Annotated in this window: 60 protein-coding genes (2 of these 60 running past the window's edge); 27 read left to right on the plus strand and 33 right to left on the minus strand. The window is 72.2% G+C overall.

Translation table 11 applies throughout. The features are described from left to right. The 3 genes from ACBI99_RS32120 to ACBI99_RS32130 all read left to right on the plus strand — a co-directional run. A protein-coding gene (locus ACBI99_RS32120) for a sacsin N-terminal ATP-binding-like domain-containing protein (protein ID WP_375074181.1) crosses the window boundary here: on the plus strand, window positions 1-728 show its final stretch. The gene continues 2,314 nt to the left of window position 1, outside the view; 728 of the gene's 3,042 nt are visible here — the last part of the coding sequence; its start codon lies off the left edge, out of view; it ends in the stop codon at window positions 726-728. A 108-nt stretch (window positions 729-836) separates the two neighbouring features. Beyond that, a complete protein-coding gene (locus ACBI99_RS32125) occupies window positions 837-1,184 on the plus strand; it encodes a YciI family protein (RefSeq protein ID WP_219506287.1) in 348 nt (115 codons plus the stop codon). A 5-nt stretch (window positions 1,185-1,189) separates the two neighbouring features. Then, window positions 1,190-2,482: an RNA polymerase sigma factor gene (locus tag ACBI99_RS32130; RefSeq protein ID WP_375074182.1), complete on the plus strand. Its 1,293-nt coding sequence runs from the start codon at window positions 1,190-1,192 to the stop codon at window positions 2,480-2,482. Window positions 2,483-2,493: 11 nt separating this feature from the next. On the opposite strand, the gene ACBI99_RS32135 is transcribed toward ACBI99_RS32130, so the two are convergent. Together ACBI99_RS32135 and ACBI99_RS32140 are read right to left on the minus strand one after the other, a co-directional pair. Further along, window positions 2,494-3,948: an alpha/beta hydrolase gene (locus ACBI99_RS32135; protein WP_375074183.1), complete on the minus strand. Its 1,455-nt coding sequence runs from the start codon at window positions 3,946-3,948 to the stop codon at window positions 2,494-2,496. 104 nt (window positions 3,949-4,052) lie between these two features. Then, the gene (locus ACBI99_RS32140; RefSeq protein ID WP_219506294.1) at window positions 4,053-4,256 is read right to left on the minus strand and encodes a DUF2530 domain-containing protein; all 204 of its coding nucleotides are present in this window, start codon (window positions 4,254-4,256) and stop codon (window positions 4,053-4,055) included. 142 nt (window positions 4,257-4,398) lie between these two features. On the opposite strand from ACBI99_RS32140, the gene ACBI99_RS32145 reads away from it, so the two are divergent. From ACBI99_RS32145 to thpR, 4 genes are all read left to right on the plus strand, one after another. After that, entirely contained in the window at window positions 4,399-5,778 is a 1,380-nt protein-coding gene (locus ACBI99_RS32145; protein ID WP_375074184.1) for an NCS2 family permease, read from the plus strand. A gap of 178 nt (window positions 5,779-5,956) precedes the next feature. Beyond that, on the plus strand, window positions 5,957-6,349 hold the full coding sequence (locus ACBI99_RS32150; protein ID WP_357591515.1) for a MarR family transcriptional regulator: 393 nt from the start codon (window positions 5,957-5,959) through the stop codon (window positions 6,347-6,349). Window positions 6,350-6,405: 56 nt separating this feature from the next. Further along, on the plus strand, window positions 6,406-7,596 hold the full coding sequence (locus tag ACBI99_RS32155; RefSeq protein ID WP_375074185.1) for an MFS transporter: 1,191 nt from the start codon (window positions 6,406-6,408) through the stop codon (window positions 7,594-7,596). 37 nt (window positions 7,597-7,633) lie between these two features. Beyond that, window positions 7,634-8,191: an RNA 2',3'-cyclic phosphodiesterase gene (thpR, locus tag ACBI99_RS32160; RefSeq protein ID WP_375074186.1), complete on the plus strand. Its 558-nt coding sequence runs from the start codon at window positions 7,634-7,636 to the stop codon at window positions 8,189-8,191. A 95-nt stretch (window positions 8,192-8,286) separates the two neighbouring features. On the opposite strand, the gene ACBI99_RS32165 is transcribed toward thpR, so the two are convergent. After that, on the minus strand, window positions 8,287-9,255 hold the full coding sequence (locus ACBI99_RS32165; RefSeq protein ID WP_219506302.1) for an aldo/keto reductase: 969 nt from the start codon (window positions 9,253-9,255) through the stop codon (window positions 8,287-8,289). A gap of 50 nt (window positions 9,256-9,305) precedes the next feature. Here ACBI99_RS32165 and ACBI99_RS32170 point away from each other — a divergent pair, with 50 nt between their 5' ends. Together ACBI99_RS32170 and ACBI99_RS32175 are read left to right on the plus strand one after the other, a co-directional pair. Then, a complete protein-coding gene (locus ACBI99_RS32170) occupies window positions 9,306-10,586 on the plus strand; it encodes a polysaccharide biosynthesis C-terminal domain-containing protein (RefSeq protein ID WP_357591458.1) in 1,281 nt (426 codons plus the stop codon). Between the two features lie 7 nt (window positions 10,587-10,593). After that, window positions 10,594-11,628 (plus strand): hypothetical protein, encoded by a 1,035-nt coding sequence (locus ACBI99_RS32175; protein WP_375074187.1) that lies wholly within the window; start codon window positions 10,594-10,596, stop codon window positions 11,626-11,628. 9 nt (window positions 11,629-11,637) lie between these two features. Here the strand turns inward: ACBI99_RS32175 and ACBI99_RS32180 are convergent, their stop codons facing one another. Beyond that, window positions 11,638-12,015 carry a hypothetical protein gene (locus ACBI99_RS32180; protein ID WP_375074188.1) on the minus strand — a complete coding sequence of 126 codons (378 nt, stop codon included), beginning with the start codon at window positions 12,013-12,015 and terminating at the stop codon, window positions 11,638-11,640. Between the two features lie 107 nt (window positions 12,016-12,122). On the opposite strand from ACBI99_RS32180, the gene lhgO reads away from it, so the two are divergent. From lhgO to ACBI99_RS32210, 6 genes are all read left to right on the plus strand, one after another. After that, window positions 12,123-13,313, plus strand: coding sequence for an L-2-hydroxyglutarate oxidase (lhgO, locus tag ACBI99_RS32185; protein WP_357591454.1), 1,191 nt, complete (start codon window positions 12,123-12,125; stop codon window positions 13,311-13,313). A gap of 183 nt (window positions 13,314-13,496) precedes the next feature. Continuing rightward, window positions 13,497-14,192 (plus strand): response regulator transcription factor, encoded by a 696-nt coding sequence (locus tag ACBI99_RS32190; RefSeq protein ID WP_357591452.1) that lies wholly within the window; start codon window positions 13,497-13,499, stop codon window positions 14,190-14,192. A 21-nt stretch (window positions 14,193-14,213) separates the two neighbouring features. Next, complete coding sequence (locus ACBI99_RS32195) at window positions 14,214-15,605, plus strand: HAMP domain-containing sensor histidine kinase (RefSeq protein WP_246645088.1); 1,392 nt, start codon at window positions 14,214-14,216, stop codon at window positions 15,603-15,605. Between the two features lie 65 nt (window positions 15,606-15,670). After that, window positions 15,671-16,327, plus strand: coding sequence for a response regulator transcription factor (locus ACBI99_RS32200; protein WP_246645101.1), 657 nt, complete (start codon window positions 15,671-15,673; stop codon window positions 16,325-16,327). A 10-nt stretch (window positions 16,328-16,337) separates the two neighbouring features. Further along, complete coding sequence (locus ACBI99_RS32205) at window positions 16,338-18,050, plus strand: ABC transporter (protein WP_357591450.1); 1,713 nt, start codon at window positions 16,338-16,340, stop codon at window positions 18,048-18,050. Then, window positions 18,047-19,912 carry a GTPase gene (locus ACBI99_RS32210; protein ID WP_375074189.1) on the plus strand — a complete coding sequence of 622 codons (1,866 nt, stop codon included), beginning with the start codon at window positions 18,047-18,049 and terminating at the stop codon, window positions 19,910-19,912. The genes ACBI99_RS32205 and ACBI99_RS32210 overlap by 4 nt, the downstream gene beginning before the upstream one ends. Window positions 19,913-19,938: 26 nt before the next feature. Here ACBI99_RS32210 and ACBI99_RS32215 read toward each other — a convergent pair whose 3' ends face one another. From ACBI99_RS32215 to tdh, 3 genes are read right to left on the minus strand one after another with little or no spacing between them, the layout of a single operon-like run. Continuing rightward, a complete protein-coding gene (locus ACBI99_RS32215; RefSeq protein ID WP_375074190.1) occupies window positions 19,939-20,859 on the minus strand; it encodes a LysR family transcriptional regulator in 921 nt (306 codons plus the stop codon). 16 nt (window positions 20,860-20,875) lie between these two features. After that, window positions 20,876-22,045, minus strand: a complete 1,170-nt coding sequence (locus ACBI99_RS32220; RefSeq protein ID WP_219506331.1) for a glycine C-acetyltransferase — start codon at window positions 22,043-22,045, stop codon at window positions 20,876-20,878. Continuing rightward, window positions 22,045-23,073 carry an L-threonine 3-dehydrogenase gene (tdh, locus tag ACBI99_RS32225; protein WP_375074191.1) on the minus strand — a complete coding sequence of 343 codons (1,029 nt, stop codon included), beginning with the start codon at window positions 23,071-23,073 and terminating at the stop codon, window positions 22,045-22,047. The genes ACBI99_RS32220 and tdh overlap by 1 nt, the downstream gene beginning before the upstream one ends. A 201-nt stretch (window positions 23,074-23,274) precedes the next feature. On the opposite strand from tdh, the gene ACBI99_RS32230 reads away from it, so the two are divergent. Further along, on the plus strand, window positions 23,275-24,444 hold the full coding sequence (locus ACBI99_RS32230) for a Gfo/Idh/MocA family oxidoreductase (RefSeq protein ID WP_357591444.1): 1,170 nt from the start codon (window positions 23,275-23,277) through the stop codon (window positions 24,442-24,444). Window positions 24,445-24,466: 22 nt separating this feature from the next. On the opposite strand, the gene ACBI99_RS32235 is transcribed toward ACBI99_RS32230, so the two are convergent. The 7 genes from ACBI99_RS32235 to ACBI99_RS32265 all read right to left on the minus strand — a co-directional run bounded on the left by ACBI99_RS32235 (window position 24,467) and on the right by ACBI99_RS32265 (window position 31,038). Continuing rightward, the gene (locus ACBI99_RS32235) at window positions 24,467-25,570 is read right to left on the minus strand and encodes an SPFH domain-containing protein (RefSeq protein WP_246645089.1); all 1,104 of its coding nucleotides are present in this window, start codon (window positions 25,568-25,570) and stop codon (window positions 24,467-24,469) included. A 3-nt stretch (window positions 25,571-25,573) separates the two neighbouring features. Further along, window positions 25,574-26,005: an NfeD family protein gene (locus ACBI99_RS32240; protein WP_219506337.1), complete on the minus strand. Its 432-nt coding sequence runs from the start codon at window positions 26,003-26,005 to the stop codon at window positions 25,574-25,576. Between the two features lie 79 nt (window positions 26,006-26,084). Then, window positions 26,085-27,236 (minus strand): Ig-like domain-containing protein, encoded by a 1,152-nt coding sequence (locus ACBI99_RS32245; RefSeq protein ID WP_375074192.1) that lies wholly within the window; start codon window positions 27,234-27,236, stop codon window positions 26,085-26,087. A 73-nt stretch (window positions 27,237-27,309) separates the two neighbouring features. After that, window positions 27,310-28,398, minus strand: coding sequence for a fumarylacetoacetate hydrolase family protein (locus tag ACBI99_RS32250; protein ID WP_357591441.1), 1,089 nt, complete (start codon window positions 28,396-28,398; stop codon window positions 27,310-27,312). Next, window positions 28,395-29,162 carry a hypothetical protein gene (locus tag ACBI99_RS32255; protein ID WP_219506351.1) on the minus strand — a complete coding sequence of 256 codons (768 nt, stop codon included), beginning with the start codon at window positions 29,160-29,162 and terminating at the stop codon, window positions 28,395-28,397. Before ACBI99_RS32255 ends, ACBI99_RS32250 begins: the two co-directional genes overlap by 4 nt. Further along, the gene (locus ACBI99_RS32260) at window positions 29,159-30,328 is read right to left on the minus strand and encodes a homogentisate 1,2-dioxygenase (RefSeq protein ID WP_219506432.1); all 1,170 of its coding nucleotides are present in this window, start codon (window positions 30,326-30,328) and stop codon (window positions 29,159-29,161) included. Before ACBI99_RS32260 ends, ACBI99_RS32255 begins: the two co-directional genes overlap by 4 nt. A gap of 80 nt (window positions 30,329-30,408) precedes the next feature. Continuing rightward, entirely contained in the window at window positions 30,409-31,038 is a 630-nt protein-coding gene (locus ACBI99_RS32265; protein ID WP_219506353.1) for a helix-turn-helix domain-containing protein, read from the minus strand. A 124-nt stretch (window positions 31,039-31,162) separates the two neighbouring features. Between ACBI99_RS32265 and ACBI99_RS32270 the strand changes: the two genes are divergently transcribed. Beyond that, complete coding sequence (locus tag ACBI99_RS32270; RefSeq protein ID WP_357591439.1) at window positions 31,163-31,753, plus strand: hypothetical protein; 591 nt, start codon at window positions 31,163-31,165, stop codon at window positions 31,751-31,753. Between the two features lie 40 nt (window positions 31,754-31,793). Beyond that, entirely contained in the window at window positions 31,794-32,897 is a 1,104-nt protein-coding gene (locus ACBI99_RS32275) for an FAD-binding oxidoreductase (RefSeq protein WP_219506358.1), read from the plus strand. On the opposite strand, the gene ACBI99_RS32280 is transcribed toward ACBI99_RS32275, so the two are convergent. Continuing rightward, window positions 32,889-34,115 carry an MFS transporter gene (locus tag ACBI99_RS32280; protein WP_375074193.1) on the minus strand — a complete coding sequence of 409 codons (1,227 nt, stop codon included), beginning with the start codon at window positions 34,113-34,115 and terminating at the stop codon, window positions 32,889-32,891. The two genes, ACBI99_RS32275 and ACBI99_RS32280, sit on opposite strands and share 9 nt — an antisense overlap. Before the next feature lie 135 nt (window positions 34,116-34,250). Between ACBI99_RS32280 and ACBI99_RS32285 the strand changes: the two genes are divergently transcribed. Together ACBI99_RS32285 and ACBI99_RS32290 are read left to right on the plus strand one after the other, a co-directional pair. Continuing rightward, a complete protein-coding gene (locus ACBI99_RS32285) occupies window positions 34,251-35,537 on the plus strand; it encodes a hypothetical protein (RefSeq protein WP_357591435.1) in 1,287 nt (428 codons plus the stop codon). 14 nt (window positions 35,538-35,551) lie between these two features. Next, a complete protein-coding gene (locus ACBI99_RS32290) occupies window positions 35,552-36,526 on the plus strand; it encodes a DUF2332 domain-containing protein (protein WP_375074194.1) in 975 nt (324 codons plus the stop codon). Here the strand turns inward: ACBI99_RS32290 and ACBI99_RS32295 are convergent. Then, window positions 36,486-36,839, minus strand: coding sequence for a MerR family transcriptional regulator (locus ACBI99_RS32295; RefSeq protein WP_219506362.1), 354 nt, complete (start codon window positions 36,837-36,839; stop codon window positions 36,486-36,488). The genes ACBI99_RS32290 and ACBI99_RS32295 overlap by 41 nt on opposite strands. Window positions 36,840-36,892: 53 nt before the next feature. Between ACBI99_RS32295 and ACBI99_RS32300 the strand changes: the two genes are divergently transcribed. Both ACBI99_RS32300 and ACBI99_RS32305 read left to right on the plus strand, forming a co-directional pair. Beyond that, on the plus strand, window positions 36,893-37,201 hold the full coding sequence (locus ACBI99_RS32300) for a putative quinol monooxygenase (protein WP_357591431.1): 309 nt from the start codon (window positions 36,893-36,895) through the stop codon (window positions 37,199-37,201). Window positions 37,202-37,216: 15 nt separating this feature from the next. After that, window positions 37,217-37,585 (plus strand): VOC family protein, encoded by a 369-nt coding sequence (locus ACBI99_RS32305; protein ID WP_219506364.1) that lies wholly within the window; start codon window positions 37,217-37,219, stop codon window positions 37,583-37,585. Here the strand turns inward: ACBI99_RS32305 and ACBI99_RS32310 are convergent. Both ACBI99_RS32310 and ACBI99_RS32315 read right to left on the minus strand, forming a co-directional pair. After that, on the minus strand, window positions 37,575-37,775 hold the full coding sequence (locus ACBI99_RS32310) for an EF-hand domain-containing protein (protein WP_219506365.1): 201 nt from the start codon (window positions 37,773-37,775) through the stop codon (window positions 37,575-37,577). The two genes, ACBI99_RS32305 and ACBI99_RS32310, sit on opposite strands and share 11 nt — an antisense overlap. Window positions 37,776-37,778: 3 nt before the next feature. Then, window positions 37,779-38,660, minus strand: coding sequence for a LysR family transcriptional regulator (locus ACBI99_RS32315; protein WP_375074195.1), 882 nt, complete (start codon window positions 38,658-38,660; stop codon window positions 37,779-37,781). Window positions 38,661-38,722: 62 nt separating this feature from the next. Between ACBI99_RS32315 and ACBI99_RS32320 the strand changes: the two genes are divergently transcribed. Next, window positions 38,723-39,703 (plus strand): aldo/keto reductase, encoded by a 981-nt coding sequence (locus ACBI99_RS32320; protein WP_246645090.1) that lies wholly within the window; start codon window positions 38,723-38,725, stop codon window positions 39,701-39,703. A 26-nt stretch (window positions 39,704-39,729) separates the two neighbouring features. Next, entirely contained in the window at window positions 39,730-41,373 is a 1,644-nt protein-coding gene (locus ACBI99_RS32325) for an alpha-amylase family protein (protein ID WP_357591429.1), read from the plus strand. A 48-nt stretch (window positions 41,374-41,421) separates the two neighbouring features. Here the strand turns inward: ACBI99_RS32325 and ACBI99_RS32330 are convergent, their stop codons facing one another. Then, window positions 41,422-42,018 carry a TetR/AcrR family transcriptional regulator gene (locus ACBI99_RS32330; protein WP_357591427.1) on the minus strand — a complete coding sequence of 199 codons (597 nt, stop codon included), beginning with the start codon at window positions 42,016-42,018 and terminating at the stop codon, window positions 41,422-41,424. Between the two features lie 114 nt (window positions 42,019-42,132). On the opposite strand from ACBI99_RS32330, the gene ACBI99_RS32335 reads away from it, so the two are divergent. Continuing rightward, on the plus strand, window positions 42,133-42,867 hold the full coding sequence (locus tag ACBI99_RS32335) for an SDR family NAD(P)-dependent oxidoreductase (RefSeq protein WP_375074196.1): 735 nt from the start codon (window positions 42,133-42,135) through the stop codon (window positions 42,865-42,867). Window positions 42,868-42,872: 5 nt separating this feature from the next. On the opposite strand, the gene ACBI99_RS32340 is transcribed toward ACBI99_RS32335, so the two are convergent. The 4 genes from ACBI99_RS32340 to ACBI99_RS32355 form a co-directional block, all read right to left on the minus strand. Further along, window positions 42,873-43,613, minus strand: coding sequence for a cytochrome d ubiquinol oxidase subunit II (locus tag ACBI99_RS32340; RefSeq protein WP_219506374.1), 741 nt, complete (start codon window positions 43,611-43,613; stop codon window positions 42,873-42,875). 9 nt (window positions 43,614-43,622) lie between these two features. Next, entirely contained in the window at window positions 43,623-44,864 is a 1,242-nt protein-coding gene (locus ACBI99_RS32345; RefSeq protein WP_219506376.1) for a cytochrome ubiquinol oxidase subunit I, read from the minus strand. A 97-nt stretch (window positions 44,865-44,961) separates the two neighbouring features. Continuing rightward, window positions 44,962-45,630, minus strand: coding sequence for a response regulator transcription factor (locus tag ACBI99_RS32350; RefSeq protein ID WP_219506378.1), 669 nt, complete (start codon window positions 45,628-45,630; stop codon window positions 44,962-44,964). Next, window positions 45,627-46,742, minus strand: coding sequence for a sensor histidine kinase (locus ACBI99_RS32355; protein WP_219506380.1), 1,116 nt, complete (start codon window positions 46,740-46,742; stop codon window positions 45,627-45,629). Before ACBI99_RS32355 ends, ACBI99_RS32350 begins: the two co-directional genes overlap by 4 nt. A gap of 55 nt (window positions 46,743-46,797) precedes the next feature. Here ACBI99_RS32355 and ACBI99_RS32360 point away from each other — a divergent pair, with 55 nt between their 5' ends. Further along, entirely contained in the window at window positions 46,798-47,010 is a 213-nt protein-coding gene (locus ACBI99_RS32360) for a hypothetical protein (RefSeq protein ID WP_219506382.1), read from the plus strand. On the opposite strand, the gene ACBI99_RS32365 is transcribed toward ACBI99_RS32360, so the two are convergent. Together ACBI99_RS32365 and ACBI99_RS32370 are read right to left on the minus strand one after the other, a co-directional pair. Then, window positions 47,011-48,036 carry an acyl-CoA desaturase gene (locus ACBI99_RS32365; protein WP_219506384.1) on the minus strand — a complete coding sequence of 342 codons (1,026 nt, stop codon included), beginning with the start codon at window positions 48,034-48,036 and terminating at the stop codon, window positions 47,011-47,013. It abuts the gene before it with no gap. A 118-nt stretch (window positions 48,037-48,154) separates the two neighbouring features. Beyond that, window positions 48,155-49,402, minus strand: coding sequence for an FAD-dependent oxidoreductase (locus ACBI99_RS32370; RefSeq protein WP_375074197.1), 1,248 nt, complete (start codon window positions 49,400-49,402; stop codon window positions 48,155-48,157). A 65-nt stretch (window positions 49,403-49,467) separates the two neighbouring features. Between ACBI99_RS32370 and ACBI99_RS32375 the strand changes: the two genes are divergently transcribed. Next, a complete protein-coding gene (locus ACBI99_RS32375; protein WP_219506388.1) occupies window positions 49,468-50,061 on the plus strand; it encodes a TetR/AcrR family transcriptional regulator in 594 nt (197 codons plus the stop codon). Window positions 50,062-50,108: 47 nt separating this feature from the next. Here ACBI99_RS32375 and ACBI99_RS32380 read toward each other — a convergent pair whose 3' ends face one another. The 8 genes from ACBI99_RS32380 to ACBI99_RS32415 all read right to left on the minus strand — a co-directional run. Beyond that, window positions 50,109-50,321 (minus strand): hypothetical protein, encoded by a 213-nt coding sequence (locus ACBI99_RS32380; RefSeq protein ID WP_219506397.1) that lies wholly within the window; start codon window positions 50,319-50,321, stop codon window positions 50,109-50,111. A 33-nt stretch (window positions 50,322-50,354) separates the two neighbouring features. Further along, the gene (locus tag ACBI99_RS32385; RefSeq protein ID WP_375074198.1) at window positions 50,355-50,705 is read right to left on the minus strand and encodes a nuclear transport factor 2 family protein; all 351 of its coding nucleotides are present in this window, start codon (window positions 50,703-50,705) and stop codon (window positions 50,355-50,357) included. A 3-nt stretch (window positions 50,706-50,708) separates the two neighbouring features. Then, window positions 50,709-51,026 (minus strand): DUF3140 domain-containing protein, encoded by a 318-nt coding sequence (locus ACBI99_RS32390; protein WP_219506400.1) that lies wholly within the window; start codon window positions 51,024-51,026, stop codon window positions 50,709-50,711. Between the two features lie 29 nt (window positions 51,027-51,055). Beyond that, window positions 51,056-51,715, minus strand: a complete 660-nt coding sequence (locus ACBI99_RS32395) for a response regulator (RefSeq protein WP_375074199.1) — start codon at window positions 51,713-51,715, stop codon at window positions 51,056-51,058. Then, a complete protein-coding gene (locus ACBI99_RS32400) occupies window positions 51,712-52,863 on the minus strand; it encodes a sensor histidine kinase (protein ID WP_375074200.1) in 1,152 nt (383 codons plus the stop codon). The genes ACBI99_RS32395 and ACBI99_RS32400 overlap by 4 nt, the downstream gene beginning before the upstream one ends. A 22-nt stretch (window positions 52,864-52,885) precedes the next feature. After that, on the minus strand, window positions 52,886-53,458 hold the full coding sequence (locus ACBI99_RS32405) for a hypothetical protein (protein WP_357591413.1): 573 nt from the start codon (window positions 53,456-53,458) through the stop codon (window positions 52,886-52,888). Between the two features lie 159 nt (window positions 53,459-53,617). Continuing rightward, window positions 53,618-54,064 (minus strand): YdeI/OmpD-associated family protein, encoded by a 447-nt coding sequence (locus tag ACBI99_RS32410; RefSeq protein WP_375074201.1) that lies wholly within the window; start codon window positions 54,062-54,064, stop codon window positions 53,618-53,620. Continuing rightward, window positions 54,061-54,150 carry the end of an alpha/beta fold hydrolase gene (locus ACBI99_RS32415; RefSeq protein ID WP_375074202.1) on the minus strand. 708 nt of this gene lie beyond the right edge of the window, so only the last 90 of its 798 coding nucleotides appear in the window; its start codon lies beyond the right edge, outside the window; its stop codon occupies window positions 54,061-54,063. The genes ACBI99_RS32410 and ACBI99_RS32415 overlap by 4 nt, the downstream gene beginning before the upstream one ends.

A 54,150-nucleotide genomic window follows, 5' to 3' on the forward strand; every position in this document is an offset into this window, starting at 1 on the left:
GCAAGCCGCGCGAGCTGCGGCTGCCGGGCGCCGACCCGCTGCTCCAGGGCCTCTACGGTGACGCGCCCGCCGGGCTGGACGAAGGCGCGCTGGCGATGCTCGGCGTGCGCACCACGCTGGCCGAGCTGCTCGACTCCCACGGCGGCCCGGAGGAGCTGCTCGACCTGATGGCCGACGAGTCCATCGTGGTCGACCGGGCCCAGTTGCGGGCGCTGTGGGTCGCGCTGGCGGGGGTCGAGCCGTCCCGGGTGGCGCCGCCGCCGAGGCTGCGGGCGGTGCTCGGCGGCGACATCGTGGTGGCCGACGCCGAGGACGTCGTCGTGGTCGAGGCCCCCGACCTGCTCCAGCTGGTGACCCGTCATCCGCTGGTGCTGGCCCCGTACGACCTGGCCGAGTCGCTGTCGGAGCTGCTCGACCTGCCGCTCGCCGGCGAGCTGACCTCCGGCGAGGTCACCTCGTCCGGAGAGACGCGGCCGGTGCCGCCGCAGGTGCGCTCCCTGCTGCCGACGGCGCCCGAGACGTACGTCGAGCACGAGAAGCTGCTGGTCGACGGCGCGGAGTGCACGTGGCGCTTCTTCGAGGGCACCGTCCACTGCACCGGCGTCGACGGGCTGGCCCGCGGCCTCGCCTGGGCCACCGGCCAGTGGAACGACCGCCTCGCCGTGGCCGCGCTGCTCCGCGACCCGGCCGCCGTCCCTCTGCTGCTGGCGGAGGCGGATCTGTCGTAGCCGGAAAGTTTTTCCGGGTAGGTGTCCTTCTGGCGGTGTCCCGTTCGTGGTTATGGCATGCGGCGGTCCTGCCGCACCTGACACGACGGGACATCGAGGAGTTCGAACATGAAGTACATGATGCTGATCATGGCCAACACCGCCGACGACAGCGGCCAGGCCCCCGGCTGCACGCCCGAGGACTGGATGGCCTACGACAAGGAAGTGCGGGACGCCGGGATCTGGGTCTCCGGGGAGTCGCTGGCCGACCTGGTCACCGCCACGACCGTCAGGGTCGGCGCCGACGGTGAGCGCACCGTGACCGACGGGCCGTTCGCCGAGACCCGGGAGCTGCTGGGCGGCTTCTACGTCATCGACGTGCCCGACCTCGACGCCGCCCTCGACTGGGCGGCCCGCTGCCCGGGGGCGCGCGACGGCTCCGTGGTGGTCCGGCCGGTCGCCGACTTCGGGGTCTGACTCCCATGAGCGCGGGCACCGGCTCCCCGGCCGGACCTGGCGGGGGCGGGCTGGGGCCGGTGGCGTCGGTGGAGGCGGTGTTCCGGGAGGAGCGCGGCCGGCTGCTGGCGGCGCTCGCCCGGCGCTTCGGCGACCTCGACCTGGCCGAGGAGGTCACCTCCGAGGCCATCGAGGCGGCGCTGGAGCGCTGGCCCGTCGACGGCGTGCCGCCCAAGCCGGGCGCGTGGCTGATGACCACCGCCCGGCGGCGGGCCGTCGACCGGCTGCGGCGCGACCAGGCGTACGCGGCCCGGCTGGCCATCCTCCAGATCGAGGCCGAGCGGGCCGGGCCCGCCCAGGCCGCGGGGCTCGACGACGACCTGCCCGACGAGCGGCTGCAGCTCTTCTTCACCTGCTCGCACCCGGCGCTCGCCGCCGAGGACCGGACCGCGCTGACGCTGCGCTGCCTGGCCGGGCTGACCATGTCCGAGGTGGCGCGGGCCTTCCTGGTGCCGTCCCCGACGATGGCCAAGCGCATCACCCGGGCCAAGAAGAAGATCCGCGAGGCGCGCATCCCGTTCCGGGCGCCGGACGTGGACGAGCTGCCGCAGCGGTTGCCCGGCGTCCTCCAGGTGATCTACTCGATCTTCACCGAGGGCTACGCGGCCAGCGAGGGGCCGCTCCTGCAACGGCTCGACCTGGCCGAGGAGGCCATCCGGCTGGCCCGGATCCTGCGCCGGCTGCTGCCCGCCGAGCGGGAGGTCGCCGGGCTGCTCGCCCTGATGCTGCTGGTCCACGCCCGGCGTGACGCCCGCACCGGGCCCGGCGGGGAGCCGGTGCTGCTGGAGGAGCAGGACCGGGGGCGCTGGGAGCGGCCGATGATCGAGGAGGGGGCCGCCCTGGCGACGGTGGCGCTGACCGGCGGCCCGCCGGGGCCGTACGGGGTGCAGGCCGCCATCGCCGCCCTGCACGACGAGGCGGCCGACGTCGCCGCCACCGACTGGGCGCAGATCGTGGCGCTGTACGACGTGCTGCTCGCGCTCACGCCGTCGCCGGTGGTGGCGCTGAACCGGGCGGCCGCCGTGGCGATGCGCGACGGGCCCCGGGCCGGGCTGGCGCTGCTCGACGAGCTGGCCGGGGAGCCGCTGCTGCGCGGCCACCACCCCTACCCGGCGGCGCGGGCCGACCTGCTGCATCGGCTCGGCCGCCACGCCGAGGCCGCCGCTGCCTATCGCGAGGCGCTCGCCCTGGCGGGCACCGCCCCCGACCGCGCCCTCCTGCGCCGCAGACTGCGGGAGGTCGAGCACGCCGGCTCGTAGACAGGGAGGGGTCAGGCGGCGGGGCAGGTGGTGCCGGAGCCGGGCATCGTGCCCTTGAGCAGGTAGGAGTCGACCGCGCGGGTGATGCAGGTGCTGCCGCTCAGGTAGGCGCCGTGGCCTTCACCCTCGTAGGTGACCAGGACGCCGGTCTTGAGCTTCTCGGTGAGGGAGACCGCCCACTGGTACGGGGTGGCGGGGTCGCCCTTGCCGCCGATCACCATGATGGGCGCGGAGCCGGTGGCATCGATGCGCTTGGCGTCGTCGGTGCCCTCGACGGGCCAGTGGGCGCAGGCGGAGCTGGCGCCGTCGGCGGCCAGGATGGGGAAGATCTTGCTGACCTTCTCGTTGATGGCGGCGGTCTCGGCCTTGGTGGGCCGTTCGGCGCTGTCGACGCAGTTGATCGCCTGGAGGCTGGTCATCATGGTCGAGTAGGTGCCGTCGTCCTTGCGGCCGGTGTAGGAGTCGGCGAGCGTGAGCAGCATGGCGCCGTCGCCCTTGAGCGCCGCGGCGGCGCCCTGCTCCAGGATGGGCCAGGTGGCCTTGGCGTACAGCGGGGTGATGATCGAGAGCTGGGCGAGGCCGTAGGTGAGCTCGCGGTCGCCGACCTTGAGCGGCTTGGTCTTGAGGCCGTCCAGGAGCTTCTCGACGGTCTGCTGCACGGCGGCGGGGGTCTTGCCGAGGTCGCAGCCCTGGGCGACGCAGTCGTCGGCGAAGGCGTCGAAGGCGTCGGCGAAGCCGGTGGCCTGGATGACGGCCCGCTCCTCGAAGGTGACGGACGGGTCGTAGGCGCTGTCGAGGACGAAGCGGCCGACGTTGCCGGGGAACTTGGTGGCGTACACGGCGCCGAGGTGTGTCCCGTACGAGAGGCCGAAGTAGTTGAGCTTGTCGTCGCCGAGCGCGACGCGGAGGCGGTCGAGGTCCTGGGCGGCGTTGACGGTGCCGACGTGCGGCAGCACCTTGGCGGAGTCCTTCTCGCAGGCGGCGGCGAACTCCTTGGCGAGCTGGTCGGAGCCGTCGCCGGTCATCTGGAGGAGCTTGTCGATCTGGCCGCCGCACTTGACGCCGGAGCTGCGGTCGACGCCGCGGGGGTCGAAGCTGACCAGGTCGTAGGAGGAGCCGAGGCCGGCGAACGCCTGGCGGGCGAGGGCGAGCGTGTCGACGCCGGACCCGCCGGGGCCGCCGAAGTTGAAGACGAGGGAGCCGAGCTTGTCGCCGGTGGCCTTGACGCGGATCAGCGCCAGGTCGATCGTGTCGCCGCTGGGCTTGGTGTAGTCGAGCGGCACCGGGACCTTGCCGCATTCGACGGCGGGATCGGGGGCCATGGGCTTGCCGTCGGCGCCGGTCAGGTCGGTGCACGGGCTCCACGCGACGGTGCCGGTGTCGCGGCCGGCCTCCTTCTTGGCGGCCGGCTCGGTGCCGGTGCCGCAGGCGGTGGCGGCGGTGGCGCACAGGAGCAGGGCAATCATGGACTTCTTCATGGCATCCAGCATGGTACGGCCACTTTTGCCCAGGTAGTGCCGTGTAACAGCAGTTGCCGATGACATCCGGGACCTGCCGGATGTGACAGATGTCAGCGTTTGCGGACCATCCACATGCCGAGCAGGCCGAAGCCGACGCCGGTGGCGCAGGTCCAGATCCACCAGGTGTTCTCGGGGGCGGGGCGGAAGATCAGCAGAGCGACCAGGGCGAGCGCCCACAGGCCGGTGCCGGCGGCGATCGCCGCGGTGTCGTTGGTCTCGATCGGCTCGGGGTCGGGGTGCCACTGCTGCGTCACGGGATCCAGCCTAGCTTCCAATCGGGTCTCGATACGATTACCGGCATTTGTCACAAAACCCGTTCACTGTCACTCTTCGCGCGTGAGTGACACTCGTAACGCAATCGATCGATACTTCGCAATCACCGCACGTGGTTCGACCATGTCCCGGGAGATCCGTGGCGGCTTGGCCACGTTCTTCACCATGGCGTACATCGTCGTGCTGAACCCGATCATCATCGCCAACGGCACCGACGTCGAGGGCCAGGTCATCGGGGACGGCACGACGCCCAACACGGCGCTCGTCGCCGCGGGCACCGCGTTCGTGGCCGGCGTGCTGACCATCCTCATGGGCGTCATCGGCAAGGTGCCGTTCGCCATGGCCGCCGGGCTCGGGCTCAACGCCTTCGTCACCTTCAACATCGCCACCCAGATGACCTGGGAAGAGGCCATGGGCCTGGTGTTCCTCGAAGGGATCATCATCGGCCTCCTGGTGCTGACCGGGTTGCGGGTGGCGGTGTTCAAGGCCATCCCGGGCCAGCTCAAGACCGCCATCAGCGTGGGCATCGGCCTGTTCATCGCGCTGATCGGCTTCGTCGACGCGGGCTTCGTGCGCCGCGCCGCCGGGACGCCGCTGGAGATGGGCATCGCCGGCAGCCTGACGTCGTGGCCGATCTTCGTGTTCATCGTCGGGTTGCTGACCACGGCCGTGCTGGTGGCGCGGAAGGTGCGCGGCGCGATCCTGATCGGCATCGTAGGCACCACCGTGCTGGCCATCGTGGTCGAGCTGATCACCAAGTCCGGCGCGTTCGGCCCCGACAACCCCGGCGGCTGGCAGCTCAACGTGCCGTCCGTGCCCGAGCAGATCTTCGGGCTGCACAACGTGTTCACGCTCTTCACCGAGTTCGACCCGTTCGGCGCGTTCAGCCGGGTCTCGGTGCTGCTGGTCGTCCTGCTGGTGTTCACGCTGCTCATCACGGACTTCTTCGACACGATGGGCACGATGGTCGGCGTCGGCCGCCAGGCCGGGCTGGTCCAGGAGGACGGCACGCTGCCGCGCACCCGCGAGATCCTGCTCGTCGACTCGCTCGGCGCGGTCGCGGGCGGCGCCGGCTCGGTGTCGTCCAACACCACCTACATCGAGTCGGCCGCGGGCGTCGGCGAGGGCGCGCGCACCGGCCTGGCCAGCGTCGTCACCGGCCTGCTGTTCCTGGGCGCGATCTTCTTCGCGCCGCTCGTCACGGTCATCCCGTACGAGGCCGCCGCGCCGGCCCTGGTCATCGTGGGCTTCCTGATGATGACCGCGATCCGCGAGATCGACTGGACCGAGTACGAGATCGCCATCCCGGCGTTCCTGACCATCGTCATCATGCCGTTCACGTACTCGATCTCCAACGGCATCGGCGCCGGCTTCATCAGCTACGTGCTGATCAAGATCGTGCGCGGCAAGGCGAAGGAGCTGCACCCGCTGATGTGGGCGGTCGCCGGGCTGTTCGTGGTGTACTTCGCGCTCGGGCCGATCAAGGTTCTGCTCGGGCTCTGACGAAGGATGGGGCCGCCATGCTCGGCGGGGCGGCCCCGGGGTATCAAGGAGTGAGACACGCACCGTTTGGGAGAAATATCTTGTCTTCCTGTATAGTTAGCAAAGGTAATGACTCGTGCTAACCAGACCCCAGCAGCCCAAGATCAACCTGCGCAGCGACGCAGGACTGGCTACGGCTTTGCGCGTCTCCCTCGCAAGGCTGAACAGGCGACTCCGACGACAGGGAGCGGCGCACCCGCTGACGCCCACGCAGTTCGCGACCCTCGCCGCCGTGGAACGGCATTCCGCGATAACCCCCGGCGAATTGGCCGAGCTCGAGAAGGTGCAACCGCCCTCGATGACGCGCGTGATCGCCGCGCTCGAGGAACGCGGCCTGCTGCACCGCACCCCGCATCCGACCGACCGGCGCCAGGTGACCGTGACCGTGACCGAGGCCGGCCAGACGCTGCTGAAGGAGGAACGCCGCCGCAAGGAGGCGTGGCTGACCAGGCAGTTGAAGGAGCTCACGCCCGAGGAGCGGTCGATCCTCAGGCAGGCGGCGCCGATCCTGGAGAAGCTCAGCAGGATATAGAGCCTGAACAACCCAAGACCGGGATGTTCCGGTCGCTCAAGATTCGCAATTACCGCATGTTCGCGGTCGGCGGCGCTGTGTCCAACGTGGGCGGCTGGCTGCAGCGCACCGCCCAGGACTGGCTGATCCTCGAACTGACCGGGGGCAGCGCGTCCGCGCTCGGCACCGCCACCGCCCTGCAGTTCCTGCCGATGCTGCTGTTCGGGATGTTCGGCGGCGTGCTCGCCGACCGCTACCCCAAGCGGCCCATCCTCATCACCGCCCAGTCCATGATGGCCGTGCTCGCCCTCGCGCTCGGCGTGCTCACGATGACGGGCACCGCGCAGGTGTGGCACGTGTACGTGATGGCGTTCGCGCTCGGCCTCATCGCCTGTGTCGAGGTGCCGGCGCGGCAGGCGTTCGTCGTCGAGATGGTCGGCAGGCGCGACCTGCCCAACGCGATCGCGCTCAACAGCTCCAGCTTCAACCTGGCCCGCGTGCTCGGCCCGGCGCTGGCCGGCGTGCTCATCTACCTGCTCGGCGGGACCGGCCCGATCTTCCTGGTCAACGCGCTCACGTTCGCCGCGGTCATCTCCAGCCTGGCCTTCATGCGCAAGTCGGAGCTGAACCTGGCCGACCCGGTGCCCCGGGCCAAGGGGCAGCTCCGCGAGGGGCTGAAGTACGTGATCCGGCGCGAGGAACTGCTCATGCCGATCCTGCTGATCGCGTTCGTGTCGATGTTCTCGCAGTCGTTCTCCATGTCGATAGCGCTCATGGCGCGCGAGGTGTTCGACGCGGGGGCGTCCTCGTTCGGGCTGGCGTCCAGCATGTTCGCCGTCGGGGCGCTCGGCGGGGCGCTGCTGGCCGCGCGCAGGGTCAGGCTGTCACGCAAGGTGCTGTTCGCCGGGGCGATCGGGTTCGGGCTGTTCCAGATCGCGACCGGGCTGGCCCCGGTCTACCCGGCCTACCTGGCGCTGCTGGTGCCCACCGGCATCGCGCTGATCACCATCAACACGGCGGCCAACGCCAGCGTCCAGCTCGCCACCTCGCCCGAGATGCGGGGCCGGGTGATGGGCATCTACATGCTGGTCTTCACCGGAGGCGCGCCGCTGGGGGCGCCGCTGATCGGGTGGCTGTCGGACCTGGCCGGGCCGCGGGCGGGCGTCATGCTGTCCGGCGCGCTCGTGCTGGTCGGCACCGGGCTGGCGGTGCTGGCGACGCGCCTGATCCGCAACCGGCTGGCCCGCCGCGCGACGGTCACCGCCTGACCGCGCGGCACGGGCGGCGGGGGCACAATCGGAGGGCATGAGACTGTTCGCGGCCGTGGTGCCGCCCGCCGAGGTGCTCGACGAGTTGGAGCGGGCGATCGCGCCGCACGTCGGGCAGGTGCCGGAGCTGCGCTGGCCCGACCGGGCCACGTGGCACGTCACGCTGGCGTTCTTCGGTGACGTGCCCGAGCGGGCGCTGCCCGACCTGCGCACCAGGCTGGCCCGCGCCGTCGCCCGCCATCCCGCCGCCCGCCTGGCCTTCACCGGCTTCGGGGCGTTCTCGTCGCTGCGCCGGGCCCGGGTCTTCTGGGCCGGCCTGTCCGGCGACCCGATGAACCGGCTGGCCGACTCGGTCAAGGCGGGCGCCCGCCGGGCCGGCGCCTCGCAGACCGACGAGAAGCGGTTCCACCCGCATCTCACGCTCGCCCGCGCCAAGGCCGAGACGGACCTCCGCCCGCTGGCCGAGTCGCTGTCCGGGTTCAGCGGCTCGCCCTGGCGGGCGGAGACCGTACGGCTCGTCAAGAGCGAGATCGGCGCGCAGGTGAGGTACGAGTCACTCGACGAATGGGACCTGGCACCCGCGCCGCGCGGCTAGGCTCCAGGGCGTGGACCGTCCCCGTTCCTGGCTGCTGCCCGTCGTGCTGGGCCTTCTGATGCTGATCGTGATCGTCGGCGCACTGGTGACCTGACCTACCAGGCGTAGTCCTCGGGAGCCGTGCGGTGACCGGGGAAGATCTCGTCCAGGCGGGCCAGCGTCTGCTCGTCCAGCGTGATCTCCAGCGTGCGCATGGTGCCTTCGAGCTGCGCCAGCGTGCGCGGGCCGATGATCGGCGCGGTGACCGCAGGCTGCGCGAGCAGCCAGGCCAGCGCCACGTACGCCGGGTCCTCGCCCAGCTCGTCACAGAGCTTCTCGTACGCCACGATCTTGTCGCGGTGCTTGTCGAGCTCCTTGGCCATGTGCTCGCTCGCCGAGCGACCCTTGTCCAGCTTGCGCAGCACGCCGCCGAGCAGGCCGCCGCCCAGCGGGCTCCACGGGATCACGCCGATCCCGTAGTCGAGGCAGGCGGGCAGCACCTCCAGCTCGACCGCCCTGGTCAGCAGGTTGTAGTGGCTCTGCTCGCTGGTCAGGCCGAACGAGCCGCGCCGCGCCGCCGTCTCCTGCGCCTTGGCGATGTGCCAGCCGGCGAAGTTGGACGAGCCCACGTACAGGATCTTGCCCTGCTGGCGCAGGATCTCCATGGCCTCCCAGAACTCCTCGAACGGGGTGTTCCGGTCGATGTGGTGGGCCTGGTAGACGTCGATGTAGTCGGTCTGCATGCGCCGCAGCGAGGCGTCGCAGGCCCGGCGGATGTTCAGCGCCGACAGCCCCCGCTCGTTGGGCCAGTCGCCCATGTCGCCGTAGAGCTTGGTCGCGATGACCGTCTTCTCCCGGCGTCCGCCGCCCTGCGCGAACCACCGGCCGACGATCTGCTCGGTGATGCCCTCGCCCTTGACCCAGCCGTAGACGTTGGCCGTGTCGAAGAAGTTGATGCCCAGTTCGTGCGCCTTGTCCATGATCGCGAAGGAGTCGTCCTCCGAGGTCTCGGGCCCGAAGTTCATCGTGCCGAGGCAGAGCGGGCTGACCTTGAGGCCACTGCGACCGAGGTTCACGTAGTCCATGGATTCAACCCTAAATACCTGGAGTGGACTCCAGGCCATAGGGTGATCGCGTGAGTTCGGTGACCGGCCTGTTCAAGGCCGCCGCGCCGCTGTTCCTGTCCATGGTGACCGGGCTGGTGGGGACGCTCGTGGTCACCGCTGTGCTCGGCCGCCACGCGACCGTCACGCTGGCCGCCTTCGCCGTCATGACCGCCGTGCTCACCCCGGCCTCCACCGCCGTCGCGGGGGCGCTGCGCGGGCTGGCGCCGTTCGTCGCGCCGCACCGAGACGACCCCGACACCGTGCTGCCGATCCTGCGTGACGCCCGCTGGCTCAGCCTGCTCGTCGGGGCGGCCGGGGCGCTGGCCGTGCTCGGCGTCCCGGCGCTGGCGGGCGTGAGCGGGGTGCCCGGCGAGGTGGTGGCCGAGCTCGGCGCGCTGCCCTGGCTGCTGGCCCTCTACCTGCTGGTGTTCGCGGCCGGGGGCGGCGCCACGTCGGTGCTCGTCGCCATCGGGCGCAGCCGGCCGGTGCTCTGGGCCGGCCTCGCGGGCACGTCGGTGATGGTCGTCCTCGCCCTCACGCTGGTGCCCCGGCTCGGGCTCACCGGCGTCGGCGTCGCCTGGCTGCTGTCGGGCGTCGCCTCCGTCACCGTCGCCGACCTCTGCCTGCGCCGCGCGCTCGGCCGCCGCATCGGCAGGGGACGGCCGCGCCCGCGCGAGATCGCCAGGCTGGCCCGGGTGAGCGTCCCGCTGGCGGCCACGGTGCTGATCAAGTTCGGCGCGCTCGGCGTCGTCACGTTCGCCGCGAGCACCACCAGCACCCGCGACACCGCCGCGCACGCCGTGCTGACGACGCTCACCGGCTTCACCATGCTGGCCTCGCTGGCCGTGGCGCAGGCGTCGGTGCCGGACGTGGCCCGCGCCGCCACGCCCGCCGCCGCGCGCCGCGCCAACCGCACCGCCGCGCTGCTCGCCGTCGCCGGCACCACCCTGGCCGCGCTCGCGCTGCTGGCGCTCGGCGATCCGCTGCTCGGCCTGTTCAGCGACGACCCCGGTGTACGGGCGCGGGTGCTCGGGCTGATGCCGCTGATGCTCGTCTCCTCGATGGCCGACGCCGCCCAGGCCGTGCAGGGCTTCGGGCTGACCGCGCTCAAGCGGTCCGGGGCCAGCCTGATCTACTTCGCCGCCGGCTACGGGCTGCTCGCGCTGGCGGCGGTGCCGGTGGCCGCCACCTGGGGCGTCACCGGGCTGTGGGTCGCGATGGCCGCCGGGAACGCGCTTCTCCTGGCGTTGCAGGGCGCGGGGTTCCACCGGCACAGCGCTCGCGTGGGCACCGCCCGGGCTGCGGCATGATGGCGACGTGGTCCTGATCCGAGCCTGCGCCGTGGCGGTGACGGCGCTCGCCGCCTGCGCGGCCCCCGCCGCCGCGTCCGACGTGTCCGCCGTCTCTCCCGTGCCGCGCGACGGGGAGAAGCTGTTCACGTTCAAGGACCCGCGGATCACCGAGTCCAGCGGGCTGGCCCTGTCGCCCACCCGCGACGACGTCTACTACACGCACAACGACAGCGCCGCCCAGCCCGAGTTCTACGCCGTCGGCCCCGACGGCCGCACCCGGGCCACCTTCCGCCTGCGCGGCGCCGAGGCACGCGACTGGGAGGCCATGGCGGCCACCCGCGACCCGCAGACCGGGCGCGGCGTGCTCTGGTTCGCCGACATCGGCGACAACCTCGACGGCGCCTGGCCCGACGTCTCGATCTACAAGGTCGCCGAGCCGGCCACGCTGGCCGACGCCACCCTGCCCGCCACCCGCTACCGGTTCCGCTACGAGGGCGGCGGGCGCAACGCCGAGGGCATCATGGTCAACCCGGTGACCGGGCGGCTCTACGTCGTCTCCAAGGAGTTCAGCGGGTCCGTCTACGAGGCGCCGAAGAAGCTGCGCACCGGGCGGGTCAACATCCTGCGCAAGGTCGCCGCCGCGCCCATCATGGCCACCGACGCCGCCTACGCCCCCGACGGCTCCTCGTACGTGATCCGCACCTACTTCTCGGCGACCGTCTACAAGCCCTCGGGCGAGGTGTTGACCCGGGTGTCGATGCCCGACCTGGAGCAGGCCGAGTCCATCGCCTACACGCGTGACGGCAAGGCGCTGCTGACCGGGTCGGAGGGCGAGAACAGCCCCGTCTACAAGGTGCCGATCCCGGCGGCCGGCGCGCCCTCGCCCGCCGCCGAACCGCCGTCGCCCTCCGCCGGGCGGCCGGAGGCCGAGGGCACCCGGGCCGCGGCCGACGCACCGGCGGCCTCTCCGGGGCTGACCGTGCGCGACGTGCTCATCTGGCTCGCGGCGGCGGCGGTCGCGATCGGCTTCATCACCTTCCTGGCCCGCCGCACCCGCTGACGCCGCCGCTCAGCGCGAGGTGTCGCGCATGGTGGCGGTGAACATGTCGCCCCGCAGCGCCCGCTCGACGGCCTCGACCGAACGCGACAGGCGGACCAGCCGGGGCCCCTCCTCGCGGTAGGCGTCGAGCACGGCCTCGATGGCGTGGGGCGGCAGGTGGCCCTTGAGGTCGACGGCGGCGCCCCGATAGCCGGCGCGGGCCGCCTCGATGGCCGAGCGGACGTGATGGCCGGCCATGCGGGCCAGCGCGACCGGGTGGCGCCGGAGCACCTCGTAGGCGCGGTAGTCGGGCGGGACGGCGTCGAGCAGCCACGCCACGGCCGAGGTCTCCCAGTCGGGGACGCTGGGCGGCCGGACCTCCGCGGGCCAGTCGGGCGGGACGTACATGCCGCCATCGTACTCGTGTTCGATTGTCGAGCCGAGTAGCACCTACCGTTTCGGATACATTGCCCCCGAGAGCGGACGAACGGCTGCCACGCAGGCACACTGGCCTCGTGACGGAGAAGATCGGAGTCGTGGGGGCCGGGATCGTCGGCCTGGCGGTGGCCCGCGAGCTCGCGGGCGCGCGGGGCGCCGAGGTGACCGTGCTGGAGAAGGAGGGCCGCGTCGGCGCCCACCAGACCGGCCACAACAGCGGCGTCGTGCACGCCGGCCTCTACTACCCGCCGGGCTCGCTCAAGGCCAGGTTGTGCCGCGAGGGCGTGGCCATGCTCAAGGACTACTGCGCCGAGCACGCGCTGCCGTACCGGGAGGTGGGCAAGCTCGTCGTGGCGAGCACCCGGGCGGAGCGGCCGAGGCTGGCGGCGCTGGCCGAGCGGGCCAGGGCCAACGGCGTGCCGGGGATCGCCGAGCTCGACGCGCTGGCGCTGCGCGAGGTCGAGCCGCACGCGGTGGGCGTGGGCGCGGTGCACTCGCCGCACACGGCGATCGCCGACTTCCCGGCCGTCGCGCGCCGGCTCGCGGTGGACGTGGCCGAGCTGGGCGGTTCGGTACGGCTCGGGCATCCGGTCAGGGGGATCAGGCAGGGCGCCTCGGGTGTGGAGGTGCTGGCCGGGAGGCGCAGGTTCGTCTTCGACCGGCTGGTGGTGTGCGCGGGGCTGGGCACCGACGCGGTGGCGCGGATGGCGGGGCAGCCGGGTGACGTGCGGATCGTGCCGTTCCGGGGCGAGTACTACGCGCTCGGGGAGTCGGCCAGGGAGCTGGTGCGGGGGCTGATCTATCCGGTGCCCGACCCGCGGTATCCGTTCCTGGGGGTGCATCTGACCCGGCACATCGACGGGGAGGTGCTGGTGGGGCCGAACGCGGTGCTGGCCGGGGCGTACGAGGGCTACAGGTGGCGAAATTTCCGTAATGTCGGGCAAATTCTGCGCTGGCCCGGCACCCTCCGCATGGCCCGCCACCACTGGCGCACCGGCGTCAAGGAGGTCTACGGCTCGCTCGCCAAGGCCGCCTTCGTCCGCGCCGCCCGCCGCTACGTGCCCGAGCTCACCTCCGCCGACCTGCACCGGACCGAGGGCGGCGTGCGCGCGCAGGCCGTCGCCCGCGACGGCAGCCTGGTCGACGACTTCGCCGTGGACGTACACGGCGACGTGGTGCTCGTGCGCAACGCCCCGTCGCCCGCGGCCACGTCGAGCCTGGCCATCGCCCGGCACATCGCCGGAATTGTCCCAGCACCTGTCCGATGAGGGCATCCTTGAGGGGGACATCATCCCCTTCGAGGACGAAGAGGACACCGGCCCCTTCCAGGCCGACAGGTGCAGACAGGAGGACAGGTTGAGGTTCGCGGCTCGTCCGCCCCGGCAATCCGGAGCGTCCCCGCGCGGCTCCCGCACGTCAGGCCCGGCGGGCCGGCACCCGGCGGGCGGCCGATGATGGAAGCGCGCCTGCTGATCGTCGAGGACGACCCGAACATCCTCGAACTCCTCGCCGCCAGCCTGCGGTTCGCCGGATTCGACGTGTGCACCGCCAAGAGCGGCCACGACGCGGTCGCGGCGGTGCAGCGGCAGCGGCCCGACCTGGTCGTGCTCGACGTCATGCTGCCCGACCTGGACGGCTTCGAGATCGTCCGGCGCATGCGCGGCGGCGGCGTCCACACGCCCGTGGTGTTCCTCACGGCCAGGGACGAGACCGAGGACAAGATCCGCGGCCTGACCATCGGCGGCGACGACTACGTGACCAAGCCGTTCAGCCTGGAGGAGGTCGTCGCCCGCATCCACGCGGTGCTCCGCCGCACCAGCGGCGAGGCGCAGCCGCCGCCGCCCCGGCTGACGTTCGCCGACATCGAGCTGGACGAGGAGAGCCACGAGGTGTGGCGCGGCGGCCACGCGGTCGCGCTGTCGCCCACCGAGTTCAAGCTGCTGCGCTACTTCATGACGAACGCCGGGCGGGTGCTGTCCAAGCCGCAGATCCTCGACCACGTGTGGGACTACGACTTCCGCGGCGAGGTCGGCATCGTCGAGTCGTACGTGTCGGTGCTGCGCCGCAAGATCGACAACCGCAGTCCCCGGCTGATCCACACCCTGCGCGGCGTCGGTTACGTCCTGCGCCTGCCCTCGGGCCCGTAGATGCCGCTCAGGATCAAGCTGATGGCCGTCATGCTGGCCCTGCTGGGGCTCGGCATGACGTTCATCGGGGTGGTCAGCGTGTCGGTCCTGCACGGCTACCTGCTCGACCGGGTCGACAGCCAGGTCAACCTCGTCTCCGTACGGGTGCACAAGCGGCTGGTCAACGACGCGCAGCGGCGCGCGGCGGGCAAGCAGAACACCGAGAAGCCGCTGCTCATCGAGTCCGACACGATCGTCCTGGTCAAGGACGCCGCCGGGGTGCTCACGCCCACGCAGAGCGAGCGCGACGTCGACGTCAAGCCCAAGCCGGTGCTCGACCCGTCACGCGGACGCGACATCTACACCGCCCCGGCCGCCGGTGGCGACGGCGAGTGGCGGGTGCGGCAGAGCACGACGCCGCAGGGCACGTTCGTCGTCGCCACCGACCTGGGCGAGGTCAACGAGATCACCCGGCGGCTCGTCCTCATCGAGCTGCTGGGCGGCGGCGGCATCGTCATCCTGCTCGCGATCGTCGGCGTGGCGACCGTGCGGCGCAGCATGCGACCCCTGGCCGAAATCGAGCGCACCGCGGGCACCATCGCCGCCGGGGAGCTCGGCCGCCGGGTGCCCGACGGCGACCCCCGTACCGAGGTGGGCCGCCTGGCCGCCGCGCTCAACGGGATGCTGGCACAGCTCGAAAGCGCGTTCACCGCGCGGTCGGAGGGCGAGGCGGCGGCGCGCCGGTCGGAGGACCGGATGCGCCAGTTCGTCGCCGACGCCTCCCACGAGCTGCGCACCCCGCTGACCTCCATCCGGGGCTTCGCCGAGTACGCCCGCCAGAACCCCGGCGCCGACCCCGCCGAGCTGATGAAGCGGGTCGAGCACGCGGCCGGGCGCATGAGCCTGCTCGTGGACGACCTGCTGCTGCTCGCCCAGGTGGACCAGTCGAGGCCGCTGAAGATGCGGCCCGTCGACATGCTGGCGCTGGCCGCCGACGCCGTCCAGGACGCCCGCATCCTGGCCCCCGACCGCGAGATCGGGCTGGACGTCGTGGGCGGCGCCGCGCTCATCGTCTCCGGTGACGAGGTACGGCTGCGCCAGGTCGTCGGCAACCTGATGTCCAACGCGCTCATCCACACCGACCCGGGCACGCCCATCACCATCCGGGTCGGGGCGGGCGACGGCACGGTCTTCCTGGAGGTGGCCGACCAGGGCCCCGGCCTCACCCCCGAACAGGTCGAGCGGGTCTTCGAACGCTTCTACCGGGCCGACTCGGCCAGGTCCAGACGCCGGTCCGGCGAGGACCGGGGCAGCGGCCTCGGCCTGGCCATCGTCCAGGCGCTGGCGCACGCCCACGGCGGCACCGTCGTCGTCCGCAGCACACCGGGCGAGGGATCGACCTTCCGCGTCGAACTCCCACTCGCCTTGGAGTGAGCATTCAGCATTCCCTCAGGTCGCTGGGTCACCCTGGAAGGGTGAGCAAGAGCGAAGCGCTGATCATGGTGGTGGACGACGAGCCCAGCATCAGGGACCTGCTCTCGGCCAGCCTGCGTTTCTCCGGGTTCGAGGTGCTCACCGCCGCCGACGGCAACGAGGCCGTCGAGGTGGCCCAGCGGGCCGCACCCGACCTGGTGGTGCTCGACGTCATGCTGCCCGACCTGGACGGGTTCGAGGTGGCCAGGCGGATCGACGCGCCCGTGCTCTTCCTCACCGCCCGCGACGCCACCGAGGACAAGATCGCCGGGCTGCGCGTCGGCGACGACTACGTCACCAAGCCGTTCAGCCTGGAGGAGGTCCAGGCCCGCATCCGCGCCGTGCTGCGCCGCACCCGGGGCGAGGGCGCGCCCGCCACCCGCCTGAAGGTGGCCGACCTGGAGCTGGACGAGGACGCGCGCGAGGTGTGGCGCGGCGGCCGTCAGGTGCGGCTGTCGCCGACGGAGTTCAAGCTGCTGCACTATTTCATGGCCAACGCCGGGCGGGTGCTGTCCAAGGCGCAGATCCTCGACCACGTGTGGAACTACGACTTCGGCGGCGACGCCGGCGTGGTCGAATCGTACGTGTCCTACCTGCGGCGCAAGGTCGACGACGTGGAGCCGAGGCTCATTCACACGCTGCGCAGCGTCGGTTACGTGCTGAGAGAGCCACCCGCGGGCTAGCGTGGTCCGTATGGACCTGCTCGGCGCGCTGGAGGAGCTGCGGCAGCCGCTCGACCGGGAGCTGTTCCCGCTCGAGATCGGCGACGCCGCCACCGATCGGCGCGCGCTGCGCGAGCTGACCGGGCAGCTCGACGACTACCTGCTGCCCCGGCTGCGGGCGATCGACGCGCCCCTGCTCGCCGTCGTCGGCGGCTCCACCGGCGCGGGCAAGTCCACGCTGGTCAACTCGCTGGTCGGCGTCGACGTGACCGAGCCCGGCGTGCTGCGGCCCACCACGCTCGTGCCGACGCTCGTGGTGAGCCCGGCCGACCGCGACTGGTTCATGGCGCAGAACGTGCTGCCCGGCCTGTCCCGCGCCACCGGCGTCGGGCCCGGCGCGCTGCGCGTGGTCACCGCCGACGCGCTGGGGGCCGGGCTGGCGCTGCTCGACGCGCCCGACATCGACTCCGTCGTGACCGCCAACCGCGAGCTGGCCGCGCAACTCCTGGCCGCCGCCGACCTGTGGCTGTTCGTCACCACCGCCGCCCGCTACGCCGACGAGGTGCCGTGGAGCTTCCTGCGCTCCGCCCGCGAACGCAGCACCGCCCTCGCCGTCGTGCTCGACCGCGTGCCGCCCGAGGCCGCCGGGCCCGTCGCCCGCGACCTCGAACGCCTCCTGGAGGAGAACGGCCTGGCCGGCAGCCGCCTGTTCACCGTCCCCGAGGCCGCGCTGCCCACCGAGAAGGCCCGGCTGCCCGCCGACGCCGTCGCGCCCATCGCCGGCTGGCTCGCCGGGCTCGCCGCCGACGCCGCCGAACGCTCCCGCGTCGTACGCCAGACGCTGTCCGGCGCGCTCGACAGCCTCGCCACCCGCGTGCCGTCGCTGGCCACCGCCGTCGAACGGCAGGAAGCCGGCTTCGACGCGCTGCGCTCCATCGTGACCGCCGCCTACGCGGGCGGGCTCGCCGACTTCGACGAGGGCATGCGCGACGGATCGCTGCTGCGCGGCGAGGTGCTGGCCCGCTGGCAGGACTTCATCGGCACCGGCGACCTGATGCGCTCCCTGGAGAGCCGCGTCGGCTGGCTGCGCGACCGCATCGTCGGCTTCTTCACCGGGCGCGCCCCCGAGGTCGAGCTCCGCGACGCCCTGGAGAGCGGCGTCGAGACCCTGATCAAGGGCGTCGCCGACAGCGCCGCCGAACGCGCCCTCGACGGCTGGGCCGCCGCGCCCGGCGGGCCCGGCCTCCTCGAACGCGCCGGCCCCGTCGAGTCCGCCCGCCTCGGCCGCGCCTCCGCCGCACTCGGCGAACAGGCCGAGACCGCCGTTCGCGGCTGGCAGGAGTACGTCCTCGACCTCGTACGGGAGGAAGGCGCCGAACGGCGCACCACAGCACGGATGGCGTCGTTCGGGGTGAACGGCGCGGGGCTGCTGCTGATGCTGGCCGTGTTCGCCTCCACCGGCGGGCTGACCGGCATCGAGGTCGGCATCGCGGGCGGCACCAGCGTGCTGTCCCAGAAACTCCTCGAAGCGATCTTCGGCGACCAGGCCGTCCGCACCCTCACCGCCCGCGCCCGCGACGACCTGCGCGAACGCGTCCGCGAACTCCTCGACCACGAAGCCGATCGCTACCTGGACCTGCTCGCCACCGTCGAACCCCCGCCCGGCACCGCCGCCGCCCTGCGCGACGCCGCCGCCACCGTCCGCCGCCACCGGGCCGAACTGCCAGGCGGTGACCAGGCGTGAAACTGCTGCGCCGCAAGGACCGGCCCACCCTGGAAACCCGGCTCGACGCTCTCCTCGAAGCCGCCTCACTCGGCGAAGGACGGCTGGCCGACGACGCCGTCCAGGCCGCCCGCGAAGTCGCCGAACGAGCCGGGACCCGGCGGCGGCTCTCCGTCGCCCACACCGTGGCCGCGCTCGCCGGAGCCACCGGCAGCGGCAAGTCGTCCCTCTACAACGCGCTGGCCGGGGCCGAACTCGCCGGCGTCGGCGTCACCCGGCCCACCACCGCCACCGCCCAGGCCGCGCTCTGGGACGGCGAAGGCGCCGGGCCGCTGCTCGACTGGCTGGAGGTGCCGCACCGGCACTCCGCGTCCGGTGGCGGGCTCGGCGGGCTCGTCCTGCTCGACCTGCCCGACCACGACTCCATCCGGCTCACCCACCGGCTGGAGGTCGACCGGCTGGTCGAGCTCGTCGATCTGCTCGTGTGGGTGCTCGACCCGCAGAAGTACGCCGACGCCGCCGTGCACGAACGCTACCTGCGGCCGCTCGCCGGGCACCGGGACGTCATGGTCGTCGTGCTCAACCAGATCGACCGGCTGCCGCCCGAGGCCGTCGAGCGGTGCCTGCGCGACCTGCGCCGCCTCCTCGACGACGACGGGCTCACCGGCGTGCCCGTCCTCGGCGTCTCGGCCCGTACGGGGGCCGGGGTCGCCGACCTCCGCGCGCTGCTGGCCGACCGGGTGGCCCGCCGCAAGGCCTGGTCCGACCGGCTCGCCGCCGACGTCCGCGACGCCGCCACCCTCCTCACCACCGCCTCCACCCTCCCACCCCACCCCGAGAGGAGCGCCGCCCCGCCCGAACAGACCACCACCCCCGAGGCACCGCCTCCCAGCGCGGAGGGCGCGGGCGCTTCCCCGCAGGGGCGGGTCGCCGCGTCCGCAGGGGGGTCGTTCGGTGCGGAGGGGACGGGGGTTCTGGCGTTGGGGCGGGCCGCGCTCGCTCAGGGGGGACCTCAGCAGGGGGAGACAACCGTGCCCGGGGAGCAGGGCGTCGGGGGGTTGGCGGGGGCGTTGACGGCGGCGTTGTCGAAGGCGGCCGGGGTGCCGCTGGTGGTGGCGGCCGTGGCGAAGGGGCACCGGCATCGGGCGGTCGTGGCGACCGGGTGGCCGGTGACGCGGTGGGTGCGCAGGTTCCGGCCGGACCCGCTGCGCAGGCTGCGGATCGGGGTGGCGGCCCCGTCCGGGCGCGGCCGAGGCGACCGTGCGGACCGCGCGGCGGCCCGTACGGGGCAGGGGGTCGAGCCGGTGAGCCGCACGTCGGTGCCGGCGGCGTCGGCGGTGCAGCGGGCGCAGGTGGAGACGGCGATCCGGGATGTCGGCGAGCAGGCCGCGCGGGGGCTGCCGGCGGCGTGGGCGGCGGCGGTGCGGCGGGCGGCCCGGTCGCGGTCGGCGGAGCTGGCCGACGCGGTGGACCGGGCGGTGGGGCGCACGTCGCTGGGGGTGACGCGGCGGCCGCGCTGGTGGCGGGCGGTGAACGTGCTGCAGTGGCTGGTGTTCGCGGGCATGGTGGCGGGCGCGGGCTGGCTGGCGGCGCTGTTCGGGATGGACTACCTGCGGTTGCCGGAGCCGCCGATGCCGACGGTGTGGGAGGTGCCGTGGCCGACGGCGCTGCTGGTGGGCGGGGCGCTGGCGGGCGTGCTGGTGGCGCTGCTGTCGAGGCTGGCCGCGTGGCTGGGCGGGCGCCGTCGTGCCCGTAAGGCCGCGCGGGCGTTGCGGGCCGCGATCGGCGAGGTGGGTCAGGCGTACGTGCTGGGGCCGGTGGAGGAGGAGCTGGCCCGTCACGCTCGCTTCACCGAGGCCGTGGAGAGGGCTCGCGCCGAGTAGGGGCGGCGTGCAGGACTGCCGGTGTCTCATCCGATCCCGAGAGAGCCGGAGATCTGCTGGAGGCTGTCCAGCAGCGGGCGCAGCAGCGGGTGCGACTCGGCCCCGCGCCGGACGGCGGCGAACACGCGGCGCTCCATGCCGGCCGCGAGCGGGCCCGGCGTGTGGTGCACCGTGACGCCGGGCAGCGTCATGTCGCGCAGCGCCAGCCGGGGCACCAGGGCGATTCCCGCCCCGGCCCCGACCAGCGCCACCACGGCGCGGAAGTCGTCCGAGCAGTGCGCGAACCGGGGCGAGAAGCCCGCCTGCTCGCAGGCGAACGCGATCACGTCGTGCACGGGGTTGCCGGGGTAGGGGCCGATCCACGTCTCCCCGGAGGCGGCGGCGAGGTCCACGGCGGAGCCGGACAGCGGGTGGCCCTCCGGCAGCACCAGGTCGAACGGCTCGGCGTACAGCGGGACGCGGAACAGGCGGCGGTCGGCCGCGTCGGGGCCGCCCCGGTACTCGACGGCGATCGCCACGTCGGCCTCGCCGTCGAGGAGCATCGCCAGGCTCTGGTGCCCCTCGGCGTCGCGTACCCGCACCTGGACGCCCGGCGCGGCGGCGCGCAGCGCGACGATCGCGGGGGAGAGCACGGCGCTGATCGCGGTGGCGAAGCAGGCCGCGGTGACCTCGCCCGCCGCGCCCGTGGCGTAGGCGGCGACCTCGGCCTCGGCCCGTTCGAGCTGGGCCAGCACTTCGTTCGCGTGGGCCAGCATGATCTTGCCGACGGCGTTGAGCCGGACGCCGCGCCCGTCGCGCACGAACAGCCGGTGCCCCACCTCGTGCTCCAGGGCGACGAGCTGCTGGGAGACGGCCGACGGCGTCAGGTGGAGGGTGGCCGCCGCGGCGGTGACCGTGCCGTGGTCGGCCACCGCGCGCAGCGTGCGCAGCCGCCGCGTGTCTATCACGCTGCGAGGATACGGGTCAGGCGCGCGCCCGTACGAACGCGGTCACCGCCCGGTCCACGTCGGCGGCGGAGTGGGCGGCCGAGAGCTGGACGCGGATCCTGGCCTGGCCGTGCGGCACCACCGGGTAGGAGAAGCCGATCACGTAGACGCCCAGTGCCAGCAGCCGCTCGGCCATGGCGGAGGCCTCGGCGGCGTCGCCGATCATCACGGGGACGATCGGGTGGTCGCCCGGCAGGATGTCGAACCCCTCGGCCGCCATCCGGCTGCGGAACCGCTCGGTGTTGGCGCGCAGCCGCTCGCGGGCGTCGCTGGAGGTCTCCAGCAGGTCCAGGATGCGCAGCGACGCCGCGGCGATCACCGGGGCGAGCGAGTTGGAGAACAGGTACGGGCGCGAACGCTGCCTGAGCAGGTCGCAGATCTCCTGCCGGGCGGCGACGTAGCCGCCGCTGGCGCCGCCGAGCGCCTTGCCGAGCGTGCCGGTGATGATGTCGACCCGGTCGCTCACCCCGTGCAGCTCGGGCGTGCCGCGCCCGGTGGGGCCGACGAAGCCGACGGCGTGCGAGTCGTCGACCATGACCATGGCGTCGTAGCGCTCGGCCAGGTCGCAGATGTCGGCGAGCGGCGCCAGGTAGCCGTCCATGGAGAAGACGCCGTCGGTGACGATCAGCCTGCGCCGCGCGTCGGCCGACTCCTTCAGCCGGGACTCCAGCTCGGCCATGTCGCGGTTGGCGTAGCGGTAGCGGCGGGCCTTCGACAGCCGGATGCCGTCGATGATGCTGGCGTGGTTGAGCGCGTCGGAGATCACCGCGTCCTGCGCGTCGAGCAGCGTCTCGAACACGCCGCCGTTGGCGTCGAAGCACGAGCTGTAGAGGACGGTGTCCTCCTGGCCGAGGAAGTCGGACAGCCGGGCTTCGAGCTCCTTGTGCACCTCCTGGGTGCCGCAGATGAACCGCACCGAGGCCATGCCGAACCCCCACCGGTCCAGCGCCTGCTTGGCGGCCTCGACGACCTCGGGGTGGTCGGCCAGGCCCAGGTAGTTGTTGGCGCAGAAGTTGAGCACCTCCTGGCCGGCCACGCTCACCGCCGAGCTCTGCGGGGTGCTGATCACCCGCTCGGGCTTGAGCAGCCCGGCCTCGGTGATCTCGTCAAGCGTCGCACGCAGCTGCTCGCGTACGTTCGTGAACATCAAGCGCTCCAATCCAGGATGACTTTGCCCGTGCGGCCACTGGCGGCGGTGTCGAAGGCGGCGTCGAACTCGTCGTACGGGAAGCGGTCGGTGATCACCGGGGTGAGGTCGAGCCCCTTCTCCAGCAGGACCGACATGTTGTACCAGGTCTCGAACATCTCGCGGCCGTAGACGCCCTTGATGGTGAGCATCGAGGTGACGACCGTGGCCCAGTCGATCGCGAACTCCTCGGCGGGCAGGCCGAGCATGGCGATCCGGCCGCCGTGGGTCATGTGCGCGATCATGTCGCGCATCGCCGCCGGGTTGCCGGACATCTCCAGGCCGACGTCGAAGCCCTCGCGCATGTCGAGGCGGCGCATGCCGTCGGCGATGGTGTCGCGGGAGACGTTCAGCGCCAGGTTGACGCCGAGCTTGCCGGCCAGGTTGAGCCGCTCGTCGCTGACGTCGGTGATGGCCACGTGGCGGGCGCCGACGTGGGTGGCGACGGCGGCGGCCATGAGCCCGATCGGGCCGGCCCCGGTGATCAGCACGTCCTCGCCGACGAGGGGGAAGGAGAGCGCGGTGTGCACGGCGTTGCCGAACGGGTCGAAGATGGCGGCCACGTCGGGGTGGACGGAGGTGCGGTGCACCCACACGTTCGTGGCGGGCAGCGTCACGTATTCGGCGAACGCGCCGTCGCGGTTGACGCCGAGGCCGATGGTGTTGCGGCACAGGTGGCGGCGGCCGGCCATGCAGTTGCGGCACTTGCCGCAGACGATGTGGCCCTCGCCGCTGACGAGGTCGCCGACCGCGATGTCCTCGACGCCGGGCGCCACCTCGACCACGTGCCCGGAGAACTCATGTCCCACGATGAGCGGAAGCTTCAGCGTTTGCTGCGCCCAATCATCAAATTTCCGAATATGCAGGTCTGTGCCGCATATGCCGGTCCGCAGGACCCTGATCTTCACCTCGCCCGGCCCCACCTCGGGCTCCGGGACGTCGACCAGCCAGAGCCCCGGCTCCGCCCTCTCCTTGACCAGCGCTTTCATCGCGTGCATCCCCCTCGATCCGAACCTAACGCACTGTGCCGCTTCCCCTCCCGCGTGTCCATCGAGGGATTCTTAACTGCCCCCCAAGCTCTGCTTCACGCTGAAGGGCGTACGCGGTCTGAGCAGGAGATCATCAACCCTGATGCGCATTGATGTGCAAAAATGCCGACTTGCAGGCACAAAGAGACCAGAGGGGCATCCGTGGAAGACCTGCGATTCGGCGTCATCGGCCTCGGCCTGCGCGTGAGCCTCGCCGTGGCCGCCCACCAGCCCGGCCGGGGCTCGGTGGTGGCCGCGGTCTGCGACACCGACCCGGCGACGCTCAAGGAGCAGGCCGCCCGCTTCGGCGACCCGGTGACCACCACGGACCACCGCGACCTGCTCCGCCGCGACGACCTCGACGCGATCATCGTGATGACGCCCGACGACACCCACGAGGAGATCGCGATCGCCTGCCTGGAGGCGGGCAAGGCCGTCTACCTGGAGAAACCGCTGGCCATCACCGTCGAGGGCTGCGACGCCGTCCTGCGCGCCGCCCGCGACACCGGCACCCGCCTGTACGTGGGCCACAACATGCGGCACATGGGCGTCGTCCGGCTGATGCGCGACATCATCGCCCGCGGCGACATCGGCGAGCCGAAGACCGTCTGGGTGCGCCACTTCGTCTCCTACGGCGGCGACTACTACTTCAAGGACTGGCACGCCGACCGGTCCCGCACCACCGGCCTGCTGCTGCAGAAGGCCGCCCACGACCTCGACGTCCTGCACTGGCTGGCCGGCGGCTACACCACCCGGGTCAACGCCCTCGGCGACCTCGCCCTCTACGGCGACCTGCCGCGCCGCGCCCCCGGCACGCCGCGCCCCGACGGCTGGCTGCGCGAGTTCGACTGGCCGCCCACCAGCCGCCGCGACCTCCACCACGTCGTCGACGTCGAGGACGTCTCGGTCATGAACATGCGCCTCGACAACGGCGTCGTCGCCGCCTACCAGCAGTGCCACTTCACGCCCGACTACTGGCGCAACTACACCGTCATCGGCACCGAAGGCCGCCTGGAGAACTTCGGCGACGGCCCCGGCGACACCGTCAAGGTGTGGAACACCGGGCCCACCGGCTACCGCGACGACTGCGACATCGCCTACCGGGTCCCGCAGGCGCAGGGCAGCCACGGCGGCGCCGACCTGGACATCGTCGCGGAGTTCCGCCGGTTCGTGCGCGAGGGCGGCGTCACCGACACCTCCCCGGTGGCGGCCCGCATGAGCGTCGCCGCCGGCTACATGGCCACCCTGTCCCTGCGCGACGGCGGCGCCCCGTACGACGTGCCGCCCCTGGACCCGGAGCTGGCCGCCTACTTCGACGGCGGCCAGCGCTGACGAAAGGCCCGCGGCGGGCGGGTCAGCGGCCGGATTCGCGGTGGCGCTCGTCCAGGTCGGCGGGGGCGGCGTCGCGGTCGACGCCCGGGAAGGGCGACGGCTCCTGGGCGGCCTGGGTGAGCTGGCGGGGGCCGTTGGGGTTCTCGGCGTCCTGGGCGTCGGCGACGGCCTCGGCGGCGGCTTCGGACGCCTTGGCGATCTCCTCGTCCATGGCCGACGTCTCCGGGGCCTCCTCGCGCGTGGCGGCCGAGCGGGGGAGCGCCTCGGTGAAGGCCTTGGAGACGCCCTGGAGGGCCGAGGTGACCTCGCTGGGGATGACCCAGAACGTGTTGCCCTCACCCTGCGCGAGCTGCGGCAGTACCTGCAGATACTGGTAGGCGAGCAGCTTGGGGTCGGGGTCGTTGCGGTGGACGGCCTGGAAGACCTGGTCGATGGCGCGCGACTGGCCCTCGGCTTCGAGGATCGCGGCGGCGCGCTGGCCCTCGGCGCGCAGGATGCTGCTCTGCTTGTCACCCTCGGCGGTGAGGATCTGCGACTGGCGCTGGCCCTCGGCGTTGAGGATGGCGGCGCGCTTGTCCCGCTCCGCGCGCATCTGCTTCTCCATCGCGTCCTTGATGGTCTTGGGCGGGTCGATGGCCTTGATCTCGACCCGGTTGACCCGGATGCCCCACTTGCCGGTGGCCTCGTCGAGGACGCCGCGCAACTGGCTGTTGATGGTGTCGCGGGAGGTCAGCGTCTTCTCCAGGTCCATGGAGCCGACGACGTTACGCAGGGTGGTGACCGTGAGCTGCTCGACGGCCTGGATGTAGTTGGCGATCTCGTAGGCGGCGGCGCGCGGGTCGGTGACCTGGAAGTAGAGGACGGTGTCGATCTCGACGACCAGGTTGTCCTCGGTGATGACCGGCTGGGGGCGGAACGACACCACCTGCTCGCGCAGGTCGATCATCGGATAGACGCGGTCCACGTACGGGATGACGAAGTTGAGCCCGGGCTTGAGCGTGCGGTGGTAGCGGCCGAGGCGTTCGACGTTGCGCGCCCGCGCCTGCGGGATGATCCGCACGGCCTTGAGCACGGTGAACACCGCGAAGAGTATGACGAAGATGCCGACGAGCAACAGCGGATCCATGGCTCACTCCCGGGGATATACGAGGGCGGTGGCACCGTCGATCTCGATGACGTCGACGGTGGCGCCGGTGGGGATCACGAGGGTCTCGTCGTAGGCGCGAGCCGACCATTCCTCGCCGCCGATGCGGATGCGGCCGTCCCGCCCGGTGACCTCGGACAGGACGTAGGCGGGCTTGCCGACGAGGGCTTCGACGCCGAAGCGGCGCAGTTGCGGCTGGCGGATGTGACGTGCGGCGATGGGCCGGATCACGACCAGGCCGGCCGCGGACGAGAGGGCGAACAGCAGCAGTTGGAGCGGGACGGGCAGGCCCAGCGCGGCGCCCGCCGCGGTCAGGAGGGAGGCGACGCCGAGCAGGCCGAGGGCCGCGGTGAGCGTGAAGATCTCGGCCACCCCGAGGACGACTGCGAGGATAATCCAGATGATCCATTCATCCATGCTCCGGCCTCCTATAGGGACAACGGGCCTGCGCAGGCACCAGTTCCCCCCCTGTTCCACCGTAATGCCGGAAGCGGCGCTACGGCAGGGGCGGGGCCGAACGCAGGGCGCTTCCGCGCAGCCACTGCTCCCACGACAGTTGCCAGAAGCCCCATCCGTTGTCCCATTCGAGCCGGCGATCGGTGCCGGTGATCGTCACGGGGTCGCCGCGCAGTGAGGTGTCGTAGAACCAGGCGGCCTGGTCGGGGCGGGCGTTGACGCAGCCGTGGCTGACGTTGGCGCGGCCCTGGGCCCACACGTTGTCCTTGGCGTGCACGTACTCGCCGCTGTCGGAGATGCGGACGGCATGGTCGATCATGACGTCGTAGTAATCAGGGTCGCCTTCGGAGCGGCCGGGGGAGATCATGCGGACCGGGTTACCCTTGTCCATCGTCAGGTGGACGCCGCTGGTCGTGGTGTATTCGCGGGTGGTGGCCATGCCGGCGCTGATGGCCATGCGCTGCACCACCCGCCCGTCGCGCCGGACGGTCATTTGGTGAGTGCGGGTGTCGATGGCGCTGGTCTGCGCGCGGCCCACGGTGAAGGCGAAGGTCTGGTCGCTGACGCCGTAGACGCCGGGGGCCAGGCGGATGCCGGCCAGGTGGGCGGTGACCGTGACCTGCTGGCGGGGCCGCCAGAACCGCCGGGGCCGGTAGACGGCCCGGGTGTCGTCGATCCACCGCCAGGCGCCTTCGGCGGGCGGCTCGGCCCGGACCTCCAGGGCGCGCTCGACGGCCGCCTTGTCGCGGATGGGCGTGTCGAAGTCGAGGATGACCGGCATGCCGATGCCGACGGTCTCGCCGGGCTGCGGGGTGGTGGCGGCCAGGCCGAAGGAGCGGGCGGCCTGGCGGGTGCGGAAGCGGCCCATCGTCACCGTCGAGGGGCCTTCGGCGCCCGCGGCCTTGACGGTGACGGTGTATTCGGCGCCGGGCTTCAGCGTCCAGGAGGAGCGCCAGGTGGTGCGGGTGGGGTCGAGCGTGCCGCGCACGGGCACGCCCGACACGTACGCGAGCACCTGGCTGAGTGTGCCGCCCTTGGCGCTGACCACCAGGCCCTGGTCGGGGCGGGCGCGCTTGGTGTCGAAGGCGGGGGAGACGTGGACGACGGGCGGGCGGGGCGGGGGCTCGGCCGAGGCGCAGCCGGCTGCCGCGAGCAGCACGGCCACGCAGATCGTCGCGGCACGCCGCAGCATGACACTCCTGCTTTCCGGGGACCGGGGAGCCTCAAGGGTAGCGGGGAGTCATAGCTCAAGCACGCCGAGTCACTTATCCGACAGTTCCGGTTACCTCCCCCAAGGAGATGTCGCCGGCCTTGGCGCTGATCGTCACCGTGTCGCCGTCCTGGAGGAACGTCCTGGTGTCGCCGCCGGCGAGCTTGAGCGGGTCGGTGCCGTTCCAGGTGATCTCGATGAGCGAGCCGCGCTCGTCCACCTGGCCGCCGGAGACGGTGCCGCTGGCGAACAGGTCGCCGGTGCGCAGCGGCGCGCCTCCAGAGGTCAGGTGCGCGAGCATCTGGTCCGGCGTCCAGTACATGTCCCGGTACGGCGGGCGCGAGATGACCTCGCCGTTGAGCCGGATCTCCATGGTCAGGTCGAGTCCCCAGTCGCCCTTGCGGCGCAGGTAGTCGAGCGGCGGCGGGTCCTGCTCGCGGCCGGGGACGCGCGGCAGCGCCTCCAGCGGCGTGACCCACGGCGAGATCGACGTGGCGAACGACTTGCCCAGGAACGGCCCGAGCGGCACGTACTCCCACGCCTGGATGTCACGCGCGGTCCAGTCGTTGACCAGCGTCACCCCGAACACGTGGTCCTCGAAGTCGCCGGTCCCCGGCACGCCGACCACGAACCCCAGCTCGGCCTCGATGTCGAGCTTGGCGGTCGGCCCGTAGGAGCCGGCGCCGAGCTGCCCGTGCGGCCGCCTGATCGGGGTGCCGGACACCACGACGGTGCCCGCCCTGCCGTGGTAGCCGACGGGCAGGTGCCGCCAGTTGGGCAGCAGCGGCTCGCTGCCGGGCCGGAAGATGCGGCCCAGGTTGCCCGCGTGCTCCATCGAGCAGTAGAAGTCGACGTAGTCGGCCACCTCGAACGGCAGGTGCAGCTTCACCTGGTCGAGCGGCACCAGGTGCGGCTCGGTGATGGCCAGGTCGCCGGTGAGCTTGTTGCGGATGAGCGTGCGGGTGTCGTGCCAGGCGCTGCGTCCGCGGGCCATGAACGGGTTGAGCGTGGGCGCCGCGAACACCTCGTCGTGCAGCGCGGCCGCCAGGTCGAGCACCCGGTCGCCGTATCGCACCCCCACCCTCGGCGCCTCACCGTGCCGTGAGAACACCCCGTAGGGCAGGTTGTCCACTCCCCAGCTCACGCTTCCTCCTCGATCAGTCCCAGGGCCCGCAGGTCGTCGACGGGCGTGCCGGTGCTGCACGAGCCGTAGCTCACCAGCAGGTGCCTGGCCCGCTTCGCGGTCTCCTCCGGTACGTTGCGCGCGAGCTGCACGAGCTGGCCCACGTCGGTGGAGCGCAGCACGGGCGCCGGGTCGCGGCCCGCGACGGCCTCGCACACGGCCAGCACCAGGTTGAGGAAGCCGTAGCGGTCCACGCCGAGCGTGGGGTCGAAGTGCCGTACGGCGTGGTGCAGCCCGGCGGTCGCCTTGAACGGGATGTCGTTCTCGACGCAGAACCGGATGAACGCGGCGACCTGCTCGACCGGCGGGAAGGCGTCGGCCGCCTCGCCGCCGCAGCGGATCTTCAGCCCCACCCCGGCGGGCACGTCCGGGACGAACTTGCCCGGCGGCACCTCGACGAACAGCCGTATCCCCGAGGGCAGGTCCAGCTCGCGGGCCACGTCCTCGACAGTGCGCTCGGCGGGCAGCCTGGCCTCGACGAAGTCGACGGGCAGGTCGTCGAAGGGCGGCAGCTCGGGCGTGTCCTTGATCAGCCCGATGCGGCGCGGCTGCCAGTCCTCGGCGCGCAGCCGGTCGAGTCGGCTGGCCGGGCACAGGAAGCGGTGCGTGAGCACCTCGACGTTCTCCTCGACGCCGCGCCGGTTGCGGGCCAGGGCTTCGGACATGTGCAGCGACGTCGGCGGGAACAGGCCCGCGTCGTCGACGAGTGCGGTGAAAAGCGTCATCGTGACCAGGTCCAGGCGTATCCGGGGTCCTCGCAGGACAGTGCGCCCTGCCCGAGATCGAGCGGGCGGAAGGTGTCGACCATCACGGCCATCTCGCTGGTGGTCGTGACGCCCTTGGCGACGGCGTCGATGACCGCCTCGACCGCGCCGGGCTGCGGCCCGTGCGTGAATCCGGCCGGGTGCAGCGAGATCGAGCCGACGTCGATGCCGGATCCCTGGCGCGCGGAGTAGTCGCCGCCCACGTAGAACATGAACTCGTCGGAGTCCACGTTGTGGTGGTTGTAAGGGATCGGCACGGATTCGGGATGGAAGTCGAGCGGCCGGGGGCAGAACGAGCACACGACGAAGCCGGGGCCCTCGAAGGTCTGGTGGACCGGCGGCGGCGCGTGCGTCTTCTTCACCACGGGCTCGAAGTCGTTGATGTTGAACGCGTACGGGTAGAGGCAGCCGTCCCAGCCGACCACGTCGAACGGGTGATTGCGGTAGACCAGCCGGGTGAGCCCGCCGCGGGTGCGGACGAGCACCGGCACCTCCTCGCCCTCGACAGTCAGCGGCTCGGCGGGGGCGCGCAGGTCGCGCTCGCAGTAGGGGGCGTGCTCCAGGAACTGGCCGTGCTGCGACAGGTAGCGCTTGGGCGGCCTGATGTGCCCGGACGCCGCGATGACCAGCGCGTTGACGGGCCCGTCGGGCACCCAGCGGTGGATGGTGCCGGTCGGGATGACGACGTAGTCGCCGGGCCCGGCCTCGATCACCCCGTACGTGGACTCGAACCGGGCGCGGCCGGCCTGGACGTACACGCACTCGTCGCCCATCGAGTTGCGGTAGAGCTCGCTGGGCCGGTCGGTGGTGGCGTACGACAACCGGACGTCGCCGTTGCCCGCCAGCAGGACGCGCCCGGACACGAGGTCGCCGGCGCTGGTGAGCTGCTGGGTGCGGAAGTGGCGCGGCGACAGCGGCAGGTTGGGCTCGAGCCGCGTGCTGATCTCGGGGGTGACGGCCTCGGCCTTGAGGATGGCGGTCGGCAGGTGGCGGTGGTAGAGCAGCGAGGAGTCGGACGAGAAGCCTTCCTCGCCCATCAGCTCCTCGGCGTACAGGCCGCCGTCGGGCCGCCTGAACTGGACGTGGCGCTTGCGAGGCACCTCTCCCACGACGCGGTAGTACGGCATCCGCTCCTCCACCAACTGTCCGCTAATCGGACGCATGTGTCCTTTATGTGTAACAACCGTCCGTCATAGCCTCCGCAATGTCAACCCAGCGCGTCGGCGAGCCCGGCCGCCGCCTCGACGACCAGCGCGCCTGTCGAGGGAGGCAGCGGCCCGAACGTCACCACCCCGACGGACGCCTCCAGCCAGGGCAGCCCCGTCACCGGCGCCGCCATCCCCCGCGCACCCTCCTGCAACTGCCCCTCGGTGACGAGATAATCGGCCCGGCCCTCGCGCGCCGCCAGAATCGCCTGCCCGGCCGCGCCTTTGGCCAGCGGATGGCGCGAGCCCTCGCGGTAGGCCACGTGCATATCCGTCCACGACGGCTCGACCACGGCCACCGCGAGCCCGTCGTCGCCCTCGGCCACGGTCAGGTGCGCGGTCGCGCCCACCTGCTCGGCCAGCCGCCGCAGCGTGGGCAGCGCCGCCGCGCGCAACAGCGGCTGCACGGCCTGCGCCAGCACGAGCACGCCGAACCCCAGGTGCACCCGCCCTTCGGCGTCGCGGCGGACGAACCCCTCGTTGAGCAGCGTGGTCAGCAGGCGGTAGACCACGGGCCGGCTCAGCGACAGCTCGGCGCTCAGCTCGGTGGGCGTGCGGCCGCCCTTGCCGTCGGCGAGCAGGCGCAGCAGGCGCAGCCCGCGTTCGAGGGTCTGGGCGGATTCGGCGGCCATGACAACGATTATCTATGCGTGAGCCGAGGGTGACGTAACGCGATGAAAGGGGTACGTAACGGAGCAGAAGCACCGGGGGGTAAAAATGCGGTCAACGTGGATACTCCTGGTTGCCGGGTTGGCCATGTGCGGGTTGCTTCCGGCCCTTCCCTCCGACGGCGCGCAGGCGATCTACATGGCCCGGGGTCTGCCGGTGGCGACCCCGTCCGACCGGCTCGTGGAGGACACCTTCTACGTCACCGAGGGCATCGAGGTGGCGCGTCAGCTCCTGCCCGTCGAGAAGGGCGTCGCCTTCCGCGCCGCGGCGGAGCTCGTGCCCGGCATCGGGGTCGACGCCGCGGGCAGGCTGTACGGCACGCCCGACCGGGCGGGCACGTACGCGGGGCACGTCCAGGTCTGCGCCGGCCAGAGCTGCACCGAGGAGCGGATCACGTTCGTCGTGCTGCGCAACGTGCCGTGGGACCCGGGCGTGCTCACCTTCCCCGGCTCGGCCGGACGGCCGCTGACCGGGCGCATCCAGATCAAGGGCGGGCCGTCGGGCGTGCTGCCTACCGTCAGCGTCACGAACCACGACGCGCTGCCACACGGCGTCACGATCGGCCCCGACGGGAACATCAGCGGCGTGCCGACGGCGGCGGGCGTGACGCGGGTGCCGGTGCGCATCTGCGTGGCGGGCAACTGCGCGGGCGTCGTGGTCACATTCATCGTGGTCTGACCCTTGCGGCGGGACCGGCTTTCCGGTCACCGTGAATCCCATGAAATCGGTCATTGTGGTCGGGGCAGGGATCTGGGGATCGTCGCTGGCCTTGCGGCTGGCCGAGACCGGCTGGGCGGTGACGCTGGTCGAGCAGCACACCCCCGGGCACGTGCGCCAGGCGAGCGCGGGGGAGACCAGGCTGCTGCGCTGCTCGCACGGCTCCGAGGAGTGGTACGCCCGGATGGCCTGGCGGGCGCGCGAGGGCTGGCGGCGGCTGGAGGAGCGGGCCGGCGAGCCGCTCTATCACGAGGCGGGCCTGATGTGGTTCGCCGGGACGCCGGACGGCTGGGAGCACACCAGCGCCCAGGTCCTGAAAAATCTCGACATCCCGTGTGAGGTGCTGGACCCCGCCGACGGCGCCAGGTTCTTCCCCGAGTTCCGCGGCGACGACCTCAGCTTCCTGCTCTGGGAGCCGCACGCCGGCGTGCTGCGCGCCCGCCGCGCCACCCAGGTCACCGCCGCCCTCGCCGTGTCGGCCGGCGTCCGCCTGGTCCGCGCCCGCGCCGTGCCCGCCCCGGACGGCGTCCGCGTGGGCGGCGACGTGCTCACCGCCGACCGGATCGTGTGGGCCTGCGGCGCCTGGCTGCCCGAGCTGTTCCAGGTGCCGATGACCGTGACCAAGCAGGACACGCTGCACTTCGCCGTGCCCACCGCCTGGACCACGCCCGGCACCCCCGCCTGGGTGGACCACGGCGCCTCGGCCTACGGCCACGGCGACGTCGACGGCGTGGGCATGAAGGCCACCTCCGACGCCGAGGGCAGGCCGTACGAGCCCGAACACGGCGAGCGCGTGGTCGACGAGGCCAGCGTCGCGAACGCCCGCGCCTACCTGGGCCGCCGCTTCCCGTCGCTGGTGTCGGCGCCGGTGCTGTTCAGCCAGGTCTGCCAGTACGCGCTCACGCCCGACGCCGAGTGGATCATCGCCGAGACGTCGCCCGGCGTGTGGCTGCTCGGCGGCGACTCCGGCCACGGCTTCAAGCACGCCCCCGCGCTGGCCGAGTACGTGGCGGGCGTCCTGGACGGCGACCACGCGCCGGAGCCCCGCTTCGCCCTGCGCGAGCGGGTCCCGGCACGCGGCCTGCGGACCAGCGGCTCAACGTGAGGCGTGCTCCGGCGCGCGCAGGTTGCGCACCCCGGGGGACAGCAGCGCGGCGCACGTCGAGAGCAGCACCAGGACCCCGCAGCCGACCAGCGCCGCCGGCGCGCCCACCCGCTCCGCCACCGGCCCCGCCAGCATGAGCCCGACCGGGCCGAACATCAGCGAGCCCAGCGCGTCGTACGAGCTCACCCGCGACAGCGACTCGGACGGGATCTCCCGCTGCATCGTCGTCTGCCACAGCACCCCGAACACGTCGAAGCAGACGCCCAGCAGGAACGCGCCCGCCACGCCGGCCCACAGCGGGGCCTGCCCGCCGAGCAGGAAGTACGGCAGCGCCACCGGCAGGCAGCACAGGGTGCCGACCAGGATCGGGCGGCGCGGGCGCAGCCGCAGCGACACCACCACCCCGGCGATCGTGCCCACGCCCTCCCCGGCCAGGAACGCCGACCAGGCCGCCGCCCCGCCGAGACTCTGCTCGGCCAGCAGCGGCCCGAGCACCCCGTGACCGGCCTGGATCGCCATCACCAGCACGGAGAACTGTGCCACCACCACCCAGATCCACTGCCGGGACCTGAACTCGCGCCATCCTTCCCGCAGATCGGCCAGCACGGAGTCGCCGGGCTTGGCACGTTCCGACCGGGTCATCCGCAGGCCCGCGACGAGCACGCCCGCCAGCGCGTACAGCCCGGAGCTGACCGCCAGCGCCCAGCCGCCGCCGACCAGCACCACCGTGCCGCCGCCGAGGACCGCGCCGCCCACGCGGGAGACGTTCGCGCCCAGGCCCAGCAGCGCGTTGCCGGCCTGCAGCCGCTCCGGCGGCACCACCTCGGGGATGATGCCGGTCAGCGCGGGGAAGATCACCGCGATCCCCATGCCGGTCACCGCCGCTGCCGCCGCCATGAGGGGCATCGGCGTCCAGCCGGTCAGCATCATGGCCGCCAGCGCGGCGAACCCGGCGGCGTTCACCCACTCGCCGGCCATCATCACCCGGTTGCGCGGCAGCCGGTCCGCGATCACCCCGCCGAACAGCAGTAACAGCACGGTCGGCAGCGACTGCGCGGTGAGCACCACCGACAGCGTGGTGGCGGTCGCGCCGGGCAGGCGCAGCACCCCGAACGCCAGGGCGACGGGCGCGAACGTGCTGCCCAGCACCGAGAGCGTCCGGGCGGACAGCAGCAACGCGAACCGGCGGTCCCGGAGCAGCGCGAGATCCCCGAGCACGCCTCTTCCCCCTTGCTGAGCCCCGCACTCGCCGTGGAGGACAGTCGTAAAGCAACCCCGTTGATGTGATTGAACGATACTGATTCGGCCGATAGTGTGCGATATGCCCGGCGATCACCCCCCTCGGAAGGCGCCATGAGACTGAGGCAGATCTTCGTCATCGGCCTGACCCTGTCGCTGCTCGGCATCGGCGTCCCCGCCTGGTCGCAGGACGACCCGCGCAGCTGCAACGACCTGATGGACGCGGACGCCCCCGCCTATGTCGTCTGCACCTGGCTCGCCACGCCCGAGGAGGCGGCCGACATCGCCAGGTTCTGGGCCGGCAACGACGGCCAGAACATGAAGGACTCCGGTCCCATGGACAAGGGCACCGTCGACTGCACCCAGCCGGGCAACGTCTGCCCCGGCGGCGGCGAGGGTGACGGCGAGATGCACGAGATCGGCGACCCGCTCCCCGAGGACGCCGAAGAGGGCGGCACCCCCGAGTGCGAGGGCGCCGAGCCCTGCTACGTCGACCCCGACAACGTCACGCCCGCCCAGGCCAAGCAGGCCGCCGAGAGCCCCACCGGCCAGAGCGTCAAGACCGCCGCCGCAACCGGCATGCGCATCTGGATCGACGCCGAGCTGGCCGACGACTACAAGGCCGGCAAGCTCGCCGAGGCCGCCAAGCAGGTCGCCGCGCTCGCCGTGCAGCCCGGCGTCGTCGGCGTCCGGTTCAGCTCCCAGCTCGGAGCCAACAGCACCTTCGAGAGCGCCGACGAGATCGACGCCTTCCTGACCGAGGCGTCCACCGCCCTGCGCAACTCCGCCCCCGGCAAGAAGCTCGCCGTCCACACCGTCGTGCCGGTCCTCGGCTGCGGCGCCGACGACGCCTGCAAGGCCGAGCTGACCAAGAAGCACCCGCTCCTCGACCCCGAGCGCGTCGGCGGCTGGCTCGCCAAGGGCCTCGTCGACCAGCTCGCCCTCGACGGCGGCCACCTGGCCACCGAGTACGCCACCTGGCAGATCTCCGCCGCCGACGCCCAGCGCAACCAGTGGATCCAGGTCCGCGCCCGCGCCTGGGACGCCTACGGCCAGATCGCCGCCGAGGACGCCGGCTTCGCCGCCCCCGGCGGCCCGCAGCTCACCGCCGAGCAGGCCACCCAGTCGATCACCGACCGCGTCGCCGCCCCGCTCCAGGCCGACGCCGCCGAGACCGTCACCCTCTGGACCCGCTGGCAGAACGACCAGGGCCAGGTCAACCGGGCCTACGGCGAGAAGTGGGCGGCGAACGCCACCTGGGACGAGCTCAAGAAGCTCACCTCGGTGCGGCCCCGCCTGGCCACGCTGTACAACCCGGCCGCTCCCGAGGTGGACGCGGCGACGGACCTGAAGAACCTCGCGCAGGTCTTCGGCCAGGTGTACCTCCACAGCGGCCTCTGAGCCACCCGGCGGACATGGACACCGCCGGGCGCTACCGAGGCTTCGCCCTGGAAGCCCGCGGCCACTCGCCCGCCTACGAGCTCCTGGCGAGCAGGATCGCCGACGACGACGGCCTGCTCGCCCTGATCGACCGGCTCCCCGAGGCCAAACGGCAGCCGAACCTGCTGCTGGGAGCCGTACGCCACCACGGCGGCCCGCACGACGACTACGCGACCTTCCGCGCCTGGACGACCGCCCACTGGGACCTGGTCAGCGCCACCATGCGCGCCCGCAGCACCCAGACGAACGAGCCGGGCCGGTGCGCCACCCTCCTGCCGGTCCTCGCCGCCCTGCCCCAGCCGCTGGCCCTGATCGAGGTGGGCGCGTCGGCCGGCCTGTGCCTCTACCCGGACCGGTACGCCTACCGCTACGACGACCGCCCGGTGCTCGGCTCCGCCGAGGTCGTCCTCGACTGCCGCACCGGCGGCCGGGCCCCGCTCCCGCGGGAGGTGCCCGCCGTCGCCTGGCGGGCCGGACTCGACCTCAACCCGCTCGACGTGCGCGACCCCGGCGACGTGCGCTGGCTGGAGTCGCTGATCTGGCCCGAGCGGCACGAACGCCTGCGCCGCCTGCGGGCCGCCGTCCGCGTGGCCGGCGCGGACCCGCCCCGCCTCGTGCGCGGCGACCTCAACGAGGCGCTCGCCGGCCTGATCGCCCAGGCGCCCGCCGGGGCCACCCCGGTCGTCTTCCACAGCGCGGTGCTCGCCTACCTGCCGCCGGAGGCGCGGGCGGCGTTCGCCGGGACCGTGCGCACCCTGCCCGGCCACTGGATCTCCAACGAGGCCCCCGGCGTGCTGCCGCTCCCGGGCACTCCCGAGCCGCCCGCCGGCCGCGCGGTGTTCGTGCTCGCCCTCGACGGCAGGCCGCTGGCGTTCGCCGGCCCGCACGGCCAGTCGCTCGACTGGTTCGCTAGTGAGCCGCCGCCAGCGACCGGTCCAGCAGCTCGCTGAGCGCCCCGCGCGCCTCCTGCAGCTCGTCGATCCGCTGGTCGAGGTCCGTCAGATGACTCCGTACGTGATCGAGCACGCACGCCTGGAGGCCCACGCCGTCGTCCAGGAAGCACGGCATGACCTCCCGGATGACCTTCGTCGGCAGCCCGGCTCCCAGCAGCGCCCGGATCTGCCCCACCCTGGCCGGGGCGTCGGGCGCGTAGGTGCGGTGACCGCCGCTCGTCCTGACGGACTCCAGCAGCCCCTGATCCTCGTAGTAGCGCAGCAGGCGTACGTTGACGCCGGTGACGCGCGCCAGATCGCCGATCTTCACGTGACCCACCTCACCTTGAACCTCACACCGTTGGAGATCCTAACGTGGGCGGCATGACACAGATTTCCCTCTACGGCTTCCTTCGTCCCCGGCCCGAGCGCATGGACGAGGTCCGGCGCATCCTCACGTCGCTCGTCGAGCCCAGCCGCGCCGAGCCCGGCAACCTGCACTACGACCTGCACGAGCAGGAGGACGGCCGGTTCTTCCTCTACGAGGTCTGGCGCTCCCGGGAGGACCTGGAGCTGCACAACCAGTATCCGCCGCTGCGCGACTTCCTCGGCAACCTGTCCGACTACCTGGAGGAGGCCCCGGAGGCTTACTCCGGCACCCCGCTGAGCCCGCCCGCGCACGAGCGTCCGTGAGCATATGATCAGCGCATGGCGTGCCGCATCACCGAGCTCGTGCTCGACTGCCGTGACCCCGAGCGCCTGGCGGCGTTCTGGTGCGACGTGCTGGGCTATGTCGTGCTCGACCGCGATGAGGGCAGCGTGGGGATCGGGCCGGAGCGGCCGGGGCACCTGCCGGCGCTCGTGCTCAGCCTCTCCGACGACCCGAAGACGGGCAAGCTGCCGCTGCACATCGACGTCAACGCCACCGACCGCGATCAGGACGCGGAGCTGGCCAGGCTGCTGGCGATCGGCGCCCGGCACGCCGACGTGGGCCAGACCGGCGAGGAGACGTGGATCGTGCTGCAGGACCCGGAGGGCAACGAGTTCTGCCTGCTCCGGCGCACGGTCAAGGCTTGAGGAAGCTGCCGAACTCCTCGACGTCGATGAGCCCGTCGCCGTCCTTGTCGAGGCGCCGGACGCCTGCCTGGGCGGCTTCGAGGGTGATGGGCTGACCCAGCACCTCCATCAGCCGCACCAGCTCCTCGGCCGAGATGCGGCCGTCGTCGTCGGAGTCGATCAGGTCGAAGGTGATCGCGTAGTCGCTCATGGGTCAGACCTTAGTGGCGATCCGGCGGAGCGCGTCCACGAACCCGGTCACTTGCGGGCTGCGGTTGCCGGCCCGCCAGGCGATGGCCAGCCGGGCGGGCGGCAGGCCGGTGACCGGGCGGTGGAGCAGGCCGGGCCGCTTGTACAGTTTGGCGTTGCCCTCGGCGACGAGCACGACGCCGAGGCCGCCGGTGACGGCCTCGAAGACCTCCTCGGGGGTGCTCGCGGTGACGCCGACGACGGGCCCCGCGCCGGGGGAGGCGTCGCGGCCCAGCCAGAAGTCGCGCATCGGCCCGGCGGCGGCCGGCAGGGCGATGAACGGCTCGTCACGCAGCCGGTCGAACGGGATCTCGTCCAGACCGGCGAGCGGATGGTCGGCGGGCATGACGACGCATCGGCGCTCGGTGACGAGCACGTGCGTCTCCAGGCCGGGCGGGGCGGGCAGCCAGAGGAAGGCCACGTCGGAGCTGCCGTCCGCCAGGCCGCCGCTGGGGTCCTCCCAGCTCACCAGCCGCAGCGCGACCTCCCAGCCGGGCATGGCGGCGCGGAAGCCGCGCAGCGCCTCCTGCTGCAGGCCCCGGCCGACGGCGGTCTGCAGGCCGATGACCAGCGTGCCGGTGGGTGCGGCGGCCCTGGCGGTCTCGTAGCCGGTGTTCCACCGGTCGAGCAGGTCGACGGCCACGGGCAGCAGCGCCGCGCCCTGCCGGGTGAGCGTGACGCCGCCGGGCACGCGGTCGAACAGCGGGCAGCCGAGCTGCCGTTCGAGCGCCCTGAGCTGCTTGGACATCGCGGGCTGCGAGACGAACAGCCGTTCGGCGGCCCGGGTCACGTTCAGCTCCTCGGCGACCGCCACGAAGTACCGCAGATCCCGCAAATGCACGTCCATAGCTGATGGTTATAGCAAAGGGTCTTGGACGGGACCCGGCCCCCGGCAGCAGGATCGGCGGCATGAAGACACGTGAACTCGGCGGTTTGACGGTCCCGGCACTCGGCTACGGTGCGATGGTGCTGTCGCCCGGCATCTACGGCGACATCGACGAGGAACGGGGTGAGGCGGCGATCCGGGCCGCGCTGGACGCGGGCGCCACCCATGTGGACACCAGCGACGCCTACGGGCCCGACGGGCAGAACGAGCGCCTGGTCGGCCGGGCGATCAAGGGCCGCAGGGACGAGGTGGTCGTGGCCACCAAGTTCGGCCTGGCCGTGCCCGAAGGCGAGGACAGCAGGGCGCAGCCGGTCGGCTACGCCTTCGGCGAGCTGCGCGTGAACGCCGAGCCCCGGCTGGTGCGGCGCTACGCCGAGGCGAGCCTGCGCAACCTGGACACCGACGTGATCGACCTGTACTACCTGCACTACGCCGACCCCGGCGTGCCCGTCGAGGACACCGTCGGGGCGATGGCCGAGCTGGTCAAGGCCGGGCTGGTCAGGCACCTGGGCCTGTCCAACGTGACGGCCGCGCAACTGCGCCGGGCGCACGCCGTGCACCCGGTGGCGGCCGTGCAGAACGAGTGGTCCATGTGGCGGCCGATCGACCCGCTCCTGCTGCGCACGGCCGGCGAGCTCGGGGTGGGCATCGTGGCGTGGAGCCCGCTCGGCAACGGCTTCCTCACCGGCACCGTCCAGCAGCTCGGCGAGAACGACTTCCGGCACAACGCGCCGCGCTTCTCCGCCGAGAACCTGGCCGCCAACAACGACCGCTACGCGCCGATCCGCGGCCTGGCCGACCGGCTCGGCATCACCCCGGCCCAGCTCGCCCTGGCCTGGCTGCTCCACCAGGACGACCACGTCGTGGCCATCCCCGGCAGCCGCACCCCCGCGCACATCAGGGAGAACGTGGAAGCGGCCGGCATCACGCTGCACGCCGACACGCTCGCGACCATCGACGAAGCGCTCGGCCGCTTCGAGGTGACGGGCGGGACGCTTCTTTAACCGCATTTGGGGGTAGCTGGGCCCCCATGCGAATGACGTACACCAGCGACCTGTGGTGGAAGAACGCCGTCGTCTACTGCCTCGACGTCGAGACGTTCAAGGACGGCAACGGCGACGGCATCGGCGACTTCCGCGGGCTCACGCAGGAGATCGACTACCTCGCCGGCCTCGGCATCACCTGCCTGTGGCTGATGCCGTTCTACCCGACGCCCAACAAGGACGACGGCTACGACGTCACCGACTTCTACAGCGTCGACCCCAGGCTCGGCACGCTGGGCGACTTCGTGGAGTTCATGCGCACCGCCCACGACCGCGGCCTGCGGGTCATCGCCGACCTCGTCGTCAACCACACCTCCGACCAGCACCCGTGGTTCGTGGAGTCCAGGTCCGGCCGCGACTCGCCCAGACGCGACTGGTACGTCTGGTCCGACACGCCCGAGCCGAACCCGAAGGAGGTCGTCTTCCCCGACAAGGAGGACAGCGTCTGGGAGCACGACCCGCACACCGGCCAGTACTACCTGCACACCTTCTACCGCCACCAGCCTGACCTCAACGTCGCCAACCCCGAGGTGCGCGACGAGATCGCCCGGGTGCTCGGCTTCTGGATGGAGCTGGGGCTGTCGGGGTTCCGGGTGGACGCGGTGCCGTTCCTCATCGAGAACGTCTCGCCGGAGCTCGCCGACCCGCACGACTTCCTGGCTGAGCTGCGCGCGTTCATGACCCGCCGCAAGGGCGGCTCGGTCCTGCTCGGCGAGGTCAACCTGGAGTACGACCAGCTTCTCGAGTACTTCGGCGACGGGCTGGGGGACCAGCTCACGATGTGCTTCGACTTCGTCGCCATGCAGCGCGCCTGGCTGTCGCTGGCCAGACGCGACGCCGGGCCGCTCGCCTCGGCGCTGCGCGAGCGGCCCGAGCCGCCCAAGGACTGCCAGTGGGCGATGTTCCTGCGCAACCACGACGAGCTGACGCTGGACAAGCTCACCGAGGACGAGCGGCAGGAGATCTTCGCCGCGTTCGGGCCGGACAAGGACATGCAGATCTTCGGCCGGGGCCTGCGCAGGCGGCTGCCGCCCATGTTCGGCGGGGACGAGAGGCGGATCAAGATGGCCTACAGCCTGCTGTTCTCGCTGCCGGGCACGCCGGTGCTCTTCTACGGCGAGGAGATCGGGCTGGGCGAGGACCTGTCGGCGGAGGGCCGGATGGCTGTGCGAACCCCCATGCGCTGGTCGGCCGAGGGCGGCTTCACCCAGGCCGAGCGGCCCGTGCGCGCCATGCCCGACGGGCCGAACGTCGCCGACCAGAGGCGCGACAACGACTCGCTGCTGCGCTGGATCCAGCTGCTCATCGAGCGCTACCGGGAGTCGCTGGAGCTGGCCTGGGGCGACCACACGGTGCTGGACGCGGGCGACCCGGCCGTGCTGGCCCACCGCTGCGACGCCGACGGGGCGACCATCGTGGCCGTGCACAACCTGGACGACCGGGAGTGCGAGGCCGAGCTCGACCTGACCGGCCTGGAACGCTGCGTGCTCACCGACCTCCTGGTCGACGGCACGGTGAAGGTGCCCGGCTCGGGCCGGGTGCGGCTTCCGCTGGACCCGTACGGCTGCCGCTGGCTCCGGGTGTCGGCCCCCGAGGTCTCCCCGGAGGACGCCTCCGTCAAGGCCCAGTGACGTCAAGCCCAGTGACGTCAAGCCCAGTGACGTCAGGGCCCCGTGACGTCAGGCTGCCGCGGTGGCGGGCCAGGCGCGCATGGCGAGCGCGGCCAGCTCGGTGAGCGCCGCGGGGGAGGCCCCGTCGCGCGCCTGGTTGGACATGCCCTGCAACACCGCCGCGTAGTAGGTCGCCAGCGCGGCCGTGTCGGTGCCCGGGGGCAGCCGCCCGGCCGCCGCGTCGTCGTCGAACCGTGCCTGGATCGCCGCCTTCGTCCGCTCGCGCTGCCGCCGCAGCAGCTCCTGCACCTCGGCCGACTCCGGCCCGCAGTTGACCCCGGCGGAGACGACCATGCAGCCGGGCGGGTGCTCCGGGGCGGAGAACTCGGTGGCCGCCTCGCGCAGCACGCGTTCGATCGCCTGGCGGCCGGTCGGCTCCTCGGCCAGCGCCCGGGCGGTGAACGCCCCGTAGGTCTCCTGGTAGAGGCCCAGCGCCTCCTCGAACAGCCGCCGCTTGTCGCCGAACGCCGCGTACAGGCTGGGGGGCCTGATGCCCATGGCGGCGGTCAGCTCGGCGACGGAGGTGGCCTCGTAGCCGTGCCGCCAGAACGCCAGCACCGCGCTGTGCAGTGCCGTGTCCCGGTCGAACGCCCGTTGTCTCGCCATCCCCCCATTCTAGAGCGATCGCTATAAAACGAGCACCTCGGTACGGGGCGTCGTTTGTGTAGCGATCGCTATGTTATGGTTCTTCTGTATCGATCACTACAGAAAGAGCTCGTCATGAAGGCTGCCCTCGTCACCGGTTCCAGCAGGGGAATCGGCCGTGCCATCGCGCTGCGCCTGGCGCGTGACGGCTTCCGCGTCATCGTCAACTACGCCGCCGACGAGGCCGCAGCCAAGGAAGTCGTCCGGCTCGTGGAGGAACAGGGCGGCAGCGCGCTCGCCGTCCAGGCCGACCTGGGCGACCCGGCCCAGGTGGAGGCGCTGGCCGAACGGGTCAAGCTGGAGAGCGGCGTGCTGGACGTGCTGGTCAACAACGCCGGCGTCGCCGTGCACCGGCCCATCGAGGAGGAGACGCCCGAGTCCTTCGACCGGCACTTCGCGGTCAACGTCAAGGGCCTGTTCTTCCTGACCCAGCGGCTGCTGCCCCTCATCCCCGACGGCGGCCGCATCGTCAACGTCACCTCCGGCGTCACGCGCATCGCCTTCCCCGGCGCGATCGCGTACTCGATGACCAAGGGCGCCGTCCAGACGTTCACGCTGGCGCTGGCCAAGCAGCTCGGCCCGCGCGGGATCACGGTCAACAACGTCGCCCCCGGCATCATCGACACCGACATGAACGCGGGCTTCCTGCGCGACAACCCGGAGGGCCGGGCGAACGCGGCGGGCTATCACGCGGTGGGCCGGGTCGGCCGCCCGGAGGAGATCGCCGACGTGGTGGCCTTCGCCGCGTCGCCCGAGGCGAGCTTCATGACCGGCACCACGCTCGACGCCACCGGCGGCGGCAACCTCTAAAGGCCCTAGAGGTACGACGGGCCGGTCACGCGGTGGCGGAACGTCCACCACACCCACGCCTGGGCCGCGACCAGCAACGGGATCATCACCAGGGTCACCGGCACCAGCAGCGCCCCGGACGTTCCGGCCACCGGCTCCAGCCGCACCCCCGCCAGCACGCCGACCGCGGCCAGCGCCACCGCCGTCAGCGCGAACGTGCGCAGCTCGCCCGCGCCGCCCGACAGCACCGCCGCCCGCTCGCGCAGCACCCCGCGCAGCCGCAGCGCGGCGAACGCCAGCCCGTGCGTGCCGAACAGCGCGGCCAGAGCCAGCGCCGGCAGCGCCAGGAGCGGCCCCTGGATGCCCAGCGCCACGACGCTGAGCAGCGCCCCCCAGCACAGCGCCAGCCCCCAGCTCCCGGCGACGATCGCGCCGTCCCACACCGCCTGCCAGCCGCGCCCCGGCACCCGGCCGCGCAGCCACAGCCCCATGTCGCGGATCACCCACGCCAGCAGCAGCACCACGACCAGCGGGTAGTTCTCGTGCAGCAGCTCCGCCTCCAGCGCCGGGAACAGCCCGGCCAGCACGCCCGCGGTCACCACCAGCCACACCTCGTTGCCGAGGAAGAACGGCGCGATCGCGGCGATCGTCTCCCGCCGCTCTCCCGGCGTCCGCCCCAGGTACGGCAGCACCATGCCGACCCCGATGTCGGCCCCGGCCAGCACCAGGTAGCCGAGCGCGAAGAAGGCCAGAACGAAGATCTCCATGTCGGCTCCTCAGAAGGTCAGGACGGGCTGGGGGGCGTCGATGGGCCGGTCGCCCAGGGCCACGGCCGCCGGCCCCGCCTTGGCGGCCCTGGCCAGCAGCCAGTAGTTGATCAGGACCAGTACGGCGAACACCGAGGTGAAGGCGATGACCGAGAACCGCATCTGCCCGGCCGACACCGGCGACATCGCCTCGGAGGTGGTCAGCAGCCCGTAGACGGCCCACGGCTGGCGGCCCATCTCCCGGAAGATCCACCCGGCCAGCATCGTGGCGAACGGCACCGGGATCATCGCCACCAGCAGCCAGTGCCACACCCGCAGCCCGCGCACCACCGGCCTGAACAGCATGAGCAGCGTGCTCGGCGCGGCCACGAACAGCATGAGCGCGAACAGCCCCATCATCCAGGTGCCGCCTGCCTGCACCCAGCCCACCGGGGGCAGCCAGTCGCCCGGCCCGTGCCGGGCCACCATCTCGGCCTGGGCCGCCGCCAGGTCGCCCGACCAGGCGGCGAGCTTGGTCACCTGCATCGTGCCGAACCCCATGCCGCCGAACGTCGCCGTGACCATCAGCGCGGGCGCGGCCACGCCCAGCCCGAGCCGCAGCGACTTGCGGAAGAAGTCCTGCTCGGAGGTCCGCTTGCTCAGGTGGTAGGCGCTCACCCCGGCCATGAAGAACCCGCCGACGACCATCGCGCCGCTCAGGATGTGCGCGAACGCCACCAGCGCCGCCGGGTTGGCGACCATCGCGCCGAAGTCCGCCAGGTGCAGCACGCCGCCGTCGAGCCGGTAGCCGACCGGGTTCTGCAGGAAGCCGTTCGACACCATGATCCAGAACGCGGACGCGTACGCGGTGAGCGTGACCACCCAGATCAGCGCCAGGTGCGCCCACCGGTTCAGCTTGTTCCAGCCGAAGATCCACAGGCCCAGGAACGTGGCCTCGACGAAGAAGGCGACCATCGTCTCCAGGGCCAGCGCCGAGCCGAACGCGTTGCCCGCGAACTCCGTGAGCCCGCTCCACGACAGCCCGAGCTGGAACTCCATGACGAGCCCGGTGACGATGCCCATCGCGTAGTTGATGATGTAGAGCTGCCCCCAGAAGCGCGTCATCCCCTGGTGGACGGGGTTGCCGCCGAAGGTGGCCCGGGTCTGGATGACGGCCACGAGCGTCGCCAGGCCGAGTGTCAGCGCCACGAACAGGAAGTGCGCGCCCGCGGTGAGCGCGAACTGCAGGCGGGCCAGTTCAACGGTGTCCATGCGTAGCAGGATCCGATGACGGTTACGCCCGGGTCGTCCACCTCAGGCGGGCACCCGCCGTACCCCTGGGGTGACACGGCGGGCCGCGGCGTACACCTCAGGTTGTAAGCCAGCCCGGGGTGATCATGCCGGCCTCGTAGGCGAGGACCACGAGCTGGGCCCGGTCGCGCACGCCGAGCTTGGTCATGATGCGGCTGACGTGCGTCTTGGCCGTCGCGGGGCTCAGCACGAGCCGGGCGGCGATCTCGTCGTTCGACAGGCCGCCCGCGACCAGGCTCATGACCTCGCGTTCGCGCTCGGTGAGGGAGTTGAGCTCGGGGCCGGGCTCGGGGCGCTTGACGCGGCCGGCGAACTCGGCGATCAGCCGCCGGGTGATCGACGGCGCGATCAGCGCGTCGCCCCTGGCCACGACCCGGACGGCGTGGATCAGCTCGGCCGGCTCGGTGTCCTTGACCAGGAAGCCGCTGGCCCCGGAGCGCAGCGCGCCGTAGACGTAGTCGTCGAGGTCGAACGTGGTCAGGATGATGACCTTGACCTCGTCCAGCCGGGGGTCGGTGACGATCTGGCGGGTGGCCTCCAGGCCGTCGAGCTCGGGCATGCGGATGTCCATGAGCACCACGTCCGGCCGGGTCTCGCGGGCCAGGGTCACGGCCTGCGTGCCGTTGGCGGCCTCGGCGACGACCTCGATGTCGTCCTCGTCGCTGAGGATGGACCGGAAGCCGGCCCGTACCAGGGTCTGGTCGTCGGCCAGCAGCGTGCGGATCATGTGGCTCCGTTCAGGGGTAGTTCGGCGACGACCCGGAAGCCGCCCTCGGGGCGGGGGCCGGCGTCGAGCCTGCCGCCCAGGGCCGTGGCGCGCTCGCGCATCCCCTGCAGCCCGTAGCCGCTGCCCTCGGTGAACACGGCCCCCGGTCCATCATCCTCCACGCGGATCAGGATATTTCCGGACGTGTTGCTGACGGAGAGTGTCGCCGCCTTCGTCCCGGAGTGCCGTGACACGTTCGTCAGCGCCTCGCGGATGATCCGCGTCGCCGCGAGGTCCACCTCGACCGGCACCTCGTCCAGCGGCCCCGACAGCTCGGTCCGCACCTCCAGCCCCGACGCCGCCACCAGCGCGTCGATGCGGCCCAGGCTGTCGGCGGGCGCGGTCGGCGCGTCCTCGTCCACCTGGCGCAGCACCCCCAGCGTGGTGCGCAGCTCGCGCAGCGTCTCCTTGCTGGTGTCCTTGATCGCGCGCAGCGCCGCCTCGGCGTCCTCCGGCCGCTTCTTCAGCCCGTGCAGCGCCGCCGACGCCTGCACGTTGATCATCGAGACGTTGTGCCCGAGCACGTCGTGCAGCTCCCTGGCGATGCGCAGCCGTTCCTCGCCGGCCCGCCGCCTGGCCTCCTCCTCACGCCCGTGCTCGGCCTCGCGCACCCGGCGGTCGGCCTCCGCGAGGTAGGCGCGGCGGTTGCGGCTCACGCTGCCCGCCGCGATGGCCGCCACCACCCAGCCCGCGATCATCGCCAGCGCGCTGTCGTCGACGTGCCGCACGTCACCGGTCTCGCCGAGCCCCATGAGCAGCAGCGACGCCGACCCGGTGGTGATGGCCGCGGTGAGGTGCCCGTGGTCGGCCGCGGTGTAGAGCATCAGGAACGGCACGAAGATGAGCGGCCCGTCCAGCCGGGCGAACGGGTAGTAGGCCACCACGGCGGCCGACACCACGATCAGCGTCAGCACCGGGTAGCGCTTGCGCAGCAGCACCCCGGCCGCCGTGATCAGCGGCAGCACCACGTCGAGCACGTTCGGCTGCTGGTCGGCCCGGATGATCCAGGCGGCCAGGACGCCGAGCAGCGTGATCGCCACCGCGGCCACCGAGACGATGGTGCTCCTCCGCATGTCTCCCATTCTGTACGGGACGTGACCCGGGCCGGTCGCTGGGTAGGTGCGGAAGATGAGCACAGAGGACGAGCTCGCCCGACTCGACGAGGAGCTGGCGAAGCTGAAGCGGGACAACCAGGAGCAGCGCGACCAGATCCGCGACCAGGGCGCCACCGACCAGTTCGAGATCTCGGCCCAGATCGCCCAGGCGGACGAGCAGGCCGAGATCATCGCCGAGCTGGAGCAGCGCAGGGAGGCCCTGCGCCGGCGCCTGGAGCAGGGCTGATCACCTCAGCGCCGCGCCGACCTCGTGCAGGTGCTGGAGAGCCTGGCCGTACGACCTGAACAGGCCCGTCTCCAGATAGCTGACCCCGATCTCCGCGCAGTAGCGCTGGACGATCGGCTGCGCCTTGCGCAGGTTGGGGGCCGGCATGTTGGGGAACAGGTGGTGCTCGATCTGGTAGTTGAGCTGGCCCAGCCCGATGTCGGTGAGCAGCCCGCCCTTGACGTTGCGCGAGGTGAGCACCTGCTTGCGCAGGAAGTCGAGCTTGTCCTCGGCGGTGAGGATCGGCATCCCCTTGTGGTTGGGCGCGAACGAGCAGCCCAGGTAGACGCCGAACACGCCCTGGTGCACGACCAGGAAGGCCACCGCCATCCAGAACGGCAGCACGGCGAAGACGAGGCCGAAGTAGAGCGCGAAGTGCGCCAGCAGTAGCGCGCCCTCCATGCCCCGGCGCTTGGTCGTCGGCTTGAACACGGCCTTCACGCTGGCCACGTGCAGGTGCCAGGCCTCCAGCGTGAGCAGCGGGAAGAACCAGTAGGCCTGCCACTTGGCGATGAACTTGGGCAGCCCGACACTCCTGGCCACCTGGTCCTCCGACCAGACGATGACCGCGGGGGAGACGTCGGGGTCGTGGTCCTCGTGGTTGGGGTTGGCGTGGTGGCGGTTGTGCTTGGTGTTCCACCACCCCCAGCCGAGGCCGATGGCGAGGTTGCCGATCAGCAGCCCGGCCATGTCACTGGCCCGCCGGGTGCGGAACACCTGCCGGTGGCCGATGTCGTGGGCGACGAACCCGATCTGGGTGAAGACCACGGCCATGAGGACGGCGACGAGAAGCTGCAGCCAGGAGTCGCCGACCCAGACGAACAGCCCCCAGCCGCCCAGATAGGCGCCCATGACGAGGCTGATCCTGACCGCGTAATAGACGGGACGCCGGTCCAGAAGCCCGGCTTCGGTGATCTTGGTGGCGAGTCTGGCGAAATCGCTGCCCCGCGTCTCTAGCTTGACGGGATCGGCCACTGGTCTCCTCATGTTGCGACGGTAGCTGTCCCCAGACTGGCTTATCCGCCGACATTGCGGAAGATCGCCTGTCGCGCCGGGCGCCCGTCACCCGGAGCGTACCCGACCCGCTACAGTGCGCTCCCCGCAGTCAGGCGAAGACCTTGGCCTTGAGCGACGGAACCCGCTGGACCGTGCGCAGGAAGGTCTTGAAGCCGAAGCGGGCCAGCCGGCCGCCGCCGACGAACTGCTCGGCCGCGCGCAGCGAGTCGCGCACGGCGGTGAAACCGTACCCGCGCATCTCCGCCTCGTAACGTCCGATGGCCTGGACGGGGTCGCCGCCACCGGCGAGTGCCTGGGCCAGGAGGCGGGCGTCGCGCAGGGCGGTGTTGGCGCCGATGCCGCGCATCGGGGTCATGCTGTGGATGGCGTCGCCGAGCAGGGTGATGGTGGACGGCTCCCAGGCGTCGACGGGGACCGACGTGCGGATCGGCAGCAGCGAGACCGTGTCGGGGTCCGAGTCGGCGACGAGGCGGCGCAGGTCGGGGTGCCAGGAGGTGATCATGGCGGAGACGGCGTCGCGGAGCTGCTGGCCGGACATTTCTGAAATGTCGCCCGGGAAGCGGTCGAGGGCCGCGCCGACCGCCCACAGGATGTAGCTGCTGCCGTTGTCCATCAGCGCACCCTCCTGCTCGGTGCGCCCGATGCCGGTGGCGGGCGCGTCGCTCAGGTCGTGCGGGGCGCAGAACAGGCCCAGGCCCGACGGCGGGATCACGTTGTTGGGCCCGTCGACCAGCCGGGGACTCAGCAGCCGCCGCGTCCGCTCGGTGAGCGGGAACTTGCCGGCGACCGTGGTGATGCCGGTGTCGACCCGCCGCGCGTGCGGCAGATACTGCCTGCGCACCCGCGAGTTGCCGCCGTCGGCCGCCACCACGATCCCGGCCGTCTCGCTGGCGCCGTCGGCGAAGAACAGCCTGACCCGTCCGTCGGGCAGCCGTTCGTACCTCTCGTACGCCCTGCCGAACCGTACGACGTCGTCCAGGTCCGACAGCAGCACCTGCCTGAGCGTGATGCGGCTGACCGAGTGGTGGTCGTCGGCCGGGTCGGCGGCGGGCGGGGTCTCGATGAGCGCGAGCAGGTCGAGCTGTTCGGTGAGGAAGCCGAAGTCCTGGCCGCCCTGCCCGGTCGTGTCCAGGAACGCCTGCCACAGGTGGGGCGGCAGGCAGTCGCGCAGCGCCCGCGCGCCGTGGGGGTCGATGTGCACCCGGTAGCCCTGCAGCCGGTCGGCCGGGGTGCGGTCCCGCTCGTAGACCGTCACGTCGAGGCCCGCCTTGCGCAGTCCGTGCGCCAGGCAGAGCCCGCCGATGCCGCCGCCGATGATCGCGATGTCGTTCGTCATGCCGCAACTATCACCCGTACGGATGAAACTGTCAACCAAACGGATGGATGATAAAGTGGGCCGGTATGAGGCGAGCACCCGAGGAGAAGCAGCGCGACCCCGAGCGGACCAAGGCCCGCATCCTTCAGGCGGCGCTGGAGGAGTTCGCGGCCAAGGGGTTCGCCGGGGCGAGGGTCGGCGAGATCGCCGCCAGAGCGGGGATGAACAAGCAGCTCATCTCTTACTACTTCGGCGGAAAAGAGGGCCTTTACCAGGCGCTCAGCGCGAGCTGGCAGCGTGAGGAGAGCGCGTTCGCCGACCGGGGCGCCACGCTGGGCGAGCTCGCGGCGGGCTACGTGCGGGCCAACGCCGAGCGGCGCGACTACGGCAGGCTGATGGCCTGGCAGGGGCTCACGGACGACGCCCCGCCCGACCCGGGCTTCGCCGACGACCTGCGCCGCGACGTCGAGCAACTGCGCCGGCGGCAGGAGGCGGGGGAGCTGCCCGCCGACCTCGACCCGGCGGCGGTGCTGGTGGCGCTGTTCGCGATGGCGGCGGCCGGCATCACGTTCCCGCAGGTCGTCAGGGCCGCCACCGGCCTCGACCCGGAATCGCCGGAGTTCGCCGGCCACTACGCCGAGCAGGTCCGGCGCCTGGTCGCGCACCTGGCCGGGACATGACGGAAGGCCCGGCGCCGATCAGGCCCGGGCTGACGCGGCTCGGGGGATCAGTCCGCTGAGATGCGCTCGAACAGGGCCAGCGCCGCCTGCCGCACGTCGTCGGGCGTGACCCCGTCCAGGGTCTGCCTGGCCTGCGCGATGTCGCGGGTCGTCGCCAGCGTGATCGCCACGGACTTCGCCGCCGCCCGGTCCAGCGAACCGGCCGGCGCGGCGTCGGCGAGCTGCTGGGCGCTCGCGGCGAGGTCGAGGTTGTCTCTCAACGGGCCTCCTCGGATGGTCGTCGGCTCATTGCATCACCTGATGTCATGCTCCATCCACCATTCGGTGAATTCCCGGCACCTGCCGTCGGGAACGAACCGGATCACCCAGAGGTTGCTGTACGTCTTGTCCGGATATGTCGTGACGCCTTGGATGACGCTCACCTCGGCCGTCACGCACACCGGATGCCACTGGAACGTCGTCTCACCTGGCCTGTCCTGCCTGGCCAGCCAGTTGGAGACGATCGCGTCCCGGCCGCGCACCGGCATGCTGTACGGCTCGTTGTAGTACACCGCGTCCTCGATGAAGAGGGCGGCGATCTCGTCCGGATCGTTGGACTCCCAGGCCCGCAGGTAGCCCGCGATCCAGTCCTGCGGCTGGATCATCGCCTATGCCCGCAGCGGGTCGTGCCCCGCGGACATCAGCATGTGCCGCGCCTGGTCGTCGCTCTTGTTGCCGACCGTCTCCACCAGCTCGACCACCCGGCGCATCACGTCGCGGTCGGCGTCGGTCAGGTCCATCTTCCGCTTGCTCAGCACGTGCAGCACGCCCCTGCCGAGCTCGTCGATGCCCAGGTCGGGATCGGCGCTGAAACCGTCCTCGCCCGAGGCGTCGGCCAGCAGGTAGGAACGCAGCTCCTCGGAGTTCATGTTGACCACCCGATGGAACTCGTCCCAGAGCATGTCCGTCTCGAAGCCCTCACTCATACGAGCCCGCCTACCCGTCCGCGGGTCCGTTACGCTCCCGGCACGGCCAGCCCCGACTCGTACGCGGCGATCACCGCCTGCACCCGGTCACGCAGCCCGAGCTTGGTCAGCAGGTTGCTGACGTGCGTCTTCACCGTGTGCTCGCTGACCACCAGCGTCCGCGCGATCTCCGCGTTGGACAGGCCGCGCGCGATCAGCTGCAGCGTCTCGCGCTCCCTGGCCGTCAGCACGTCCAGCGCCCCGGGAGCGGCGCCCGGCCTGGCCGCCGGTCGCGAGGTGAACTCGTGGATCAGCCGCGTGGTGACCGCCGGCGCGAGCAGCGACTCGCCACCGGCGACCACCCGCACCGCGTTCACCAGGTCGTCGCGGCGCACGTCCTTGAGCAGGAACCCGCTGGCCCCCGCCCGCAACGCGTCGAACACGTAGTCGTCCAGGTCGAACGTCGTCAGCATGAGCACCCGGCAGGCCGTCTCGGCGCACACGATCCGGGCCGCCTCGATGCCGTCCATCCGGGGCATGCGGATGTCGAGCAGCAGCACGTCGGGCGCGTGCTCGCGCACCGCCGCCACCGCCTCGACGCCGTCGCCGGCCTCGGCCACCACGTCGATGTCGGGCTGCGCGGCCAGGATCATCGCGAACCCGCCCCTGACCAGCTCCTGGTCGTCGGCCACGACCACCCGGACCGTCATGCCGGCAGCCGGGCGGTGACGCGGAAGCCGAGACCGTCGGTGCGCGGCCCGGCCGTAGCGGAGCCGCCACAGGAGGCGGCGCGCTCGCGGACGCCGATCAGCCCGTTGCCGCCCGAGGGCAGGGCCCGGCCCGAGCCCCGGCCGTCGTCGGTGATGTCGATCATCAGGGTGTCGTCCTCCCAGGTGAGCCGGATGTCCGCGCGGGTCGCGCCGGCGTGCTTGACGATGTTGGTGAGCGCTTCCTGCGTGATCCGGTACGCCGCGACCGCCGAGTCGGACCGGAGCGGGCGCGGCTCACCGGTGGTCTCGAAGGCGACCTTCAGCCCCGTGCCCGCCACCTGGTCCGCCAGGCCGGGCAGCTCGTCGAGTGTGGGCTGGGGGGCGAGCGGCGCCTGCTCCTCCTTGAGCGCGCCGAGCATCCGCCTGAGCTGCACCATCGCGTCGCGGCCCGCCCCCGCGATCGCGTCGAACGCCGCCTCCGCGCGGTCCGGGTCGGTCCTGACCGCCACCGGGCCCGCCTCCGCCTGCACGACCATGAGGCTGACCGCGTGGGCGAGGATGTCGTGCATGTCGCGGGCGATCCGCGCCCGCTCGCGTTCGGCCGCGCGTTCGGCCTCCATCTCGCGCTCCCTTTCCAGCCTCGCGGCCCGTTCCTCCAGCGCCGCCGCGTGCGCGCGCGACGTGGCCGCCGCCCTGCCGATCGCGTACGCGGCCACGTACAGCACGGTGCTGCGCAGGGCCGTCTCCGACGAGCCGACCAGCGCGAACATGCCACCGGCCATGAGGCAGAGCGCGGTGACGCGGACCCAGCGGGGCGAGCTCGTGGCCACGGTGTAGAGGGCGACCAGGGAGCCGTACCAGATCGGCTGGTCGGCCACGCTGTCGGCGAGGTCGTACAGCCCGCTCACGATCAGCGACGTCACCAGCACGGTCACCGGGAAGCGGCGGCGCCACAGCACCGGCAGCGACGAGCCGACCGCCACCGCGTAGCCCCACCAGGACCACGGCACCCCGAAGTAGCTGGTGCTCGACAGCAGCGGCCAGAGCTGGGCCAGCGTGATCGCGCCGGTGAGGGCCACGTCCAGCAGCGGCTGGGGGAGCGCCCGATAGCGGCGGCGGAGCACGGTGACGAGCGGAGGTTCGGGCACGATGTCCCAGTTTCGCGCAAGATCAGGCATGTGCGGGGACTCGCCGGTCACGTACCGCCAGCGGCAGGAACGCGATCAGCGCGAGCAGCCCGCCCAGCGGGATCAGGTCCAGCGACACGAACGGCAGCAGCACCTGGACCAGCACCAGCGCCGGAACCCAGACCGGCACCTGGCGCCGGACCGCGAGCATGGCCACGAGCACGACCTGCGCGACGTAGAAGAGGACCGGCCCGGCCTGGTAGACCAGCAACGACACCCCCGGCACCGCCTGCACCTGGTCGAACAGCGGCCCCATCGCCTCGTGGTCGGCCGCCATGAACCCCACGACGACGTCGATCGCGAACTGGACGAACGCCAGCCCGGCCCCTGCCGCTCCGGCGACGAGCACGGCGGTGGCGGCCCGGCTGCGCCCGAGCATCAGCCACATTTCCCGAAATATGTAGACAAAGAGCACCAGTGCGCCCATGAACGCCAGATGGCCGGCCGTCCAGGCCGGTCCCGGCCCTCGGCTGCCGTCGATCCCGTCGATGAGCCGCAGGATTCCGTAGCCCGTGGAGAGCAGTGGCGCGGCGAGGTAGGCGGGGCGGATCCGCATGATCTTCTCCTGGGGGAGGCGCTGGTTGACGTCCCCATCCTCGGATTTCCCGCCGCGAAAAGGATCGCCGCCCGGGGCGATCCTGGCTCTCACTCTCAAGAGCGAGGCGGCCTCACCGGCACGGCCGATCCGCCTCACCGGCACGGCCCGGCCGGGAGGTCACGCCTCGCCGGCGGCCAGCTTGGTGATCGCGTCGGCGACGCGGCGCTGCCGGGTCTCGGCCTTCTTGGCGCCCTCGACCTGGAGGACCACCCGGCGCCGCCGGGAGTAGGACAGGCCGTCGAAGAACGCCTTCGCCTCCGGCGCCCGGCCGAGCGCCTCGGCCAGGTCGCCGGGGACCGCCACCTCGCGCGGCGCGGTGTCGAGCTCCAGCGTCACCTCGACCTCGTCGCCCGCCGCCACCCCGGCGCCCTGCCGGTGCTCGGCGCTGAGCGGCAGCAGGTAGCGCCCGCCCATGACGGCGACCGTGCTGCGGTAGCTGTAGCCGTTGACCGTGACCGTCACGGCGGGCCGCCTGCCCGAGCAGAGCGCCTCCACGATGCCGGCGGGCACCTCGAACCCCGTCGCGGTCCTGCCCGCCAGCTCGACGGTGGTGCGGAAGCTCATGCGAAGAAGCCCTTCAGCACGGGGGCCAGCGCGCGCGCCTTGACCAGGTGCGTCTGGCCGTCGAGGGTGCGCGCGGCTGCGTCGGG

The organism is Nonomuraea sp. ATR24 (assembly GCF_041950485.1).
Lineage (GTDB): Bacteria > Actinomycetota > Actinomycetes > Streptosporangiales > Streptosporangiaceae > Nonomuraea > Nonomuraea ceibae.

Bases quoted from the DNA above. Each gene is read 5' to 3' on its own strand.
- ACBI99_RS32245 (WP_375074192.1), bottom strand. From the start codon at position 27,236: ATGCTGCGGCGTGCCGCGACGATCTGCGTGGCCGTGCTGCTCGCGGCA.
- ACBI99_RS32335 (WP_375074196.1), top strand. From the start codon at position 42,133: ATGAAGGCTGCCCTCGTCACCGGTTCCAGCAGGGGAATCGGCCGTGCC.
- ACBI99_RS32270 (WP_357591439.1), top strand. From the start codon at position 31,163: ATGTGCGGGTTGCTTCCGGCCCTTCCCTCCGACGGCGCGCAGGCGATC.
- ACBI99_RS32190 (WP_357591452.1), top strand. From the start codon at position 13,497: ATGATGGAAGCGCGCCTGCTGATCGTCGAGGACGACCCGAACATCCTC.
- ACBI99_RS32375 (WP_219506388.1), top strand. From the start codon at position 49,468: ATGAGGCGAGCACCCGAGGAGAAGCAGCGCGACCCCGAGCGGACCAAG.
- ACBI99_RS32240 (WP_219506337.1), bottom strand. From the start codon at position 26,005: ATGGATGAATGGATCATCTGGATTATCCTCGCAGTCGTCCTCGGGGTG.
- ACBI99_RS32410 (WP_375074201.1), bottom strand. From the start codon at position 54,064: ATGAGCTTCCGCACCACCGTCGAGCTGGCGGGCAGGACCGCGACGGGG.
- ACBI99_RS32345 (WP_219506376.1), bottom strand. From the start codon at position 44,864: ATGGACACCGTTGAACTGGCCCGCCTGCAGTTCGCGCTCACCGCGGGC.
- ACBI99_RS32310 (WP_219506365.1), bottom strand. From the start codon at position 37,775: ATGAGCGACTACGCGATCACCTTCGACCTGATCGACTCCGACGACGAC.
- ACBI99_RS32405 (WP_357591413.1), bottom strand. From the start codon at position 53,458: ATGCGGATCCGCCCCGCCTACCTCGCCGCGCCACTGCTCTCCACGGGC.
- ACBI99_RS32305 (WP_219506364.1), top strand. From the start codon at position 37,217: ATGGCGTGCCGCATCACCGAGCTCGTGCTCGACTGCCGTGACCCCGAG.
- ACBI99_RS32265 (WP_219506353.1), bottom strand. From the start codon at position 31,038: ATGGCCGCCGAATCCGCCCAGACCCTCGAACGCGGGCTGCGCCTGCTG.
- ACBI99_RS32235 (WP_246645089.1), bottom strand. From the start codon at position 25,570: ATGGATCCGCTGTTGCTCGTCGGCATCTTCGTCATACTCTTCGCGGTG.
- ACBI99_RS32370 (WP_375074197.1), bottom strand. From the start codon at position 49,402: ATGACGAACGACATCGCGATCATCGGCGGCGGCATCGGCGGGCTCTGC.
- ACBI99_RS32385 (WP_375074198.1), bottom strand. From the start codon at position 50,705: ATGATCCAGCCGCAGGACTGGATCGCGGGCTACCTGCGGGCCTGGGAG.
- ACBI99_RS32320 (WP_246645090.1), top strand. From the start codon at position 38,723: ATGAAGACACGTGAACTCGGCGGTTTGACGGTCCCGGCACTCGGCTAC.
- ACBI99_RS32220 (WP_219506331.1), bottom strand. From the start codon at position 22,045: ATGTTCACGAACGTACGCGAGCAGCTGCGTGCGACGCTTGACGAGATC.
- ACBI99_RS32155 (WP_375074185.1), top strand. From the start codon at position 6,406: ATGTTCGCGGTCGGCGGCGCTGTGTCCAACGTGGGCGGCTGGCTGCAG.
- thpR (WP_375074186.1), top strand. From the start codon at position 7,634: ATGAGACTGTTCGCGGCCGTGGTGCCGCCCGCCGAGGTGCTCGACGAG.
- ACBI99_RS32350 (WP_219506378.1), bottom strand. From the start codon at position 45,630: ATGATCCGCACGCTGCTGGCCGACGACCAGACCCTGGTACGGGCCGGC.
- ACBI99_RS32390 (WP_219506400.1), bottom strand. From the start codon at position 51,026: ATGAGTGAGGGCTTCGAGACGGACATGCTCTGGGACGAGTTCCATCGG.
- ACBI99_RS32395 (WP_375074199.1), bottom strand. From the start codon at position 51,715: ATGACGGTCCGGGTGGTCGTGGCCGACGACCAGGAGCTGGTCAGGGGC.
- ACBI99_RS32285 (WP_357591435.1), top strand. From the start codon at position 34,251: ATGAGACTGAGGCAGATCTTCGTCATCGGCCTGACCCTGTCGCTGCTC.
- tdh (WP_375074191.1), bottom strand. From the start codon at position 23,073: ATGAAAGCGCTGGTCAAGGAGAGGGCGGAGCCGGGGCTCTGGCTGGTC.
- ACBI99_RS32340 (WP_219506374.1), bottom strand. From the start codon at position 43,613: ATGGAGATCTTCGTTCTGGCCTTCTTCGCGCTCGGCTACCTGGTGCTG.
- ACBI99_RS32275 (WP_219506358.1), top strand. From the start codon at position 31,794: ATGAAATCGGTCATTGTGGTCGGGGCAGGGATCTGGGGATCGTCGCTG.
- ACBI99_RS32330 (WP_357591427.1), bottom strand. From the start codon at position 42,018: ATGGCGAGACAACGGGCGTTCGACCGGGACACGGCACTGCACAGCGCG.
- ACBI99_RS32125 (WP_219506287.1), top strand. From the start codon at position 837: ATGAAGTACATGATGCTGATCATGGCCAACACCGCCGACGACAGCGGC.
- ACBI99_RS32300 (WP_357591431.1), top strand. From the start codon at position 36,893: ATGACACAGATTTCCCTCTACGGCTTCCTTCGTCCCCGGCCCGAGCGC.
- ACBI99_RS32145 (WP_375074184.1), top strand. From the start codon at position 4,399: ATGTCCCGGGAGATCCGTGGCGGCTTGGCCACGTTCTTCACCATGGCG.
- ACBI99_RS32255 (WP_219506351.1), bottom strand. From the start codon at position 29,162: ATGACGCTTTTCACCGCACTCGTCGACGACGCGGGCCTGTTCCCGCCG.
- ACBI99_RS32325 (WP_357591429.1), top strand. From the start codon at position 39,730: ATGCGAATGACGTACACCAGCGACCTGTGGTGGAAGAACGCCGTCGTC.
- ACBI99_RS32315 (WP_375074195.1), bottom strand. From the start codon at position 38,660: ATGGACGTGCATTTGCGGGATCTGCGGTACTTCGTGGCGGTCGCCGAG.
- ACBI99_RS32290 (WP_375074194.1), top strand. From the start codon at position 35,552: ATGGACACCGCCGGGCGCTACCGAGGCTTCGCCCTGGAAGCCCGCGGC.
- ACBI99_RS32360 (WP_219506382.1), top strand. From the start codon at position 46,798: ATGAGCACAGAGGACGAGCTCGCCCGACTCGACGAGGAGCTGGCGAAG.
- ACBI99_RS32200 (WP_246645101.1), top strand. From the start codon at position 15,671: ATGGTGGTGGACGACGAGCCCAGCATCAGGGACCTGCTCTCGGCCAGC.
- ACBI99_RS32365 (WP_219506384.1), bottom strand. From the start codon at position 48,036: ATGAGGAGACCAGTGGCCGATCCCGTCAAGCTAGAGACGCGGGGCAGC.
- ACBI99_RS32180 (WP_375074188.1), bottom strand. From the start codon at position 12,015: ATGTACGTCCCGCCCGACTGGCCCGCGGAGGTCCGGCCGCCCAGCGTC.
- ACBI99_RS32205 (WP_357591450.1), top strand. From the start codon at position 16,338: ATGGACCTGCTCGGCGCGCTGGAGGAGCTGCGGCAGCCGCTCGACCGG.
- ACBI99_RS32130 (WP_375074182.1), top strand. From the start codon at position 1,190: ATGAGCGCGGGCACCGGCTCCCCGGCCGGACCTGGCGGGGGCGGGCTG.
- ACBI99_RS32165 (WP_219506302.1), bottom strand. From the start codon at position 9,255: ATGGACTACGTGAACCTCGGTCGCAGTGGCCTCAAGGTCAGCCCGCTC.
- ACBI99_RS32260 (WP_219506432.1), bottom strand. From the start codon at position 30,328: ATGCCGTACTACCGCGTCGTGGGAGAGGTGCCTCGCAAGCGCCACGTC.
- ACBI99_RS32195 (WP_246645088.1), top strand. From the start codon at position 14,214: ATGGCCGTCATGCTGGCCCTGCTGGGGCTCGGCATGACGTTCATCGGG.
- ACBI99_RS32135 (WP_375074183.1), bottom strand. From the start codon at position 3,948: ATGATTGCCCTGCTCCTGTGCGCCACCGCCGCCACCGCCTGCGGCACC.
- ACBI99_RS32355 (WP_219506380.1), bottom strand. From the start codon at position 46,742: ATGCGGAGGAGCACCATCGTCTCGGTGGCCGCGGTGGCGATCACGCTG.